This window comes from Ideonella flava (assembly GCF_051857595.1).
GTDB lineage: Bacteria > Pseudomonadota > Gammaproteobacteria > Burkholderiales > Burkholderiaceae_C > Ideonella.
Map to the genome: position 1 here is coordinate 796,736 of NZ_JBPZHD010000001.1, position 56,072 is coordinate 852,807.

Sequence of the window (56,072 nt, forward strand, 5' to 3'; positions counted from 1 at the left end):
GGACTGGCTGGATCAGGCCATGGCCGCCAAAGTCCCCGAGCCCAACGCGATGACGCTGGCGACGGTCGGCCCCGACGGCAGGCCTTCGACCCGGATCGTGCTCATCAAGGGCTTCGATGCGAGCGGCATCGTCTGGTACACGAACTACGAAAGCCGCAAGGGCCGCGAGCTCGCGGGCAACCCCCATGCCGCGCTGCAGTTCCACTGGGTCGAACTCGAACGAGTGGTGCGCATCGAAGGCACGGTCGAGAAAGTCAGCGAGGAGGAATCGGATGCCTACTTCCGCTCGCGCCCGCTCGACTCCCGGCTGGGGGCATGGGCATCCCCGCAAAGCCAGGCCATTGCCTCTCGCGCCGTGCTCGTGGCCAACGCGGCCAAGGCGGCGGCGCAACACGGTCTGAATCCACCCCGCCCACCCCACTGGGGAGGCTATCGCCTGCGGCCGGACCGCTGGGAATTCTGGCAGGGCCGCAAGTCACGCCTGCACGACCGGCTGAGCTACCGGCACGTCGAAGGCCAGTGGATACGCGAGCGGCTCGCCCCCTGATCCGCCGGCTGGCCCGTCGAAGGGGCTAACCCTTCATCAGCCTGGCAAAACTGTGGCGGAACTTTTCCACCTTCGGGGCCACCACGAAGGCGCAATACCCCTGGCCGGGGTGCTTGACGAAGTAGTGCTGGTGGTAGTCCTCGGCCCGCCAGTAGTTGCGCAGCGGCTCCAGCTCGGTGACCGCCCGGCCGCCGGTGGCCTCGTTCACTTCCGCCAGCACTTCGCGCGCGACGGCCGCCTGTGCCTCGTCATGGGTGTAGATCCCCGAGCGGTACTGCGTGCCCACGTCGTTGCCCTGGCGGTTGCGGGTGGTGGGGTCGTGGATGGTGAAGAACACCTCCAGCAGTTCTCGCAGGCTGACCGCCGCTGGATCGAACTCGATCCTCACCACCTCGGCGTGGCCCGTGGTGCCACCGCACACCTCGTCGTAGCTCGGGGCAAGCGCCTCGCCGTTGCTGTAGCCGGATTCGACCGCCAGCACGCCTCTGACCTGCTCGTAGACGGCCTCCAGGCACCAGAAGCAGCCTCCGGCAAGGGTGATCGTCTGTGTCGGGCGCGGGTCTTCCATGGCATGGCTCCTCAAGGCGTGGCGAGACTGAGCTGGACCCGCGGCGTCCAGTGCGCCTCGTCTTCGCCCGAGGCCCGCAGCCTGGGCGCAGCCAGGAACAGGCGCTCGCTGGGAAGGCCCTTGGCAATCAGGGCGTCGCGCACCGCGAGGCCGCGCTGCAGGGCCAGCTCGCGGGCATTGTCGGTGCTGACGACATAAGACGCCCGAAGCAGGGCCTCCATCTCGGCCGGCGGGATGTCCTTGGCCAGGCCCAGCACGTTGCGCGGCTTGCCGGGGAGCTTGGTGTCTGCATACAGGCGACGGACCAGGCGGACGCGCTCATCGGCGGTCGGCACGCCCGCCGGGGCGGAGGCCGCGGCGTCGGCACGCAGCTGGTCCTTGCGTCGCTCCAATGAGAGCCTTTCGTCGAGCCAGGCCCCCTGCATCGCATCCCGCTCGGTCAGCGGGTCGGCGGCGCCCGTCACCGTCATCTGCAGGCCAGGGCGGTCGGCCAGGGATCGCGCGACCTTGTCGAGGACGGCCGAAGCCGACGGCGCCAGTCTCGACGTGCCGGGCACGAACTCGACCTGGCTCAGGTCCTCGGCATCCCCGCCGGTCAGCAGCGCGAAAGGCGACGTGATGGCTTTCGTCAGCAGATTGCCGATCAGCTTGAGCACCACGCTGCCGATGCTGAAGTCCGGATCGTTCAGCGAGCCGCCGATCGGCAGGTTGAGATCGATCACGCCGTTGCGGTCCTTCAGCAGGGCCACGGCCAACAGCACAGGCAACTTGGTGGCCTCCGGGCTGTCGATTCGGTCGCCGAAGGTGAGCTGGTTCAGCACGATCTGGTTCTTCGCGTCGAGGTGGCCGTCCGGATCGATGCGGTAGCTGACATCCATCGACAGCTTTCCCCGCTCGATCGCATAGCCGGCGTACTTGCCTGCATAGGGAGACAGGGGCGCGAGCTCGAGTTCCGTCGCCTTGGCCTGCACATCCAGCGCCAGCGGCTTGGCAGTCGGGTTGAGGGCGCCACGCACTTCGAGCTGGGCCGTGCCGGCGACTTTGCCGCGCAGCTCCAGCGGTGCCATCTCCCGAGTGCCGGTGCGGAAGGCGCCGAGCCGGCCGCTCAGGTCGGACAAGGCCGCGCTGTAGTTCGGCTTGACGAAGTGGTCGCTGAAGTCGACCCGGCCGTTGGCCAGCTGCAGACCGCCCACCGAAAGCTCGAGGGCGGGCGCGCCGGCGAGCGGGGCCGACGCGGCCGTGGCCGCCGAGGCGGCGGGCCCTGGCAGCGCCGGCACCCCAGCGGCAGGCGACGGGCTGTTCAGGTCGGCGAGGTTGAAGTGGCCGCTCTCGTCGACCGCCAGCCGAGCGTAGAAATCATTCAGGCGGCCTTCGCCCATCTCGACCTTCGGCGCCCCGCCGGGCACGAGGTCCACCTTCAGCTTGGGCAGCTCCAGGAGCTGCCAGCTCAGCAACTCCTCGCCGCTGCGGGGCCCCTGGGCGCCGGCGCGGGGGTAAAGGCTCAGGTCACCCACGCGCGCGTCGCCCTGCAGGGCCAGGCGCAGGCCCGCCGGCTCGGCACGGGCCGCGACCTGCCCGGTCCATCCCACTTCAGCGCGGGCGATCACCACGGGCAGCGCACCAGCGTAGGAGGCTACGGCATGCGCAGGAAAGCGCTCGATGCGGGCACTGCCCCGCCAGGACCAAGGCGACTGGCCCAGTTCGCCTTTCCAGCTCAGGCGCCCCGGACTGGACTGCCCGCCGGAGGTAACCTGGGCGCTGCCCTGAAGAAGCGCCTGGGCGCCGGCCGCCGCGGGCCAGCCCAGGTCTCGCAGATCCAGCGCCAGAGCCTGCAGCTCCAGCGCGGCCGGGCCCGCCTCGCCCGCCGCCTCGTCCAGCCAGGCCACACGCCCGCCCGCCACCGATGCCCGCTTGAGCTGCACGTGCCAGGGGGTATCGCCCCCGGCCGCAGCGCCAGACGACGGCGTCTCGGCAGCCTCTGAGTTCTTCCACCATTGCGCCAGATCGATTCGACCGGCGGCATCTCGACGAGCTCGCACGGTGGGCTGTTGCCAAGCCAGCTCGCCAAGCGACATGCCGCGCTTGTCGAAATCGAGCGTCACGTCCGCCAGGCGCAGCTGCTTCCAGCCTACGGCGGGCCGCCGGTCTCCGGGCTCGGCGGCCTGGAAGTCGTCCACCTGCAGGGAGGCCAGCTGCAGGGTCGGCGTGGCGGCGCCTGGAGCGCCTTGCCACAAGGCGGTCAGATCAAAGCCGAGGCGGCCGTCGATGCGGGACCTGAGCCTCGAAGCCACATACGGCGCGGCCCATCCCAGCGGCCAATCGCTGCCCTGCAGCTGCAGGCGGCCGCCGGCGCCGTTCCATTCGCCGGTCGCCTGCCAGGTGGGCGCGGCAACGGTCCGCGAGGCTTGCTCGCCCGATGACAGCGAAGCCTGTGCCTTCAGCCGTGCCAAGGTGCTCTCGTCCGTTGGCCATTGAAGTGCCTGCAGTTCCAGTTGCAAGCTCTCCATCGCGAGCCGGCTGGCTGGCCGGACTGCCTCGTCCTGCCACCGAAGTCGGCTGTCGCGCAAGCTCAGTCGTGCCAGGCCGAATTGCCATGGCTGAGCCGCCGAAGTCGGGGGCGGTTCGGCTGATGGGGCGGGCTGCCCCGGCGCCATGGCCTGCATCCAGTTCACTCGCCCGGCTTCGTCGCGCCGCGCGAGCACATCCAGCCCATCGACGGTCACCGTGCCCAGCCTGGCGCGTCGCATGAGCGGCTCGGCATCGGCCAGTTGCAGCGACAAGGCCTTGAACTCTGCCCAGGTCGTCCCCGCGGCATCGGCGACGCGCACGCCCTTGGCACGCAGCTCACCCTTGACGCTCACCTTCGGCGCCACGTCCGGCGGCATCCAGAATTGCACGCTGAGGTCCACGGCCACCTGTCCGGCCACCGGCCGCACGGGCAGGTCCGCCGGCAGGTAGGGCAACCAGGCGGCGACGTCGATGTCGCCCGTCTTCAGCGTCACCGTGCCTTCTCGATCGCGCGCAAACGGCTTGGCTTGAGCGCCGGTGTCGAAGGCGGCGCCGTCCAGCTCGAAGGCCAGCTGGGGCTCCACCTTGACGTCCACTGCATCTTCGAGGTTGGAGAGAAACGGCAGGCCGAGCTGGATCGCACGCACTTCGTGGACCCGTCCCTTCGGCCGGTCATCGAAACGGATGCTGCCGTCCGACAGGCGGAGGTTGTACAGAGCAAAGCGCGCCGGCTCGGCGTGGGCCGCAGGCTCGGCGGGGCGCAGGCGCGCCATGACGTCGTCGAAGTCATACCGGCCGTCGGCCACGCGGGCGAGTCGGACGTCCAGGCCCTGGAGTTCGACTGCCTCGATGACGGGCGCCCGTCGCCAGAGGCTGCGCAGGTCCGCGTTGATGTCGGCGTGGGCCAGCTTGAGCTGTGGATTGGCGTCACCGGCAGGACCCGCGATGGTCACGCCATCCATGCCCAAGCTGAGGCGCAAAGGGTTGATCCGCAGGCCCTGGATGGTGACCTGCCGTCCCAATTGCGCGGACGCGCGTGCCTCGGCAAATCCGCGCAAGCACCATGGCAGCACCAGCCATGACAGCAGCACAGGGAGCACCAGGCCCACGGCCAATGCCACCAGGGCGCGCCGACGGCGCGCGAGAAATTCCAATCGCATGAGGATGCCAACGAGGCCACGGCCCGAATGGGTGGACCGAGATTGTGACGACCTCGGCTCCAGGGCTTGTTTCAATCGGCACGGGGACCACGCCCTCGGGCCCCGCCAGAAACGACGAAGCCCCCCGCCCTTGCGGACGGGGGGCCTGTGAGTAGCGATGCCACTCAGTGGAGCTCCGGCACGAAATTCGGCCAGGGCTCCGTAGGCGCTGGAATTGCGCTTACGGGTGTTTGCCTCGAAAGGCAAATCCAGTTTGCGACAGCCCCTGGGATGCGGCAAGCATCTTTACATGCCCATCCAGTGGGCCTGTATGACCGATCCGGTCAGCGCAGCAGGTCGTCGGCGAGCCGGTCCATCCGGCGCTTGGCGTCCGGGTCCATGACGATCGGACGGCCCCATTCCCGCTGGGTCTCGCCCGGCCATTTGTTCGTCGCGTCCAGCCCCATCTTGCCACCCAGGCCGCTGACCGGCGACGCGAAATCGAGATAGTCGATCGGCGTATCGCTGACCAGCGTGGTGTCGCGAACCGGGTCCATGCGGGTGGTGATGGCCCAGACCACTTCCTTCCAGTCGCGAATGTCCACGTCGTCGTCCGTGACGACGATGAACTTGGTGTACATGAACTGTCGCAGGAAGCTCCACAGGCCGAACATCAGACGCTTGGCATGCCCGGCGTAGCTCTTGCGGATCGAGATCACGGCCATCCGGTAGCTGCAGCCCTCGGGAGGCAGGTAGAAGTCGACAATCTCCGGAAACTGCTTCTGCAGGATGGGCACGAACACCTCGTTCAGCGCCACGCCCAGGATGGCCGGCTCGTCAGGCGGCTTGCCCGTGTAGGTGGAGTGGTAGATCGGGTCGCGCCGGTGGGTCAGCCGCGACAGCTCGAAGACCGGAAACCAGTCCTGCTCGTTGTAGTAGCCCGTGTGGTCGCCGTACGGGCCTTCGAGTGCATGCAGGTACCCGTTGACTTCGCGCAGGGGCACGCCAGCCTCGCTTCGGCCCTCATAGCCGGCTGGTGCTGGCGGGATGTGCCCCTCGAGCACGATCTCGGCGCGGGCCGGCACCTGCAGCTTCAGGTCGCCCTCGCCCACCGAGCTGTCGGCCACCTCGGTCCTTCCGCCCCGCAACAGTCCTGCGAACTGGTACTCCGACAAGGTGTCCGGCACCGGCGTGACGGCCCCCAGCGTGGTGGCGGGATCGGCCCCCAAGGCAACGGCAATGGGAAAGGGCCGGCCCGGGTTCACGCGCGCGAAGTCGCGAAAATCCAGCGCGCCGCCGCGATGCGCCAGCCACCGCATGATGACCTGCCGCCGGCCTATGACCTGCTGGCGGTAGATGCCGAGGTTCTGTCTCAGCCTGGGGCGCGGCACGCCGCGCGGACCGCGCGTGATGACCAGACCCCAGGTGATCAGGGGCGCAGCGTCGCCCGGCCAGCAAAGCTGGATGGGCAGGCGCGCCAAGTTGATCTCCGGCTCCTCGATCACCACCTCCTGGCAAACCGGCGATCCGACCCGGGCGGGCTTCATGTCCCACACCGCCTTGGCCATGTCCCACAGCTTGCCCGCCTCGCGCAGGGAGGTCGGGGGATCGGGCTCTTTCAGCGCGGCCAACAACCGGCCGACGTCCCGCAATTCGGCGACATCGTCCGCGCCCATGCCCAAGGCCACCCGCCTGGGGGTTCCGAACAGGTTGACCAGCGCAGGCATTTCGAAGCCCGGCACGTTGGTCAGCAGCAGCGCCGGCCCCCCGGCTCGCAGAACTCGGTCCGCCAGGGCCGTCATCTCGAGCTGCGGCGACACCGGCGCAGCCACGCGGCGCAGCTCGCCGCAGCCCTCGAGGCCCTCCACGAAGCCCCGCAAGTCGCGATATTTCATACAATAAAGTAATTAGAAGGCAGCCTCTTATCCTTGACTGGTTATTTCCCAGCTTCCAAAATCCGCCGCAACAACCGCTACAAGGGTTTACCCGCGCCAACGTTGGGCGCCAAGAGAGGGTAAGCACCCCGCTCTGCCGCCGGCGCGTCTGCACTTTGCAGCACGCCTTTGCGAGGTGGCAGCCGATTATCACCAGCCCCTGGCAGCTGGCAGGCCCGTCGCGGCCAGCCGAACCTGCGGGCGGTGCACAGAGGAAGGATGGACATGACCGAGCCCCGATGGTGGCTGCGCATGGCCCAGGCCGCCCAACGATCGAGCAGCATCTTCCTGCGCGACGTCGGCAATGGTCTGCTCGATGTCAGCCACAACATGCTGGCCCTGGTGGGCTTGCTCGTCGTGGCCCTGATCATCTTCGCCGCCGGCCGCGCCGACCTGCGCGAAAGCGTCGAGCAGCAGGCTTTCGACTGGCTGCAGCAGCGGCACACCGCCCGAGCGGAAGAGGCCGGCTACGTCGCCGGCCCGGACGACGCGGACAGCGCCGCGCTCGCCCGCGCCCTGGCCACCGACCCGGCGGCCCTGAACCGGCAGCAGGCGGCCGTCGCGAGCTGGCTGTCGCGCCGCTACCGCGTCGCACCCGAGCCGGTGGCGCGCCTGGTGCAGGAGGCCTGGCAAGTCGGTCAGCGCGCCCGACTCGACCCGACGCTGATCCTGGCGATCGTGGCCATCGAGTCCAGCTTCAATCCGTTCGCCCAGAGCCCGGTCGGCGCGCAGGGCCTGATGCAGGTCATGACGCGGGTGCACAACGACAAGTACGAGGTCTTCGGCGGCAAGCTGGCTGCGTTCGACCCGGTGACGAACCTGCGCGTGGGCGTGCAAGTGCTCAAGGAGTGCATCGCCCGCGCCGGCGGCCTGGAAGCGGGACTGAAGTTCTATGTCGGCAGCGGCAATGCCGAAGACGACGGTGGCTATGCCGCGCGCGTCCTGGCCGAGCAACACCACCTGACCCGGGTCGCTGCCGGGCAGCAGGTGTCGGTGACGGTGACGCTGCCGACCGCCTCAGTGGCCGCCACGGCACCGAGCGCGGCCTCCGCGCCTGTGCCACCGGCGGAGGCTGCCGTGCCTCCGAGCGCGGACGCCCGCCCCTCCGTGCCGGAACAGGTCGCCCTGGCCCGCTGAAGCCCCACGGCCTGGCGCGTTCAATCGTGCACGCGGGATACACTAGGGACACGCGCAACTGGCGATAGGGCCGCCGCCCGCCGCAAGGCCGGGGCAGCCGCGAGGTGGATCACCACCGGGAAGCGCGAAGGCAGGGACCGACACTGCCTGATCAGCCGTTCGCCTGGGCAGCCTGCCGACCGTGATACCCCGAAGAAAAGGGGTCGCGGGCCGCGTGGGTGCAACCGCCCCATCTGAAGGAACCGTTCCATGTTCGACCGCTCGCAATCGACGATCGCCAACGTCGACCCCGACCTCTGGACTGCCATCCAGGCCGAAAACCGCCGCCAGGAAGAGCACATCGAGCTCATCGCGTCGGAAAATTACACCTCGCCCGCCGTGATGGCCGCGCAGGGTTCGCAGCTGACGAACAAGTACGCGGAAGGCTACCCGGGCAAGCGCTACTACGGCGGGTGCGAGTATGTTGACGTCGTCGAACAGCTGGCCATCGACCGGCTGAAGGAGCTCTTCGGCGCCCAGTACGCGAACGTGCAGGCCAACTCCGGCTCGCAGGCCAATCAATCGGTCTTCTTCGGGCTGCTGCAGCCCGGCGACACCATCATGGGCATGAGCCTGGCCGAAGGGGGCCACCTCACCCACGGCATGGCGCTCAACATGAGCGGCAAGTGGTTCAAGGTAGTGAGCTACGGACTCGACGCCAACGAGGCCATCGACTACGAGGCGATGGAACGCCTGGCCCACCAGCACAAACCCAAGCTGATCATCGCGGGGGCCTCGGCCTACAGCCTGCACATCGACTTCGAGCGCTTCGCCCGCGTGGCCAAGGCCATCGGCGCGTATTTCATGGTCGACATGGCGCACTACGCCGGCCTCATCGCGGCCGGCGTCTATCCCAACCCGGTTCCGCATGCCGACGTGGTGACCTCCACCACCCACAAGAGCCTGCGCGGCCCGCGCGGCGGCATCGTGCTCATGAACGACGAAGCCATCGCCAAGAAGATCAACTCGGCGATCTTCCCCGGCATCCAGGGCGGCCCGCTGATGCATGTGATCGCCGGCAAGGCCGTCGCCTTCAAGGAGGCGCTGCAGCCCGAGTTCAAGGTCTACCAGCAGCAAGTGGTGGCCAATGCCAAGGTGCTCGCCGACACCCTGACCGAGCGCGGTCTGCGCATCGTCAGCGGCCGCACCGAGAGCCACGTCATGCTCGTCGATCTGCGTCCCAAGGGCCTGACCGGCAAGGAGGCCGAGGCGATCCTGGGCGCGGCCCACATGACCTGCAACAAGAACGGCATCCCGAACGACCCACAGAAGCCCATGGTCACCAGCGGGATCCGCCTGGGGACGCCGGCGATGACGACGCGCGGCTTCAAGGAAGCGCAGGTCCGCCAAACGGCAAACCTGATCGCCGACGTGCTGGACAAGCCGCACGACGAAGCCAACATCGCCCGCGTACGCGAGCAGGTGGCTGCACTCACGCGGGACTTCCCGGTCTACCGCTGACAGCGCATCCGGCCTTGTCCCACTGAGCTGCTCACGCCATGCGCTGCCCCTACTGCGCCCACGTCGAAACCCAGGTCGTCGAGACCCGGGAATCTGACGAGGGTGACGTGGTGCGGCGGCGAAGGCGCTGCACCAAGTGCGACAAGCGTTTCACGACCTATGAGCGGGCCGAGATTTCCCTGCCCGCGATAGTCAAGCGCAGTGGCGCCCGGGTCGAGTTCGACCCGGCGAAATTGCGCGCCTCGATGACGCTCGCGCTGCGCAAGCGCCAGGTCAGCATCGAACAGGTGGACGCCGCCATTGAGCGCATTCAGGACAAGCTGCTGGCCACCGGACTGCGCGAAGTGCCCTCGACCCGCATTGGCGAACTCGTCATGCGAGAGCTCAAGCGGCTGGACAAGGTGGCGTACGTCCGCTTCGCTTCGGTGTATCGAAGCTTCGAGGACGTGGACGAGTTCAGCCGCCTGATCAAGGAAATCTGACCCGCTCTGCCGTCGCGGCAGAGGAGGGTCGGGTCATTTCCAGCATTCGCTGACGTTATGCGTGCTGTTGTCCTTGTAGCCCTTGTCGTCGAGTGTCAGCGAACCGCATCTGGGATCCGAATCCTCCCCCGCCACGGGAGTTGCACGAATCTTGTAGGACAGTCCATTGGAAGAGGCTATGTTCTCCAGTGACACCGAATAAGTCTGTGCGCGCCCGAGGTCGCGTGGGATCCTGTCCCAATGGGGATCCTTGAACACCGTGTCGGCGTCGGCGCCAGTGAAGGTGTTCTGGGCCATGTAGTACCGCTGCAGATACTGCGACACCTCCAGGATGCCCGTCTGAGCCTCCGAACGCTTGCTTCGCCTGACCTGTTCCGTATAGGAGGGATAGGCGATGGCCGCCAGTATGCCGATGATCGCGACCACGATCATCATCTCGACCAGCGTGAAGCCGCCTGCTCCAAGCCTGACTCGGCGGTCCGCACGCACCACGACGTTCCTCATGTACTGGATCTCCTGGCTCTTCATGGGTGCGGGGGATTCAGGATCTGCTGCCAGATGCGATCCTTGATGCTTCCACTGCAGTTGTTCTGGCACGGCGGCGTGGGCGGCGGCGGCAGGTCGACGCGCTTGCACACGTTTTCGGTGTTGCAGATGAGGCCCTGACCGCCGGATTCGTCACCACCTTGCAGCGGGCGATCCGGATCGCTGACGATGGCATCCCGGCCGTCGCTCGAAGACTGGTAGCCGGCGGCGATCTCATCGTCGCTGTCGACGTCGCCATCGCCGTCGGTGTCGAAGATCGGCACGTCGAGCTGGGTCCCATCCTGCGCCTTGAGGATGTAGTTGTAGCCCAGGCCGTTGGTCGATTCACACTCTGCCGCTACAGGGGCAGGTACGACGGTGCTCAGCAGCACATAGTCCATGCCGAGAATGACGGACGGATAGATCACCCGCTGGCGCGAGAACGGCAGGTCGAACATCCAGCCCAGCTGGGTTTCCCAGTTCACCGGCGTGGTGGAAATCTCGTAGTAGACGCCGCTCTTGGTGGTCTTGGGGTCGGTCGACACCGTATTGAGTTGAAGTGCCGATCGGTCCACCCGCACGCTGTCGAAGGGACTCACCTCGTTCAGCGCCGAGTCCCCGACCTTGATCGGATCCCAGACGCCGTAGTAGCTCTGCACGGCCGCCGAATCCGCATCCGCGCTGTCGATCAGCTTGCCGCTGCCGAACAGGACGACCCGGCCCTTGATGGTGTGGTTGACGAACACGGGCGGGACGGTGATGGGCTGTGCATTGCCGGACGCGTCGGTGGCTCGGAACAGGGGTTGACCCTTGAAGCTGACGTTCCAGTCGGACGCGTTTCCGCTGGCGAAATCAAAGCGCCAGAGATTGCCCTTCAAGTCGCCCGCATATGCTGCGACCACTTCCTTGCTTTTGTCGTCCTTGACGAGCGACACGCCCATGAGACCGTTGGACCCACCGTTCTCCACAGTGATCTTCTTCTCGATCTTGCCGGTCGCCACGTCGACGATCATCAGCACGGCATTGCCGCTGTTGCTGTAGACGCCATTGCCCACGAAGGCCTTCCAGCCTCCGTTGCGGACCTTGCCGACCGAGATGTCGCTGAAGATGTAGCCGATGTCGCCGTCATCGGCGCCCGAGTTTTCCCACAGGAGAGACTTCGCGCCCATCGCCGTCGGGTCGGATGTCGGCACATGCAAGGCGAAGAAGGCCTTGCCGCCAGCGCCCATGCTGCCCACGATCAGGTTAGACCACGCCTCGCCCGCCCCCCCGACGCTGATGTAGGCGTCCGTCTCGGCGACCGGCCCATCGACGAAGAAGTGGTGGAAGTTGGTCTTGGTACCGTAGTCGACCGCCGCAATCGTCTTCAGATTGGACAGCCCGGTGCGGGGCAAGTACCCGTAGACCTCCGCGCCTGTGGAACCGCGAATCGCATGCAGGATTCCGTCGTTGCCGCCAACGAAGATGGCGGAATCGGGACGGGCCTTCTTCGCCACCACGTAGTCGGTGTACGAAGGATTGATCGCTGCATAGCCGAGATCCACCAGGCCTTGCACGACCACTGGCGGTGAGTTGACAAAGTCACCGAGCAACTGGCCGGCCCGGGACCTGAACTTCTTGCCGACGCCGCTTTCGAGACTGGTATCGCCGCGGATGTAGTTGGTGAGATCCTGTGAACCGACGAGCTGCTGCGTGCTGCTGTCCATCGATGTCCACTGGAAGGCCATCGAGGTCTTGCCGGACCAGGTGTAGAGATTGCGGGCCGTGAACGCGGGCAGGTGCTCGGACGCCTTCCACTTCGCGGTGTCGCCTTCAGTCTCGCCATCGGAGTTGAGCGCCCAGGCCTCCAGGTCGCCGTACCACGACACCGACTTGTACTTCGGGACGTACTTGACGTTGTTCGCCACGATCGTGGCCGAGGCGGTGGCGACGCCCGCCTCCTTGGCTTCGTTCCCGGCCGCCTTGCCCAGCGAGTACTGCAACGCAGTGGTGAGTTCCGTGACGTTGGAGGCGGAGAAGAAGTCGCCGCCCGTGTTCACGGCCGCGTGCCACATGTCGTCGATCTTTTCAGCAGTGCAGCTCGCGCAGGGATTGGGCCACGAAAGCGCGCCCGACTTGATCTTCTCCAGAGTGAGCTGCTTGGCAGCCGGCGTCGAGGTGTCCAGCGTGCCCTTGACTCCCAGGCCCACCATGTACTGCGTCAGGTGCTGCCAGAACGCGATGTCACCGGAAACGGGCGCCACCTTGTTCTTGATCGCCGTGTCGAGGTCGCTCTTGAAGTAGTAGGTCGCGATATCCGCCAGCGTGTCGGAGTACGCATCGTTGTAGGGCTTTTGCGCGATGTACTGCGTCGGCGTGTAGCCATACGGGTCGTTAACGGGGCCTGAGTAGTCGGGCCCATTCGAATTGTCGGCATTGCCCGTCTTGGCGTACGAGTCGTTGTAATAGCCGTCCGTCATCATCAGGTGCACCGACCGGCGGCACGCGAGCTTGGACGAATTGATGTCGGCGGGATTGGTCAGCCAGGGGCTCCCCGTGGCGCCGCGCTGGTTGACGTCGAAGTACCGGCCGATCTCGTTGAGCGTGATCCGCAGAGGCGTGCTCGGCCACGAAGAGATCTGCTGAACGCCGCCGAGCACCTTGGCCAGGCGGGTCCCATCCAGTTGGCGCATCGGACCACCGTTGGTTTCTGATTCGATGCGGGTGAAGCTCACACCGTCGAGCTTTTCCGAGTTGGACTTGTTGATCCGAGCCCAGCCGAGCCGGATCTTGTCCTTCATGGGCACCAAGGTCTCCGACACCGCCGCCTTGGTGAGCGATTCACGCATGCGGTAGTAGGTGAACCAGTTGGCGAAGTTCTGCAGCTCCTCGGCCTGGGTGCACTTGGTGCCGGCGCAGTCGGTGCGGTTGGCATGCTTGAGGCCAGGCGCGTGCGTGCCATCGGTGGCATTGATGTCGTAGCGCGTATAGCTGGCGGTCAGGGTCGGGTCCGCGCCGGCCTTGAGGCGATAGACCAGGCCTGGATAGAAGTCGCGCGAGTTGGAGCCTTTGGTTCCGGCCGCCGTGTACCAGACGGTGGTGATCTTGGACCCGCCGGTGTAGTTCTTGTTGAGCTGGAACGTTGCCGTGCTGACCACCGGATCCCAGCGCGTGGCCGTCGTCGAGGCATTCGCCATCCGGCTGCCGCTCCCATCCGGCTTGTACCAGGGTGAATAGCGCAGGTCGGGGTTGTAGAAGATCGGGTTCACGTCGGGCGACCGGTATTGCATCTGGTACACGGTCTCGCTGCCCTTCAAGCCCGTCACCACGCCGTCGAGGTAATTGCCTGTCGGAGACTCTCCGTCGAGCTTCCGGGCGTCGCCCGGGAAGCCGCCCACCCACCCGTTGCCCAGATTGAGCGTCTTGGTGGGCCACGTGGGCAGCGTGAAGTTGCCCTCCGGCATGAAGTCCGCCAGCATCGAACCCGAGTCATCGATGGTCAGCAGCACGTTGGCTGGCGGGGGCTCGGAGACGCGGCTGGTGAGCGGGATCTGCGCCGGCTCGGCCGCTTGCGCGGCGCCGGCGGCCAGAGCACACGCGAGGGCGGAGGACGCGAGACTGGCGAGTCCGAGGAGCTGCGGGAAGCGGGAATTCGACATGGATCGATCCTCGAAGGTCTGCCGTCAGACGGCCAGGATGTATTGCAGCCACACGACCGAGCCGGCCGTCGTGACGCCGCCGACCTCGGCGTAGTCAGGGCTGAAGCCGCGCGCCGTGATCACGACGATGGGTGCGTTGGTGGGTCCGCCAGTGGTCGAACGTTGGACCATGCACTGAGGCAAGGTGGACGGAACGAAGGTGCTCAGGGCGGACTGCATGTAGTCCACCGGCACCTCGTTCCTCATGTTGACGTTGGACCAGTTGGCGAAGGTCAGCCAGGCCAGGTCCACTCCGGCTCCAGGATCGTCCAGGACGATGATGGGGGGAGTCGGCGACAGCCTGTACTGCTGCTCGCAATAGGACAGCGCGACTTGCGCCGCCTGGCTCGCCAGCGCCTGCACCCGGGTGTTGTTGGCCACCAGGTCCGAATTCAAGGCACCGCGCATCACGGCCGCCGACGTCAGCCCGATGATGACCAGGACCACCAGGGCCACGATGAGGGCAACGCCTTTTTCGCGGCCCGCGCCAATCTGTTTCCGAAGACGGTTCGACATCACAGGATCCCCAGCCGGTTCTGCAGCACGATCGTCGACGTGAACGCCCGGTACAGCTTCCTGTCCGCCGGCGTCTGCGAATTGCCTTCGCAATCGACGTAGTTGCTCACGTTGTCCAGGATTTCGTTCTCGCTCGCCACCACCAGGCACACGCGGGCTGACACCACTCGGTCGAACTCGGGCTGGTTCATCACGGGAGGGTTGCCGACACGCGTGTAGTAGGCGGCCTGGTTGTTGATGCCGTTGGCGGCCACGCCATACCAGATCTTCATGTCGACGATGTTGTCGACCAGCGCCGCGGCCACGTTGCTGCCCGGCCCGCGGCAGAAGAGTTGGCCGCCGCTGACGAAGAACCGGCTGTAGGACAGGCGGAAGCCGCCGTCGAGCGGGACCTCGTTGCCCAGACAGTCCAGCGGCAGGTTGGCGTTCGACTGGACTGAATTGTGCTGATCGGCTTCATAGATCACCGCGATCGAATCCTCGCCAGTGCCCAGGCAGGTCAGCGCATCGATCGCCACGCTGGTGTCGGTGAAGTCGGATTGGCATCCCCTGATCGCCGGGCCCATGTAGTTCTTGATGAACTGCCCGTTCTGAACCCCGGTGGGAATGCTGTAGCCCGCCGTCGCGATGTGCGAGCGCAGGATGTTCATGGCGAGGCTGACGTCCTCGGTCATCTGCGACATCGCGCGGGCCGTGCGACTGCCGGTCCCCATCCCGAGGTAAGCCGCGAACACCGCCCCCACCACCACCATTCCGATGACCAAGGAGATCATCAACTCGATCAGCGAGAAGCCTCTCTCACGGAGAGCGCGGGATCTCGACGCCATCGCTTGCCGCCTCATCATCACAGTCCCACCCTGAAATAGGCACAGCGCGGACGCGGGCTGACATTGCCGGCAAAGACGTCCGGGCATTCCTTTCGGACGCTGTCGCCGGCCTGGGTCTCTTCCACGGCTTGAGGATCCGTCCACCCGACCCAGATGTCGGCGGCCGTCCCGTCCGCACTGGGGCTGACATAGCCGGCACCGCCGGGCAATCCGAAGTACAGCGCGCGTCTCCAGTCGGCCAGGTCCCTGGCCGCCATGCCGGCGCCGTTGTCCCCGGTACATGGCGCTGCCTGCGTGCAATTGGCGTTGCCGTCCGGCGGGTCGGTGAGGCGGGCGTACTCGTCGGTCAGAGCGTAACTGCCACCGGTCACGCCCAACGGGTTGGCCCGCATCCGGTCGGCGATGTCGTTGGCCAGCAAGGTGGCAATCGCCCTGAATTCGGTGGTCTTGCCGTAGCGGGTCGAATTGGTCAACAGCCCGCTCATCGCAAGCACGCCGAACGACACGACCAGCATCGCCACGAGTACCTCGATCAGAGATACCCCAGCACTGCGGCCCCGCGAGAAACGACTCACTCGTCCGCAGCTTGCACGCCTCGGCCCCATCAGACGCTCCCCTTGGTGATCTTGACGCGACCTTGCGCGCTGACAGCGACATTGCGCACGCGCTGCGAGTTCGAGTCGCCCACAGGCGTGAGCACGAAGGTCACGGCCCCCGTGGGCGTCATGCCGTTGGCCTTGAACTCGATCTGGGGCTGGCTGCCGGAGACGACGGTGGCGATGCTGCGCATCGGGTTCTGCACCCTGATCAGGTTGCCGGCGGAGTCCTGGATGATCCAGCCGGTCAGCCATCCGTCGTCTCCCACCTGCGAACAAGTTGGGGTCGCGCTGGAGGTGTTCTGGCTGGCGCAGATGGTGACGGGGATCCCGCGCTTGGTGGCCTCGGTCCGGGCCAGCCTGATGCCTTCGGCGAGCTCGTCGGCGCTCGCGCCCGCCGCCTGATCGGCGAGAAAGCTCTGCAGCGACGGCACGCCGATGGCCAGGAGAATGCCCGCGATCGCCATGGTCACGAGCAGCTCGACGAGTGTGAAGCCGCCGTCTCTTGCACCGGTGGGGATCGGGTCCAGGGGGTGTGCCGGCAAATTACCCATGGGGCTATCTTCGTTCGGCCCGCGCCGATCGACGATCGCTGCGGGATGAACGGCGCGCGTTTGCCGACAAGCGGCGGTCTCAGCTGCACTGCGCCTGCCTGGCCACCCTCGGCTTGCCCGGCTTGTTGACGCAGATCAACGCCGAGCCCTCCGTGGGCGCGTCGACGGCAGGGTCGCCGGGTGGAAGGAAGCGGAAATGGGCCGCGATGCCGAGGAGCTCACCGCTCCACCGGTAGGTGACATAGCGCTGCGTGCCGACCATGGGGCCCACGCCTTCGGCCGAGGCTTCGATGAACAGAATCTGGTCGTCCTCGTCGACATCGCCTCGCTCGCCCCGGTCGACGAACATGAGCCAGCCTGCGCTCCAGACCTGGCCGGACCCGGCACACGAGGGCCTCTCGGCACCAAGGGAATCGGCGTCCAGCGCGCACACCGTCACCAGGTCTCCGCGCGTGATGGCTTCCGAGCGCGCCCGGCGCAAGACCGAATTGAAGCTCTGGACCTGCGATTGCACCGCGGCCTGGGCCCGCCAGCCGGTCAGACTCGGTACGGCCAGGGTGCTCAACACGCCGGCAATGCCCAGGGCCATCAAGGATTCGACCAAGGTCACGCCAAGCTGGCGCCCACGGCAGCGCGAGCGGCGCCCCGGCAGCTTCGAAAGCATCAGGTTTCTCCTCGCCTGCTGCCCACTCCTCACGGAGCTTCGGGGCAGCCTCATTTGTTGTTGGCATGCGATCCGGTCGGGCGACTCGGCACCACTGCCTCGGTACTTCTGGGCGTGAATTGTTGGCGTGGGAAGGCATCGCCGCCTCCCCCCTTTGGAGGGACCGGGTGACTGCTTAGAACGCTCCCGGCCCGTACACTTTCTCCGCCCATGACCCAGCCACCACCCCACTCCAGCGATCCGATGCAGCACGCGCTGGCGCTCGCTGAATGCGCCATCGGCGTGACCGAGCCCAACCCGCGCGTGGGTTGTGTCCTGGTGGCGGCTGACGGGCGATGGATCGGCGAAGGACACACGCAGGCCGCCGGCTCAGCCCATGCCGAGGTCATGGCGCTGCGCGATGCCGCCGCGCGAGGCCACGACACCCACGGCGCCACCGCCTACGTCACCCTGGAGCCCTGCTCACACCACGGCCGCACGCCACCGTGCTGCGATGCACTCGTCGCGGCCAGCGTGGCACGCGTGGTCGTCGCTGCAGGCGATCCGAACCCCGCGGTCAACGGCCAAGGGGTGGAGCGGCTGCGTGCAGCCGGCATCACGGTGGACTGGGCCGGCGATGCGGCCGCCGAAGCGTCGCGCGAACTCAACATGGGCTTTTTCTCGCGCATGCAGCGCGGGCGGCCCTGGGTTCGCATGAAGATCGCCGCGTCGCTGGACGGCCGCACGGCACTCGACAACGGTGCCAGCCAATGGATCACCGGCGAGGCCGCCCGCCACGACGGCCACGCGTGGCGGCGCCGGGCGGCTGCGCTGCTGACCGGCTCCGGCACCGTGCTGTCCGACGATCCTCGCCTGGACGTGCGCGGCCATCCGATCCAGATGCAGCCTCTGCGGATCGTCGTCGACTCGCAGCTCGCCACGCCGCCGGACGCGCGGCTGTTCGAGGCGGCCGCGCCGCTTCTGTTCGTCGCTGCCAAGCCGGACGAGGCCCGCGCGGTGCCGCTGCGTGTGCAAGGGGCCGAGATCGTCTTCCTTCCCGGCGCCGACGGCCATGTCGATCTCGATGCGCTACTGAGCGAACTGGCACGCCGCGACATCAACGAGTTGCACGTAGAGGCCGGCGCCCGGCTGAACGCTGCCCTGCTTTCGGCCGGCTGGGTCGACGAGCTGCTGGTCTACCAGGCGCCCATGCTGGTCGGCCCGGGCCGGGGCATGGCCGCGCTGCCGGCGCTCGAGACCCTGGAAGGCGCGCAGCGCTTCCGTTTCCACCGCGTCGATCGGGTGGGTGAAGACCTGCGGCTGCTCCTGCGTCGCTGAGCCCCCTGGCACGGGGCCGTGCATACCCTGCCGCCTACAATCGCGGGATGCCCATTTCCCCGATTCCCGAGCTGGTCGCCGAGCTGGCGGCCGGCCGCATGGTCATCCTCGTCGACGAGGAAGACCGAGAAAACGAAGGCGACCTCGTGCTGGCCGCGGACCACGTCAGCCCCGAAGCGATCAACTTCATGGCCAAGCACGGCCGCGGGCTGATCTGCCTCACCCTCACGCGAGAACGCTGCGAGCGACTGCACCTGCCGCCGATGGCCTCGCGCAACGGCACCGTGCACCGCACGGCCTTCACCGTCTCCATCGAGGCGGCGACGGGCGTGACCACCGGCATCTCCGCCGCCGACCGCGCCCGCACCGTGCAGGCCGCGGTCGCGCGTGACGCGAAGGCATCCGACCTTGTCCAGCCCGGCCACGTCTTCCCGCTGCAGGCGCAGGATGGCGGCGTCCTCATGCGCGCCGGTCACACCGAGGCCGGCTGCGACATGGCGGCCATGGCGGGCCTGACGCCCGCGTCGGTGATCTGCGAAATCATGAACGACGACGGCACGATGGCCCGGCTACCCGATCTGGAGGTCTTCGCTCGCGAGCACGGCCTGAAGATCGGCACCATCGCCGACCTGATCCACTACCGCAGCCGCAACGAGTCGCTCGTCACCCGGCTCGGCACGCGTTCCCTGCAGACGGCACAGGGCCGCTTCGAGGCCCATGTGTTCCGCGACCGCTCGGGCGGCGTCCACCTGGCGCTGGCCCACGGCGAATGGTCGGACAGCGAGGAAGTGCTGGTGCGCGTGCACGAGCCCCTCTCGGTGCTGGACCTGCTCGACGCCGGTGATTGCCAGCATTCCTGGCCGCTGCCCAAGGCCCTGGCCGCCCTGAAGGCGAGCGACCGCGGCCTGGCCGTGCTGTTGAACTGCGGCGGCGCAGAGAGCGACCGCCTGCTCGCCGGCCTGCTGCCCGACGGCGACAACGTCGTGCCCGCCGCCTCTGCCATGGACCTGCGCACCTACGGCGTCGGCGCGCAGATCCTGCGCGAACTGGGCGTCACCCGCATGCGCCTGCTCGGCAGTCCGCGCCGCATGCCCAGCATGACCGGCTACGGCCTCGAGGTCACCGGATTCCAGGCCGCCGAATGAACATCATCACCATCCACACCATGTCCGAGGGAGACCCCGATGCAAGGAGCTGACCAGGGCCAGGGCGCGTCGCTCGATGGCGACGGCCTGTCGATCGGCATCGTGCGAGCCCGCTTCAACGATGCCGTCACCCGGGCGCTGGCCGAGGCCTGCCTGGCCGAACTGGCCGCGCTGGGCGTGCCCGACAAGCACATCACCCAGGTCACCGTGCCCGGTGCGCTGGAGATCCCCGTGGCGCTCAAGGCCATGGCCGACAGCGAGGATTTCGACGCCCTCATCGCGCTGGGTTGCATCATCCGCGGCGAGACCTACCACTTCGAACTGGTGGCCAACGAAAGCGGCGCCGGCGTCAGCCGGGTCTCGCTGGACCACCAGATCCCGGTGGCCAACGCCATCCTGACCGTAGAGAACGAAGACCAGGCCTGGGCTCGTGCGGCCGACAAGGGGCGCGACGCCGCCCGCGTCGCCGTCGAGATGGCCAATTTGCTGGACGACCTGTTGTGACCCCTGATTCCCCCACCAGCGCTCCCAAGAAGCGCGTCGTCCCCAAATCGGGCCGCCGCCGCTCGCGCGAGTTCGCCCTGCAGGGCCTGTACGAATGGCTCATCGCCGGCAGCGAGGCCGGCGTGGTCGATGCCCACATGCGCGAGCAGCAGGGCTTCGACAAGTGCGACACCGTCCATTTCGATGCCCTGCTGCATGGTTGCATCCGGGATGCGGCGCCATTGGATGCGGTGCTGGCCAGGCATGTCGACCGCCCGACGACCGAGCTTTCACCCATCGAACATGCCATCCTGCTGGTCGGCGCCTACGAGCTGAGCAACTGCGTGGACGTGCCGTACAAGGTGGCCATCAACGAGGCGGTCGAGCTGGCCAAGAGTTATGGCGGCACGGATGGCCACAAGTACGTCAATGGCGTGCTGGACAAGGCCGCGGCCGAGTTGCGTCCGGCCGAGGTCAACGCGGCGCGGCGCTCGCGATGAGGCGGCGGGCCGAGCGAAGGGCCGCTCCCGGGCCGGCCCACCATCCCGTCGGCGAATCGTCCGGCGTACCCGATGGACGAGGGGCTCCATGAAGCTGGCCTCGCGGCTCGACCACATCGAGCCGTTCTACGTGATGGAGTTCGCCAAGGCGGCGGTCGAACTCGCCCGCTCGCCGGCCTGCGACCCGTCTCGAGGCGGGCGGCCGATGATCTTCCTCAACATCGGCGAGCCGGATTTCACCGCGCCGCCGGCGGTGCAGGCCGCTGCGGATGCTGCCATCGCCGCCGGTCGCAGCCAGTACACCGATGCCACCGGCCTGCCTGCCTTGCGCGAGCGCATCGCCCGCTGGTACGCCGACACGCAGGGCCTGGCCATCGATCCGGCCCGCATCATCGTCACCGCCGGCGCGTCGGCCGCACTGCAACTGGCCTGCCTCGCGCTCTTCGAGCCGGGCGACGAGGTGCTCATGCCGGATCCCTGCTATCCGTGCAACCGGCATTTCGTCGCCGCCACCGGAGCCACCGCGCGGCTGATTTCCGAAGGCCCCGAGTCACGCTTCCAGCTCAGTGCCGACAAGGTGGCCGCGCACTGGTCAGCCGCCGCGCGCGCCGTCCTGCTGGCATCGCCCTCCAACCCGACAGGCACCTCCATCGAACCGGAGGAACTGGCGCGCATCGTCGCCGCGGTTAGAGCGCGCGGCGGCACCACCATCGTCGACGAAATCTATCTCGGCCTCAGTTATGACGATCGCTTCGGCCATAGCGCGCTGCGCCTGGGCGACGACGTGATCTCGGTCAACAGCTTTTCCAAGTACTTCTCGATGACCGGCTGGCGGCTCGGCTGGCTGGTGGTGCCCCCGGCCCTGGTCGCCCCCATCGAGAAGCTGGCACAGAACCTGTACATCTGCGCCTCGACGATCGCGCAACACGCCGCGCTGGCGTGCTTCGAGCCGGAGTCGCTTGCCGAGTACGAGCGCAGGCGTGCTGCCTTCCGCGAACGGCGGGATTTCATCGTGCCGGAGCTGACCCGGCTCGGGCTGAAGGTTCCCGTGGTGCCCGACGGCGCCTTCTACGCCTGGGCCGACTGCAGTGCGTTCGACAACAGCAGTTGGGCCTTGTGCGAGCGCCTCATGCGCCAGGCCCATGTCGCGCTCACGCCGGGTCGCGACTTCGGGCCGGCGGCGGCCGAGCGCTACCTGCGGCTGTCGTTCGCCACCAGCTTGCCCCTGCTGCGCGAGGCGGTCGGACGCCTCGGCGCCGCGCTCAATGGGTGAGAAGCCGTTAACCACTGCGCTTGGACCCGACTTTTTCCGCGATCGGCCGCCGAGCGGCTTGGCTATGCTTGCGCCCATGCGTTGGAACCCGTTCCGGCGAGATCCGGTCGAGGACGCGACCAGCTCCGCCTTCGAAGCCACGGTGGCCGAGGATCTCGTGGCCGTGTCGGTCGTGCCCGAGTCTCCGGCGAACGGATCTGCGGGGACGGAAGTCGGCGCCACCACCTTGCCGGTGAAGCGTCCCGTCATCGGCCATGTGGGCCGCTATGCCTTGAAGGCGGTGCTCGGCGAAGGCGGGCTTGGCACCGTCTACGCCGCCTGGGATCCCCTGCTGTCGCGGGCGGTGGCGGTCAAGACGCTGCGCCTGCATGCCGACACCCAGGCGCTCGGGACGCTGGACGACCTGATCCTGAACGAGGCGCGCGCGGCCGCACGCCTGTCGCACCCCCACATCGTGACGGTGTTCGATGCCGGTCCGTCGGACCAGGGCATCTACATCGCGATGGAGCCACTGCGCGGGCGTGACCTGCGTCACATGCTGCATGAAGGCTGGAGGCCGTCGCCGATAGAAGCCGCGCAGATCGTGCGTCGCGTCGCCGACGCGCTGGCCTACGCGCACGGCAAGGGCGTGGTGCACTGCGACATCAAGCCGGCCAACATCTTCATGGTGGGCAAGCGCAGCCCCAAGGTGCTGGACTTCGGCATCGCGAGGATCGCCCACCGCGAGGCACCCTCGGTCGAGGGGCCGGTGGCGGGTTCACCGTACTACCTGGCGCCGGAGCAGCTGCGCGGCGAGGCTATCGACCGCCGATGCGACGTCTACTCCCTCGGCGTGGTCCTGTACGAGCTGCTGACCGGCCAGCGCCCTTTCACCGGGCAGACGCTGGAGCAGATCCACGACGCGGTGCTGAACGCGCCCACGCCACTGGCACGCCAGGCCAACCCGAAAGTGCCGGCCGCCCTGGCCGCCATCGTCGCTCGCGCCATGTCGCGCGAACCGTCGGACCGCTACCCGTCGGCGCGCCATCTGTCGGTGGAGTTGCGGCAGTGGCTGGAGCATCCGGAGGCCCGCGCGCTGGCCGAAAGCCCCGCCAAGGTCCGGCGCCGCAGGCTCACGCTGGTGGCCATCGGGGCCGGCGCAGCGGCACTGGCGGCGCTGGTGCAGATGGCCTGGCAGCCCTGGGCCGATCGTGAGGCGGCCGCCACTGCAGCGCCTGCCCAGGTGGCCACTGTGGAAGCTGCGCCGGTGGCATCGGCTCCGGTGGTCATCCCCGAGCCAACCCCTCCGGTCGAGGTGGCCATGACGCCGGAGACCCCCGCGAGCCAGGAGGTGGCTGTCGCCGCCGCTGCACCGCCCCCCCGGCCAGCCGCCCCCCCGAAGGAGCGCAAGCCCCGCGCCAGCACGCCGAACGTCGCCCCGACGTTCGCGGCCGAGCACGCGCCCAGCCTGCCGCCGGGCCTGGTGCAATTGGCTGTCAGCCCCTGGGGACAAGTCGAGGTCGACGGCGCCGTGGTCGGCATCGCACCGCCCTTGAACCGGCTCAGCCTGCCAGCAGGCTCACACACCATCACGATTCGCAACGGCGAGTTACCTCCTCTGGTGAGGGTGGTCGAGGTCTCTGCCGATCACCCCGTCACCATCAAGCACCGGTTCGAACAATGACGATCAACGCCCGATGGGCCCACGCGGCCGCCGTCACCTGGCTGGCCCTGCTCACCGGTTGCATGACGCCCAAGGCGCCCGGCAGCGTGAGCGACGCTTTCGACCGCCCGGCCGAGCGCAACCTGCTGCTGGGCCTGCGCGCCTACGACGAGGCCCAGTACCCCGAAGCCGAGCGCGCCCTCGGTGAAGCCCTGCGCCTGCAGCTCACCACCGCCCGCGACCGTGCCACCGCGCACAAGACCCTCGCCTTCATCTACTGCACCAGCGGCCGCAAGGCCGAGTGCGAAGCCGCCTTCCGCGCGGCCCGCACGGCGGACCCCGCCTTTGCCCTGAACAAGGCCGAAGCCGGCCACCCGGTCTGGGGCCCGGTGTACGAGGCCTCCAGGCATTGAATTAGGCCCCTACGCCGCCGCGTGCGGCGTCGGTCCCCCGAGGGGATCAGTCGCCTAGGGGGCGGCCCGTCGGCGACTGAATAGGCCCCTACGCCGCCGCGTGCGGCGTCGGTCCCCCGAGGGGATCAGTCGCCTAGGGGCGGCCCGTCGGCGACTGAGAGCCCCTACGCCGCCTGCGGCGTCGGTCCCCCGAGGGGATCAGTTGCCCAGGGGCGCCACCAGCGGCCGAGGCTTGCGAACCGTCGCGTATCATCGGCGGCTCGCCATGAGCCTGCCCCGCACTGCGCGCTTCACCCATCTGCTGCGCGTCTACTGGGAAGACACGGATGCCGGCGGCATCGTCTTCTACGCGAACTACCTGAAGTTCTTCGAACGTGCCCGCACCGAATGGCTGCGGCACGCCGGCCATGGGCAACAGGCCATGGTCGACAGGACCGGGACCATGTTCGTCGTCACCGACAGCCGCCTGCGCTACCTGAAGCCCGCCCGGCTGGACGACCAGCTGCAGGTCACCGTCGAGCCGGTCGAGATCGGCCGCGCCCGCATCCGCGTGAAGCAGCAGGCATGGTGCGGCGACTCGCTGCTGTGCGAAGGCGAGATCGCCATCGCCTGCGTGGACCGTGGAACCTTCCGCCCCTGTCGCATTCCGAACGACATCCTCGAAAGCATCACCGAATGAACCAGGACCTGTCCATCATCTCCCTCATCATGGGCGCCAGCTGGGTGGTCCAACTGGTGGTGGCCGGGCTGCTGCTGGTGTCGCTGGCCAGCTGGTCGGTCATCTTCGCCAAGCTCGCCGGGCTGGCCCGCGTGCGCGGCCGCAACGACCAGTTCGAGCAGGAGTTCTGGTCAGGCAAGAACCTGAACGACCTGTACCAGAGCGCCGGCACCAAGCTCGACAGCTCGCCGATGGAGCGCCTGTTCGCCAGCGGGATGCGCGAGTTCCTCAAGTTGCGTGAGCGCCGCCTGGATACGGGTGCGCAGCTCGACGGCGCCCGCCGCGCAATGCGCGCCAGCCTGCAGCGCGAGCTCGATGCGATCGAGGGCAACCTCGGATTTCTCGGCACCGTCGGCTCGGTCAGCCCTTACGTCGGCCTGTTCGGCACCGTGTGGGGGATCATGCATGCCTTCGTCGGCCTGTCGAACCTGCAGCAGGTGACGCTCGCGACTGTGGCACCGGGCATTGCCGAATCCCTGGTGGCCACGGCCATCGGCCTGTTCGCCGCCATCCCTGCGGTGATCGGCTACAACCGCTTCGCGCGCGACATCGACCGCATCGCGATCCAGCTCGAGAGCTTCACCGAAGAGTTCTCGAACATCCTGCAGCGCAACGTCGGGACGCCAGCCGCCGCGCCCTCGACGCGCTGACCCGAAGGAGACGGACCGATGCCAGGAGTGATCGCCCGCGGCGGGTCCTCACGAGGACGCCGCACCATGAACGAGATCAACATGGTCCCGTTCATCGACGTGATGCTGGTGCTGCTGATCATCTTCATGGTCACGTCGCCCCTGATCACCACCGGAGTGGTGGACCTGCCCACGGTGGGCCGCGCCAAGCAGCGCCCGCAGAGCGTGATCGAGATCGTCGTCGGGCTGGACGACAAGTTGAAGCTCAAGGTCGACAAGGGCGATGCGGCGGCCATCGCGCTGCCGCAGCTGGTGGCTCGCGTGCGCGAAGCGCAACGCGGCCAGGCCGACGTGCCGGTGGTGATCTCGGCCGATCGCCAGGTCAAGTACGAGAGCGTGGTCAAGGTGATGGACACCCTGCAGCGCGCGGGCGTGCAGCGGGTGGGCCTGTCGGTGAAGCAAGGAGCGTGAGTTGCACGCCGAATCGTCGTTCGACCCCCGGCATCCGCTGAAGTCGCTGACGATCCCGCGCGACGCCTTGCGCCCGCCCAGTGCCGACAACCGGCCCCTGGGCGCCGGCCTGTCGATGGCCGCGCATGCCTTGCTGATCATCGCCCTCGCGCTGGGCGTCCAGTGGCACACCGAGGAGCCCGAAGGCGTCACGGCAGAGCTCTGGTCGGCCGTGCCCGAGATCGCTGCACCGCGCCCCGAGCCGCAGCCGGAGCCCACCGTGGCGCCGCCCCCTCCCCCGCCTCCCACGACCACGCCGCAACCCACGGCGGCGGAGCGCGATGCCGAGATCGCGATCGAGAAGGCCCGCCAGCAAAAGCTCGAGAAGGAGCGCCAGGAGGCCCTGGACCAGAAGGCCCGCGAGAAGCGCCAGCGCGAAGAGAAAGAGCGCAAGGAGCAGGCGCAGAAAGAGGCCGAGAAGGAACAGCAAGCCAAGGAAAAGGCCGAGGCGAAGCAACGCGAGCTCGACAAGCAGGAGCAGGCCCGCAAGGACCAGGCCGCCGCGGCCGCCCGCGAGAAGGCCCGGCAAGACCAGCTCAAGCGCATGAACGAGCAGCTCGCCGGCACCGGCGAACCCGGCAGCACCGGCACCGCCGCCCGTGATGCCGGCCCATCGGCGAGTTATGCCGGCCGGATCATCGGCCGGGTGCGGCCGAACATCAGCTTCCCCTTCGAGCTGGAAGGCAACCCGACGACCGAAGTGCGGATCATCGTGCTTCCCGACGGCACCATCACCAAGTCGGTCCTGGTCAAGTCGAGCGGCGTTCCGGCTTGGGACGAGGCCGTGCTGAAGGCCATCGACAAGACGGCCGTGCTGCCACGAGACGAAAACGGGCGAGTCCCCTCGCCGATGCTGCTCAGCTTCCCGCACCACCCGCGGTGACCGGCACGGCCCGCCGCGCCGGCGCCATGCCGAGGAAGCCCGGCGCCACGAATCGATCGAGCGACCACTTGCCCGGCCCCCAGAGGATCAACCCGGCCAGCAGGCTGCCCCAGAACACGTGCTGCTGCAGCGCTGCGTCGGCGATGTCGGTCAGGCTGATCGCGGCCACGATGTTGAGCACGAACAGGCCCATCGCGCTGAATCGGCCGGCCAGGCCCAAGGCCAGAAGCACAGGCAGCACCAGCTCGCCCGCCGTGCCAGCGAAGGCCGCCACCTCGGGCGGCAACAGCGGCACGTGGTATTCGTCCGCGAACAGCGCCAGCGTCGTGTCCCAGTCGCGGGTCTTGGTCAGGCCCGAGAGGAAGAAGACGCGGGCGATGTAAAGCCGCGCGGCGAGCTGCGCCAGCGGCTGCAGGGCTTCGAGCCAGCCGACCGCGCGCAGCCAGGCGCGCGCCAGCACAGGAGGCGCTGTGAACATGGGATCTCTCCTTCAGGTGGGAATGGGAACGGCGCCGGCGAATCCGGCCAGCCAGCCTTCGCGCAGGGCGCGCGTCAACCAGTGTTCGAAACTGAAATCAGGATGCTTGCCCAGCGTGCAGGACAAGGCCGGGCCCAGGGCCTCGCCGCCCAGCAGGCGGCGATGGAATTCGTGCTCGCCGGTGGACAGCGCGGCCACATCGACCCGGTGACCGCGCCGCCATATCCAGGCGATGTCACCTTCGCGCGCCACCAGCGCGGCACGCACTTCCGTCAGGTCGGGCTCGACGTCTTGCTTCGTCTGGTGCGCTCGCCAGAGGCGCAGCACCGGCCAGGCCGACTCGACAGGCGCGCTGCCCGCGGTGAAGCGCACCTGCAAAGTGTCGGGATCACCGGCCAGCGGCTGCAGGTCCGGCGAGGCATCGGAGGGATCCGCCGCCATCTGCGCTCGATGGACTAGCCATTCGAGCCGCGCCACGTCCGGCAGGTAGGGCAACTCGGCGAAGGCCTCTATGCCCGCCAGCCACTCGGCCAGGCCGGCACCGAACCAGGCGAGGTCGCCCTTGACCGGCGGATCGATGCGCCACAGGTCCCTCGCCAGCGCCGCCATCGCCTCGTCGCCGATGAGCTGAGCGAGCACCGGGTAGGCGGCCGCCAGCGACCGCTCGGCCACGGCCTGAGCGTTGGCACGGTAGGCCTGCAAGCCGGCCAGGGGCTCTGCGGAGCGCCCTCGCAAGCCTTGCGAACGTGGGGGCAGATCTTGGGACTGCACGGCACGCAAGGCCGCGAGCAGGGCTTGCTGCCGCGCTGCTTCGTCCACGCGGCTCATGGCAACCACTCCTCGGCGCGCCGGGCTTCCGCCAGCAGCACGTCCAGCTTGGGCAGCTCGGTGTCCCACTCGATGAGAGTAGGCGTGCGACCCAGGCGGGCCACGGCGTGGCGGAACACCTGCCACACCGGCGGATGGACCGCAGAACCATGGTCGTCGATGACCAGCGGGCCGCTGTCGTCGTAGCCGGCCAGATGGATCTCGCCGACGATGGAGGGATCGAGGGCATCGACCCAGGCGCAGGCGTCGGCCACCGGGTCAGCCACGCCGCGATTGAGACTGTTCACGACCAGGTTGTTGACGTCCAGCAGCAGGCCGCAGCCGCTGCGACGCGCCAGCCGGTTGAAGAACTCGGGCTCGGCGAGGTGGTCGTCCTCCCAGGCCAGGTAGGCGGAAATGTTCTCGACCAGCAGCGGGCGCTTCAGCCTCTCCTGCACCTGCTGGACGTGCTCCACCATCAGGTCGAGCGACGCCTCGGTGAAGGCGATGGGCAGCAGGTCGATGCCATGGACCGGCTCGGCACGCCCGGGCATCGCGACGCGAGCGAAGCTGGCGTGGTCTGACACCCGCACCGGCTCCATGCGATCGACCAGGGCCGCCAGCCTGTCCAGATGCCACGGGTCCAGCCCCGCGGCGGAGCCGAGGGCCAGGCCGACGCCGTGCAGGCTCAGCTCGTAGTGGCGGCGCGCCTCGTCCAGCAACCGCAGGGCCGCGCCACCCTCGCCGAAGAAGTTCTCGGAGTGGACTTCGATGAAGCCCAGCACCGGCCGGCGCTCCAGCAGCTCGCGGTAGTGAGGCTGGCGCCAGCCGATGCCGGTGGCGTGAAGGTCCATGGAAGGCGCTCCTGCGGCGGCTCGAGTGCCCGGCTTACTTCTTGGTCTTGGCCTTGGCTTCTTCCGCCGTCATCCCGTTCAGGCCCTTGCAGGTGCCCTTGGCGACGTACTTCCACTCGTTGGCGTCCATGTCGGTCTTGGACTGGCCGGCGCAGGAGTGGCTGCCGCTGAGGTTGGCGCAATCGTTCTGGCCGGCCTTGACGATGCCGTAGCACTTCTCCTTGCCGTTGTCCGCGGCGTGGGCGCCGGCACTGGCGAGGCCCAGGGCGAGGACGCTGGCGAGGGCGGAGGCGACGATCTGGCGAGGCTGGTTCATGGCAATGGTCTCCTTGGAAAGTTGAAGATCGGGACAGGCATCGGTCGACCGGCGCGGGAGTTCCTTACACTGCCGGCCAACCTATCCATCACAGGCGCCCCCAATGACGGATTTTGCGCAGCAGGTCGAGGCCTTGCGACCCCAGTTGTTGCGATACGCGCGCAGCCAGCTTCGCAACGACGCCTGGGCCGAGGACGCCGTGTCCGACACCCTGCTGGCCGCGCTGGAGCGGCCCCAGGCCTTCGCCGGCGGTTCGGCACTGAAGACCTGGCTCGTCGGCATTCTCAAGCACAAGCTGATCGACCAGCTGCGCCGCCAGTCCCGCGAGGCGACGGTGCTCGACCGCGAAGACGCAGAGGACCTGGACGCCCTGATGTTCGACGAGACCGGCCACTGGCGCGAAACACCGGTCGACTGGGCCGACCAGCCCGAGGCGCTGTGCGGCCAGCGCCAGTTCCTGAGCGTCCTGGACGCCTGCGTCGAGAAGCTGCCCGCCACCCAGGGCCGCGTCTTCATGATGCGCGAATGGCTGGAGCTGGAGACCGACGAGATCTGCAAGGAACTGGCCATCACCACGACCAACCTGTGGGTGCTGTTGCACCGTGCCCGGCTGCGCCTGCGCGATTGCCTTCAGGTGAGCTGGTTCGACAAGCATGGGGCGGGCGGCGCCGGGGGTGTGGCATGAGCTGGAAGATCGACTGCCGGGAGGCGACCCACCTGGTGCTCCAGGGTGAAGACCAGCCGCTGTCGTGGGCCGACCGCCTGCGCCTGCGCATGCACCTGGCCATCTGCGTGGCCTGCCCGCGCTTCGTGCGCCAGGTCGCATTGATGCGCCAGGCGATCGGCGGCTGGCGCGCCTACAAGGACGGCGACGAAGACCCGCCCGGTTGATCAGGCCACCTGCCCTTCGGCCTGGTGAGCGTCGTCGCCGCGGTGTCTCGCGGCCACGCGAAGGGCGAGGCGAACCCCATCGATCATCGTCGACAGCGGCATCGAAGGCAGGCCCGGCTGGCGCACCGCCTGCTCCGGCAGCAAGGGCAGGTGCATGAAGCCGCCGCGCACACCGGCACGGCCCTGCACCGCGTGCATGAGTGCGTAGAAGACGTGGTTGCAGACGAAGGTGCCGGCGGTCTGCGAGATGGACGCCGGCAGGCCGGCTTCGCGCAGGCCGGCCACCATCGCCTTGATCGGCAGCGTGGCGAAGAAGGCCGCCGGGCCGCCCTCCACCACCGGCACGTCTACAGGCTGCGCGCCGGCGTTGTCGGCGATGCGGGCATCGTCGATGTTGATGGCGATGCGCTCGATCGAAAAGTCCGCGCGCCCCGCGGCCTGGCCCAGGGCCAGCACCCATTGCGGCCGGAGCTCGTCCAGCAGCTGGCGCAGGCGCGCAGCGGCATCTCCGAAGCAGCACGGCAACCGGCTCGCCACGACCACGGCCTCGCCGAATCGCTCGCCCTCCAGGGCCCGCGCCACCTCCCAGCTGGGATTGATCGATTCGCCGCCGAAGGGCTCGAAGCCGGTGAGCAGGAAGGTCGGTGGGCTCATCGAGCCTCTCCGTAGCCGCCACCGCCTGGCGTCTCGACGACGAAGACATCTCCGACGCCCATCTGCACCGAGGCGATGTGCGGCAGGGGCTCGACGTGCCCGTCGGCCCGCTCGACGCGGTTCGCTCCCAATGCGCCAGGCTGCCCACCTGCCATGCCGAAAGCCGGGTGCACGCGCCCGTTGCTGAGGATGGACGCCGTCATCGGTGCGAGGAACCGTACGCGGCGCGTGCCCCCATCGCCGCCGCGCCAGCGCCCGGCACCGCCCGAGCCGGCGCGGATCTTGTAGCCCTCGAGCCGCACCGGGAAGCGGAACTCCAGCACCTCCGGATCGGTGAGGTAGGAGTTGGTCATGTGCGTCTGCACCACCGCCGTCCCGTCGAAGCCCGGGCCTGCGCCCGAGCCCCCCGAGATCGTTTCGTAGTACTGGTGCTTCGCGTCGCCGAAGGTGAAGTTGTTCATCGTGCAGGGGCCCGAGGCCATCACGCCCAGCGCGCCGTAGAGCGCATTGGTCACGCACTGCGAGGTCTCGACGTTGCCCGCCACGACCGCAGCCGGCGAGCGGGGGTTCAGCAGCGAGCCTTCGGGCACGATCACCTTCAACGGCTTCAGGCAGCCGGCGTTGAGCGGGATGTCGTCGTCCACCAGGGTGCGGAAGACGTACAGCACGGCCGCCATGGTGACCGACTTGGGCGCGTTGAAGTTGTTGTCGGCCTGCGGGCTGGTGCCGCTGAAGTCGATCGTCGCTCCGCGGGCGGCCGCATCCACGGTGACCTTCACCCGGATCTGCGCGCCGTTGTCCAGCGGCAGCGTGAACTGGCCGTCCTTCAAGGCGGTGATGACGCGGCGCACCGATTCTTCGGCGTTGGCCTGCACGTGGCCCATGTAGGCGGCCACCGTCTCGCGGCCGAACTGGGCCACCATCGCGCGCAGCTCCTGCACGCCCTTCTCGTTGGCGGCGATCTGCGCGCGGAGGTCGGCCAACGTCTGCGCCGGGTTGCGAGCCGGGTACGGGCCGGAGGCGAGCAGGTCGAGGAACTGCGCCTCCCTCAGGCGGCCGTCGCGCACGAGCAGGAAGTTGTCGATCAGCACGCCCTCCTCCTCGATGCGCCGCGACATCGGCGGCATCGAGCCGGGCGTCAGGCCTCCGATGTCGGCGTGGTGGCCGCGGCTGGCCACGTAGAACGAAGGCTTCGGGTCGGCCTCGTCGAGGTACACGGGTGTCACCACCGTCACGTCCGGCAGGTGCGTGCCGCCGTGGTACGGGTCATTCAACACGTACACGTCGCCGCGCCGCATCTCCGGGTTGCCGGCGATCACGGTCTGGATCGATTCGCTCATCGAGCCCAGATGCACCGGCATGTGCGGCGCGTTGGCGATGAGCTGGCCGGCAGCATCGAACAGCGCGCAGGAGAAATCCAGCCGCTCCTTGATGTTGACCGACACGGCCGTGTTCTGCAGGCGCAGGCCCATCTGCTCGGCGATGTTCATGAACAGGTTGTTGAACACCTCCAGCATCACCGGATCCACCTGCGTGCCGATCGCATGGCGCACCTGCCGGGCCTGGACGCGCTCCAGCTCCAGCGGGCCTCCTTCGGTCAGGCGGGCCTGCCAGCCGATCTCGACCACGGTGGTGGCATTGGCCTCGGCGATGATGGCCGGGCCGGCGATGGTCGCGCCCGGCTGGAGCTCATCCCGGAGGTACAGGCCGGCGCTGTGCCAGCTGCCGTGGCCCTGCGCATCCTCGGTGTACATGCGCACCGCCTGCACGGGTGGCGGGCGATGCGGCTCGGCTGCCGCGAGGCCGCTGGTCGACAGCCGCTCGTCGCTGGCGCCGGTGGCCTCCACCGACACGGCCTCGATGACGAGTGCCCGTCCCTCCATCAGGAAGGCAAAGCGCTGCCGGTAGGACGCCTCGAAGTCGGCTTGCATGCCGGCGAGCGCGACCACGGGCTCGCCGTCGCCGGTTGGCAGGTCCACGCGCAGCGCGGTGTCCGTGCCCTCGTAGCGCAGCAGCAGGCCGATGCGGGTGGCGATGCGCTCGTCGTCCAGCCCCTGGCCGCGCAGTTCGGCTTGCGCCTGCCCGGCCAGCGCCGCCGACCGTTCGCGAGCCGCGGCCAGGCCGGCCGGATCGAAAGCCTGCTCGACGGACGCCTCGCGCATCGCGATCTGGTCGGCCAGGCCCATGCCGTAGGCCGAGAGCACGCCGGCCAGCGGGTGCACCAGGATGCGCGTCATGCCCAGCGCATCGGCGACCAGGCAGGCATGCTGGCCGCCGGCGCCGCCGAAGCACTGCAGGGTGTAGCGGGTGACGTCGTAGCCGCGGGCCACCGAGATGCGCTTGATCGCACCGGCCATGTTGGCGACGGCGATCTTCAACGCGCCGCCGGCAACCTCTTCGGCGCTGATCGTCCGGCCGCTCGCTTCGCTCATCTGCGTGGCCACTTCGGCGAATCGGCGCTCCACCGCATCGCGGTCGAGCGGCTGGTCGCCGGCCGGCCCGAAGACCTTGGGGAACCAGCGCGGCTGGATCTTGCCGAGCATCACGTTCGCATCCGTGGTGGCCAATGGCCCGCCGCGCCGGTAGCTGGCCGGGCCCGGGTTCGCACCCGCCGATTCCGGCCCCACCCGCAGGCGGGCGCCGTCGAAGCGGATCACCGAGCCGCCGCCGGCGGCGACCGTGTGGATGCTCATCATCGGAGCCCGCACCCGCACGCCGGCGACCTGCGTGTCGAAGGCGCGCTCGAACTCCCCGGCGAAGTGCGACACGTCGGTCGAGGTGCCGCCCATGTCGAAGCCGATCACCTTGTCGTGCCCCGCGGCCTGGGCCGTTCGCACCATGCCGACGATGCCGCCGGCCGGCCCGGAAAGGATGGCATCCTTGCCCTGGAAGCGACCGGCCTCGGTGAGGCCCCCGGAACTCTGCATGAAGTACAGCGGCACCCCCGGCATCTCGCGCGCCACCTGCTCGACGTAGCGGCGCAGGATGGGCGAGAGATAGGCATCGACCACCGTGGTGTCGCCGCGGGCCACCAGCTTCATCAGCGGGCTCACCTCGTGCGAGACGCTCACCTGCGTGAAGCCCGCCGCGCGCGCCAGGCGCGCTGCGGCCTGCTCGTGCGCCGGGTAGCGGTAGCCGTGCATGAAGACGATGGCGCAGGCGCGGATGCCGGCGGCATGCGCTCCGGCCAGCGCGGCAGCCAGCGCCTGCTCGTCGAGGGGCTGCACCACCTCCCCCTGCGCGCCGACGCGTTCGTTCGCCTCGATCACTTGCTCGTACAGCAGCTCGGGCAGCACGATGTGGCGATCGAAAAGCCTGGGCCGGGCCTGGTAGGCGATGCGCAACGCATCCCGGAAGCCGCGGCTGGTGACCAGCAGCGTGCGGTCGCCCTTGCGCTCGAGCAAGGCATTGGTGGCGACCGTGGTGCCCATCTTCACGCATTCCACGCGATCCGGCGTGATGGGTTCGCCGGGCGCCAGCTGCAGCAGGCGTCGGATGCCCTCGATGGCGGCGTCGCGGTAAGCCTCGGGGTTCTCGCTCAGCAGCTTGGCGGTGGCCAGCGTGCCGTCGGGCCGGCGCGCGACGATGTCGGTGAAGGTGCCGCCGCGGTCGATCCAGAACTGCCAGCGCGAGGTCGACGATGCATTCATGAAGAGAGTCCAGTCGAAGGAAGGAGAAGGCTTCAGTTCTGGCGCAGGTCGCGGCCGCGGGTCTCGGGCAGCACGAACGCGGCGATCACCACCAGGGCATAGGCGGTACCGGCACACAGGCCGATGGCAGTGGCGAGCGAGAAATGCATCTTGTCGCTGAGCAGGCCGACCAGGGCGGGGAAGGTCGAGCCTATGCCTCGCCCGAAGTTGTAGCAGAAGCCCTGTCCCGATCCGCGGATCTCGTTCGGGAAGAGCTCGGCCAGGAAGGCGCCTGCGCCGCTGAAGATGCCCGACATGAAGAAGCCCAGCGGGAAGCCCAGCAGCAGCATGGTCGAGTCGGTGATCGGCAGCAGGGTGTAGGCCACGACGAGCGAACCTGCGGCCAGGGCGAAGAGCATGAAGGCGGCGCGCCGCCCCAGCCGGTCCGACAGCCACGCCCCGGTGAGGTAGCCGGTGAACGCGCCGACGATGAACATCGCCTGGTAGCCGCCGCTGCCGAGCACCGTCAGGTGGCGCTCGTTCTTCAGGAAGGTCGGCAGCCAGACGCTGATGGCGTAGTAGCCGCCCTGCATGCCGGTGAACATCAGGCTGGCCAGCACGGTGCGACCCAGGATGCGCGGCTTGAAGATGTCCATGAAGTGGCCGCCGCGACGCCCGGCCTTCACCTCGCGGCGCGTCTGCAGGTAGACCTCGGGGTCCTTGATCGAGCGGCGGATGAACAGGACCAGCACCGCCGGCACCAGGCCCAGCATGAACATCACGCGCCAAGACGTCTCCGGTGGCAGCCACGAGAACAGCGCCACCGAGACGAGCACCGCCGCGCCCCAGCCGATCGCCCAGCTGCTCTGCACCAGCCCGACCGCCTTGCCGCGGTGCTCGGCCCGGATCGCCTCGGCGATCAGCACCGAGCCGACCGCCCATTCGCCGCCGAAGCCCAGGCCCTGCAGGGCGCGGGCCAGCATCAGCTGCCCGGGTGTCTGCGCCAGGCCGCAGGCGAAGGTGAAGACCGCGAAGACGAGGATGGTCAGCTGCAGGATGCGGACCCGGCCGTATCGATCGGCCAGGATGCCGGCCAGCCAGCCGCCGAGCGCCGACGACACGAGCGTCGCGGTGCCGATGAGGCCGACCTCGGTCTTGCTGATGCCCCACAGGCTCAGCAGGATGGGTGTCACCAGCGGCAGCGTGTAGTAGTCGAAGGAGTCGACGGCATAGCCGCCGAAGGACGCCGCCAGCGTGCGCCGCTCGCCGCGGTCCAGCTGGCCGAGCCAGGAGGCGGGCCGCGCAGGTTCAGTCCCCGGGGCAGCAGCGGTGGTGGTGTGGTTCATGCCTTGTCTCCTTGGTTGTCGGTCTGCTGCCGGCGGCTGTCAATCCGCCAGCTGGTGGTTCAGCAGGTCGGTGATCAGCATCGCGCCGGGCGCGTGGGTGATGCAGAACTCGGGCCGCGCGGCGGCCAGCGCCGCCTGGGGGGTGACGCCACAGGCCCAGAACACCGGGACCTCGTCGTCCCGCACTTCCACCGGGTCGCCGTAGTCCGGGCGCCCCAGGTCGGCAAGCCCCAAGGCCGCCGGATCGCCGATGTGCACCGGGGCACCGTGCACGCGGGGATAGCGGGCGGTGATGCGCGCGGCGCGCTCGGCGTCGGCCGGCTTCAGCGGCCGCATGGACACGACCATCGGCCCCGCGAAGCGGCCGGCCGGCACGGTGAGCCGGTTGCTCCGGTACATCGCCACGTTCAGGCCCTGCGACACGTGGCGCAGCGGCACGCCGTCGTCGAGCAGGGCCTGCTCGAAGGAGAAGGAGCAGCCGATCACGAAGGTGACCAGGTCGTCGCGCCACAGCGCCTGGATGTCCGTCGGCTCGGCCACCAGCTCGCCGTGGCGCCAGACGCGATAGCGCGGCACGTCGTGGCGGATGTCGATGCCCTCGCCCAGGGCGGGCAGCGCGGGGTCGCCTGGTTGCGAGACCGCCAGCAGCGGGCAGGCTTGCGGGTTGGCCTCGCAATAGTCGCGGAACTCCGCTGCCCAGGCCTGCGGAAGGATCACCACGTTGCCCTGCACGTGGGGGCCCGCCAGCCCGCTCGTGTGACCGTCGATGCGGCCCTCGCGGATGGCGGCGCGTGCCCGTGCCGCGTCGATCGCCGCGTCGTGGGCCGCCTCGCCTCTTGCCGTGTCCGCCTGGCTCATCTGCGCACCTCTTGTCTGGAGATGGGCGCATTGTGTTGGCCTGCCCGGCCGAGGCGCCAACGAGAAATTTCTCTATGACTTCATCGATTTCTTCGATGGCACAGGCTGCACCGCCTTGAAGCCGAGCAATGCATCCACCACCGTGCGGGTGAGGGCCGAGCCGGGATCGTCGCGGTAGCTCAGGAAGATCGGCAGCGGCGGCATCTCGGCCTCGGCCGGCAGCACCCGCAGCGACTGCCGCTCGGCCAGCCGCCGCACCACGGCCACCGGCAGGGTCGCGATGCCCAGCCCGCCTTCCACCAGCCCCGCCATCGCGGAGACCGAAGAGATTGCGTGCACCCGCGGCCTCGCGTGGCCCGACTGGCGCATCAGGTCGATCAGCGCCACGTGCGGCTGCGAGCCGCGCTGGAAGGTCAGCAGCTCCAGCGCCGCCAGGTCATCGAGCGAGTAGCGGCGCTTGCGGTGCAGGCCGGCGTGTCCGACGAAGCACATCGGCATGGGCGGCAGGGCCTGCTGCCGCAAGCCTTCGCCCGAGGCCGGCAGGGCCGCCAGGGCGAGGTCCAGCCGGCCGCGCCGCATCTGCTCGACGAGCACCGGCGTCGTCTCCACCGTCAGCTCCAGCTCCAGCCCCGGCTGGGCCGCGCGCATCTCGCGCACCCAGTCGATCAGCCAGGAATGCAGCACCGACTCGATCGCGCCGATGCGCAGGCTGAAGGCCGATTCGCCGCTGCGCCCCATCTCGTCGCGGATCTCGCGCTGCAGCGAAAGCAGGCGCTCGGCCATCACCAGGAAGCGGCTGCCGGCGGCCGTGAGGCGTACCTGCTTGTCCCTGCGGTCCAGCAACTGCACGCCGAGTTCGTCCTCCAGCGACGCGATGCGGCTGGACATGGCCGACTGGGTGATGAACAGCTTCTCGGCGGCGCGCGAGACGCTCTTGAGCGTGGCCACCCAGTAGAAGGCCTCGACGAAACGCAGGTTCATGCGCGGATTGTGTCGGCCGCCCGCCGCGGCGGCGAATTGGGCCGGACTCGATGGTCTTTTCCGGGCGCCGCAACGGCGGCGCTTGCCTAGCATCGGGACCGGGCCGGTCTGCGGCCGAAAGATCCAACGGCCATGTCCGACCTGTCAACGCAACTGTCCCTGGTGCCCATCGAGCTGGACGCCCTCGCCCCGCGCCGCGCGCCCGAGCCGGCCGCGCCGTCGTTCGCCTGGCCGACCCCGCCCTATGCGGTCTATCCGCAGGCCATCCCGACGATCGAGCAGGAGCCCTGCGAGGTGCTCGGGCTGAACGGGCACGCCATGGCTGCGCGGCTCGTCAGCATGGACCTCGCCCAAGGCGTGGCGCAGGTGCAGCTGCCGCCTGCCCGAGCCACCGTGCCGCTGCGGCTGTCGCAGTTCCGCAGCCTGACGTTGACCACCCCCTTGAAGCCGGCCGTCAGCGCGATCACCGGCGCGCCGGGCCAGTTGCTCGACTTCCATCCCCGCGCCGACTACACCGTGCACCTCATCGGTGGCGGTGTCATCCAGGGCCAGACCGTGGGCCACGTGGAGGTGGCGCAGGGCGTGTTCCTCTTCCCGCCAGTGGGCGAACAAGGCGCGGTGCTGCGGATGTTCTGCCCTCGCACCGCTTATGACTCGATAGACATCGGCCCGAAGGTCGGCGAGCAGTTGCTGGCCGATGACACGGCCTCGCCGGCGCAGATCCAGGCGGCGCTGTCGGAGCAGTCCCGGCTGCGCGAGCAGCGCATCGGCGACATGCTGATGAGCCACAAGGTCGTCACGCTGGAGCAGATGACCCAGGCACTGGAGGCCCAGTCCCGCATGCCCATGGTTCGCGTCGGCGAAGCCTTGATCGGCCTGGGATTCGTGACCCCCGGACAGCTCGAGGACGCCCTGGCCGAGCAGCGCCGCGATCGCTCGATACCGCTCGGCGAGCTGCTGGTGCGCAGCGGGGCGGTGAAGCGGGAGGACCTGCGCACCGCGCTGGCCCGCAAGATGGGCTATCCCATCGTCGACGTCGACAGCTATCCGATCCAGGCCGAGGCCGTGCGCAGGGTGCCATTGGCCGCGGCCAAGCGCCTGGGCCTGCTGCCGCTGCAGTTGCTGCCCGGTCGGCTGGTGGTGGCGATCGAGGATCCTTCGCGGCGCGACGTGCTGGACGAAGCCGAGTTCATCGCCCAGTGCAAGGTGGTCCCGGTGCTGCCCGAGGGCGACCATCTCACCCGCAGCCTGCTGCAGGTCTACCAGAAGCACGGCTTCGACGACGGCACCGCCGGCGGCCTGATCGATTCGCTCGGGGCGATCAACTTCGACGAAGGCGGCACCGACAAGCTGCTGGCCGCGCTGGAGGAATCCAAGGACCAGGGCACGGGGCACGCGGAAGACGAATCGCCGATCGAGCAGAGCGACAACTCGCTGGTGCGACTGATCAACACCATGATCGTCGAGGCTCATTCCCAGGGTGTCTCGGACATCCACGTCGAGACGCAGCCCGGCCGCGAGAAGCTGCGCATCCGCTTTCGCCGCGACGGCGTGCTCAAGCCCTATCTGGAGTTGCCGCACACCTACCGCGCCGCCTTCATCGCGCGGCTGAAGATCATGTGCGACCTCGACATCTCCGAGCGCCGCCGGCCGCAGGACGGCAAGATCACCTTCAACCGCTTCGTCGCCAACTGCCCCATAGAGCTGCGCGTGGCGACCATTCCCACCGCCAATGGGCTGGAGGACGCGGTGCTGCGCATCCTGGCCTCGGCCCGGCCGATTCCGGTGGACCAGTTGGGCATGTCGCCGGCCAATCTCTCGGCGCTCAAGTCGGCCGTGCAACGCCCCTACGGCATGGTGCTCTGCGTGGGCCCCACCGGCTCCGGCAAGACGACGACCCTGCACTCGGCCCTGAACTTCATCAACACGCCCGACCGCAAGATCTGGACGGCCGAGGACCCGGTGGAAATCACCCAGCCCGGGCTGCGGCAGGTGCAGGTCAACCCGAAGATCGACTGGACCTTCGCCAAGGCACTGCGCGCCTTCCTGCGGGCCGATCCGGACGTGATCATGGTGGGCGAGATCCGCGACCACGAGACGGCGCAGATCGCCGTCGAATCCTCGCTCACCGGCCACCTGGTGCTGTCGACCCTGCACACCAACAGCGCCGCCGAGACCATCACCCGCCTGCTCGACATGGGCATGGATCCGTTCAACTTCGCCGACTCGCTGCTGGCCGTCCTGGCCCAGCGCCTGGTGCGCCGGCTGTGCCCGCACTGCCGCGAGAAGCGCCCGGCCCACGAGGACGAAGTGGACGAGTGGCTGCACGACTACCGCCACGCCTGGCTGGACGCGGACGCGGCGCCGTCCACCGACGCGCTGCTGGCCGACTGGGCGGAGCGCTACGGCGTGGAAGGCCGCCTGCAGGCCTGGCGTTCACCGGGCTGCCCCAAGTGCGACCACAGCGGCCTGCGCGGGCGCGCCGGCCTGCACGAGATGCTGGTGGTCTCGCGCGAGCTGCGGCGCCTCATCCAGACCGGCGCTCGCGCCGAGCAGATCCAGCGTCAGGCCATGGCCGAGGGCATGCGCACCTTGCGACAGGACGGCCTGGAGAAGATGCTCGCCGGCGTGACCACCATCGAGGAAGTCCGCGCCACTAGTAACTGAGGCCCCCACGCCCCCTTCCGGGGGCTGCCCCCCGAGGGGGCTCGCGCAGCGGACCGGCAGAGCCGAGGAACGAGGCCCCCACGCCCCCTCCGGAGGCTGCCCCCCGAGGGGGCTCGCGCAGCGGACCGGCAAAGCCGGATCCGCGCACGTCCTGGAAGGAGCTGACCCTGCGGAGCGCCGAGCTCAGAAGACGAGAGGCGCTCCGGCCTACGGTGTGTAGGGAAGGTTGCCCAGGCCGAGGTTCATGGCGTTGAGGAGGTCGCCGTTGTCCTGCGAGAGCTCCCACGCGAACACGCCGGCCAGTCCCTGGTCGCGAGCGAAGCGGCCCTTGAGCCACACGCCGCGCGGGTCGTCGTAGCCGAGGTAGAGGTGGTTCTTCGGGTGCCATAGCGCCCAGGATCCGGCGGCGGGATCGGTCACCAATTGATAGCCCGCGCGGGCGTTGCCCTGTGCATCGAGGTAGCGCGTCGCGATCTCCCTGTAGGGCACCGAGCCGTCGGCGCCTGCATACACGCCATCACGCTTGACGCCATTGAAGCCCGCCCCCTTGGCGGGTGGCACCACGCCGGTGAAGCCACGGCCGTACATGGCCACGCCAGCGACCAGCTTGGCGGCCGGCACGCCGGCGTCGAGCATTGTCTTCACCCCGCCAGCCAGGCTGCTGTCCCGGCCGTCGCCCCGCTCCCGGAGCGCGCTGTGGTGGCCGGCCTGCGCCGTCCAGGGGCCGAAGTAGTCGTAGGTCATCAGGAAGACCAGGTCGAGCGACTTCGCGGCCTCGCGGTAGTTGATCTTCGACACCAGCGCGGCGTTGGTGTTGATGGCACTGGTCACCAGGTACGGGCGTCCCGTCTCGGCCGACAACGCATCCAGCGTCTTGCGCAGGGTGCGCATCAGATCCGCATAGCCCTGCCCGTCGGCCGGGGTGCCCAGCGCAACGCCGTTGGCGCTGCCGTTGCTGGTGGGGTGCTCCCAGTCGATGTCGACCCCATCGAAGGCCGGATGCCGGCGCAGGAACTCGGCCACCGAGGCCGCAAAGCGCTCGCGGCGCGCCGGTTCGTTGGCCAGGTGGAAGAAGGGATCGGAGCCGCCCCAGCCCCCCACGGAGGCGAGTACCTTGACGTGCGGCGCGCGCTTCTTGAGGCGCGCAAAGGCCTCGTCGAAGCTCGCATCGATGGGACGCTCGGCCAGCTGGTGCTCCGACTTGCCGGCGCAGGCCGGCGCATCCTTGTCCTGCTGGCCCGGCCCGCAGATGCGCAGGAACGCGTAAAGCAAGTGGGTGACGCTGCCGCCCGGCAGTCCGTCCACCAGAGCCACCGGTTGCCAGCTGGGCACGTAGACGCCGACCACCTTGTCGCTGCTGCGCTCGAAGTCGTGGGGGCGGCCGGTGAACAGCGCGGACGAAGGCGGGGGCTCGGCCGCGGCCACGCCCAGACTGAGGATCATGCCGGCGGCCCACGCCGCGAAAGAGCCACCCGACCGACGCATCATCCGCTCCTGGAACTTCGATGAGACCAGTATATAACCAGTCAAATACCAGTCCATCTCAGGCAGGATGCGACGCACAGGGCGCCGCGACGGCAAGAACCGTCAGGCGGACTTCTTCCTGACCATGCCGATCGCCATCATCGCGATCGCCAGGCCGCCGAGGGCGCCCGAGACCCCACCGACCGTGCGCATGAGCTCGACCGGGTCGGTCGACCTGGGTGCCATCGACAGCATGACGATGAAGAACGCCACGGCGAACAGAAGCAGTCCCAGGCCTGCGAAGACGACTCTCTTGTTGGTGTGCCGCATGAGCAACTCCAGGTGGTTGGCGAATGCAGGCAGTGTCGGTAGACGGCGTTCCAGCCCCGTTTCGCGAGCCAGCGCGCAGCGTTTCGTTTGTTGCCGCGGCGTTATTGCGCGGCCGGCGTGAGTCGACGCCTTCGCGGCGCGCTTCGCTGCTGTGTCGTTTGGGCGGCGTGTGCTGGCCTACCGAAAACCACCCGACGGCTCCCGACCGCTTCGCCAGCGCCATTGCCCGGCTTGCGCACCCAGAGGGCGAGGGCCTCGTTCGCCTTGCGCGCGCAGCCGTTGCGACTCTCGTTCGGCGATCACTGGCCGGGCGCGACCCGCCATCGGATCTGCGGCGATCAGGTTCAACGGGCGTGCGTGGGGTGGGCTCTGTGACATCGGGGCCTGCCGCATCGGGGGTCGTGAAGGCTGCATGTTCCCGTGCCCGTCCAGAGCCCGATGCGATGAATTGGCCCGGAATCCGGGCCTCCTTCGAGGCGTCCCGACGTGCGGCTATCCTCCGCGCATGAGCGACATCCTGACCGTCGACGCGGTTTCGAAGACCTATGCCAGCGGCCTCAAGGCACTCGAGCACATCGATCTGAACATCCGCCGCGGCGAGATCTTCGCGCTGCTGGGCCCGAACGGCGCCGGCAAGACCACCCTCATCAGCATCATCTGCGGCATCGTCAACGCGAGCAGCGGCAGCGTTCACGTGGGCGGCCACGACATCGTGGGCGACTGGCGCGCCGCACGCGAAATGATCGGCCTGGTGCCCCAGGAGCTGACCACCGACGCCTTCGAGACCGTCGTGGCCACGGTCACCTACAGCCGCGGTCTGTTCGGCAAGCCCGCCAACCCGGCACACATCGAGCGTGTGCTTCGTTCGCTGTCGCTGTGGGAGAAGCGGGGCAGCAAGATCATGACGCTCAGCGGCGGCATGAAGCGCCGGCTGCTCATCGCCAAGGCGCTGTCGCACGAGCCGCAAGTGCTCTTTCTCGACGAGCCCACCGCGGGCGTGGACGTGACGCTGCGGCGCGACATGTGGGCCCTGGTGAGCGAGCTGCGGCAGACCGGGGTCACGGTGATCCTGACCACGCACTACATCGAGGAGGCGGAGGAAATGGCGGATCGCATCGGCGTGATCAACAAGGGCCGTCTGATCCTGGTCGAGGAGAAGGCGGCGCTGATGCACAAGCTGGGCCGCAAGCAGCTCACGCTCGCACTGCAGCAGCCGCTGGACGCCCCGCCGGTGCTTCCCGGCGTGCCGGCGGGCGCCCTGTCGCTGGCCAAGGACGGCCACGAACTCGTCTACACCTACGACCGCGATCTCGAGCAGGCCGGCATGGCGGGGTTCCTGCAGGCACTCGACCAGGCCGGCATCCATTTCAAGGACCTCCACACCACGCAGAGCTCGCTGGAGGACATCTTCGTCAGCCTCGTCCAGGGCAGCGCAGAGGGAGCGGCCGCATGAACCTGCACGCTGTCCGCGCGATCTACGGCTTCGAGATGGCGCGCACGCGCCGCACGCTGATGCAGAGCGTGGTCTCGCCGGTGGTGTCGACCTCGCTGTATTTCATCGTCTTCGGTGCGGCCATCGGCTCGCGCATCCAGAGCGTGGAAGGCGTCAGCTACGGTGCCTTCATCGTGCCCGGGCTGATCATGCTTTCGCTGTTGACGCAAAGCGTGTCCAACGCGTCCTTCGGCATCTACTTCCCGCGTTTCAGCGGGACGATCTACGAGCTGCTCTCCGCGCCCGTTTCACCATGGGAGGCGGTGCTGGGCTACGTGGGCGCGGCCGCCTCGAAGTCGATCCTGCTGGGCCTGATCATCCTGGCCACGGCCGGCCTTTTCGTCCCTCTGCAAATCCTGCATCCCGTGTGGATGCTGCTTTTCCTGCTGCTCACCGCGGTGACCTTCAGCCTGATCGGCTTCATCATCGGCCTGTGGGCCGACGGCTTCGAGAAGCTGCAGGCCGTGCCCCTGTTGATCATCACGCCGCTGACTTTCCTCGGCGGCAGCTTCTACACGATAGACATGCTGCCGCCCGCCTGGCAGAAGGTGGCGCTGGCCAATCCGGTGGTCTACCTCGTCAGCGGGTTCCGCTGGAGCTTCTACGGCCACGCCGACGTGGCGCTCGGCATCAGCCTGGGCATGACGCTGCTGTTCCTCGCCATCTCGCTGGCCATCGTGGGCTGGATCTTCAAGACCGGATGGCGGCTGAAAGCCTGAGGAGGCGGCCTCCCCAAGGCTGCGACTGCTCACCCGGCGCCGCCTTGGACGCCGGTCAGAACGTGTAGCGCATCTGCAGCGTGTAGCGGCGTCCGGCGTAGAACGAGCCGCGCTCCTTCAGGCCGATGCCTTGCTGCATGTACTGCTTGTACAGGGCGTCGGTGAGGTTCTGTCCTTCGAAGGCGAAGGTCAGGTTGTCGGTCGCCTTGTACTGCAGGCCCATGTCGAGCTGGCCATAGGCGCCGCCCCAGGTCGGCAGCGCGTAGTTCACCGAGTAGGACTGGCCGAAGTTCGGGCTGGCCGGGTTCTGGTCGATGCCGTCGTTGCCGGCCGTGCCGTAGGCATTGATCGCCTGCAGGTATTTCGAGCGCCAGGTGTAGGCCAGGCGCGCCGAGAACGGCCCCTGGTCGTAGAGCAGCGCCAGGTTGAAGGCGTTCCTCGACAGGCCGACCATCGGCACATGGCCGAGGACGCGGCCGTCGGTATCGCATCCGAGCAGGTCGCGAGCCAGGTTCGCATCGACCGTGTCCTTCGGCGTGCACCACATCGCGCTGAGCGGCTGGTTCATCGTCATGCGGCTGTCGATGTAGGTGTAGTTGCCCGAAACCCCGAAGCCGGACAGCCACCCCGGCAGCTTGTCGAAGTACTGCTGGTAGCCGAGCTCGATGCCGTTCACCGTGCCCTTGGCGCCGTTGACGGGCGCGGTGATGGAGAAGTCGTGCGGCTGGCCGTCGACGTCGAGCAGGGTGTAGACCGACGTCCGGCCGATGATGATGTCCTTCAGGTCCTTGTTGAAGATCGCGAGGGTCAAGGAGCCGCTGCGGCCGAAGTAGTACTCCGCACTCAGGTCGAGGTTGACCGACTGGGTCGGCTCGAGCATCGGGTTGCCGCGGGCCGAGCCGCTGTAGTCGATGAAATCGACGACGTCGCCGGTGTGGTGCACGTTCTGGCTCAAGGTCGTGTAGGCCTGCATCTGCCACAGTTCGGGCCGCGTGATCCCCTTCGAGGCGGCGAAGCGGAACTGCAGCTCGTTGCCCACCTTCATGCGCAGGTTCAGGCTCGGCAGGACGTTGGTGAAGCTGTTCTTGAAGTCCTGCTGTGCCGATTGCGCGGGAATCTCCGGGACACCGGGCTCGGCTATCGGTGGGCTGAACAGCGTGTAGCCGCTGGCCGTGGATTCCGTGCGCACCACGCGAACGCCAGCATGGCCGTCGATCGGCATCGGCAAGTCGTCGAAGCGGAAGCGCAACTGGCCGTACATCGCGGTGGTGCGCTCGCGCTGAATGTTCAGGCCCTTGTCGTCACCGTACTTGGCAGGCGTCCACGACGCCCAGCACGGGTCCACCTGGCAGACCTCGTCGGCGTACCCGTGCACCTTGCGGAAGCCGGCGTCGTTCAGCAAGGACGCGTCGGCCACGATGACGCCCGCCGGCATCGGCACCTGGCCGCCGAAGAAGTTGTCGTAGTTGTGCAGGTGGGTGTCGCCGGCGAAGCGCGGATCGCTCAGCCAGGCGAGCTGGCTGAACGGCTGCCATGCATTGCCGACCGCCCAGGGCGCCGTGATCTGCGCCCAATCGAAGTCGTGCGTCGAGCGCGTCTGCGCATCGCGCTGGGTCAGGCGCACGCCGAAGCGCAGGTCGTCCAGGACGGGATCGTTCTCGAAGCTGTACTTCGCGTCGGCGCGCCAGGCCTTCTCGGTCGCCACCGCGTGGTCTCGATGCTCCTGTGCCCAGGCCCAGTAGTAGTGGTCCGGATCGGCGAGGTAAGCCCGGTCCGAGTCGTCGAACAGGGTCCTGGCGGGCGACGCGCCCAGGTCCACGATCATCTTGGGCATCCATCCGCCCAGGCCGATCGCGTAGTCGGTGCCGGCGGACGTTGCCCTGATGAACTGCAGGTCCGACTGGAAGCTCCACTTCGGTGATGCGTTCCAGCTGACGTTCCACGAGATGTCGCGCGTGTCGGAGTCGCGGGTGGCAAGGCGTGAAACGGTACTGAAGCCTACGCCCTTGACGTTCGGGTCGTCCGGGGCGCCGTCCTGGGGCGCGCGGATCGTGCCCGTCAGCAGGGCACCGTTCGCATCGAAGGTGGCGTCCGGATCGAGCGTGACCTTGCTCGGATCGGTGGCCCTGTAGGCCGCAATCTCGGTCGTCACCATCTTGTACTTCGAGCGGAACAAGGTCAGCGACGACGACAGGTCGCCCTTCTTCCACTGCAGCGCGGCGTAGAGGCCGTCGCGCGTGCGATCGAAATCGTTCGCCCTCCACTGCACGTCCGAGATGATCCAGCGCTCCTGACCGCTGGTGTCGCCGACGACCGCGTCGGTGCGCCGGATGTAGGGGGCGATGAGCAGGCCGTCGCTGTGCGTCGCGATCTTCGAGTGCGCGAGGTCGACCAGCACGCCGAACTTGCCCAGGTCGGTATCCCAGGTGTTGGACAGCAGGCCGGAGAACGAAGGTTCATCCTTGCCGCGCGCCATCGAGCGGGACAGCTCCACCGAGAAGGCGCCCTTGAGGCCACTGAAATCGAAGGGCCTGGCGGTGCGCAGGTTCACCAGGCCGCCGATGCCGCCTTCGATCTGCTCGGCCGAGGGATTCTTGTAGACGTCGATGCCGGCCATCAGCTCGGGAGGCACGTCCTCGAAGCTCAGGGCGCGGCCGCCATTGGCCGAGAATGAATCGCGGCCGTTGAGCTCCGAGCGCACGTAGCTCAGGCCGCGGATCGAGACACCGGTACCTTCGGCGGCAAAGTGCTGGATGCCGTCGCCCACGCCCTGCTGCGGATCGGCCCGGTTGAGCGTGCGGTCGATCGTGACGCCCGGCATGCGCTGCAGGACCTCGGTGACCGACTTGTCGGGCAGCTTGCCGATGTCGTCGGCGACGATCGAATCGACGATCTCCTCGGCGTGGCGCTTGATCGACTGCGCGCTCTCGAGCGCCCTGCGCTGGCCGGTGACGACCACCGTCTGCGTGGCCTGCTCTTCCTTCTTCGTCGCGCTCGCCGCAGCGGATGCCGCAGCCGCCGGCGCTGGCACGTCCTGCGCCAGGGCCGCGTCGCTCCACAGCAGTACCGCCTGCGCCGACGCGATCGACAGGGTCGTCTTCCTGAACTGCTTTCGTCCCGTCATCTCCTGCCTCCATCCTGGATGGATTCAAGAAGCCGGTCCACAGGTGAACTGGTCCCCGGGCGAGAGATTAAGCAAGCTGCGCGAAAGCGCAAGCGGCAGTTTTCCCTGGGTCCGCAGGAGCCCGATCACCCGATGCGGGGCGATTAGCGATACGCTGTCGCGAGCTGCCAGCGGCAAAGGGATGCCCCGTGAGTCAACCGGTTCGCCAACCTCGAGTACGCCTGGTGCCCGGGCTGCTCCTGGCAGCGGCGCTGCTGGCGTCGCCCCCCGCCGCCGTCGCGCTCGATCCGCCCCTGCAGGTCGCCCAGTACACCCACACCTCGTGGACAGCCCGGGATGGGGCGGTGCTCGGCCTGGTCTTCGCGATGGCACAGACCCCCGACGGTTACCTGTGGATCGCCGGGTCGTTCGGCCTGTTCCGCTTCGACGGCCTTCGCTTCGAGCGCTGGCAGCCCCCGGACGGCCAATTGCTGCCGAGCGGCCCCTACAGCTTGCTGGCGTCGCGCGACGGCACCCTGTGGATCGGCACCTACAGCGGGCTGTCGAGCTGGGACGGAAAGAAGTTCGTCTACCGGCATCCGCAGATCGGCGAGGGCCGGTTCGTGACATCCCTGCTCGAGGACCGCGACGGAACCGTCTGGGCCGGCGTGCTGGGCAAGCGCGGCGAGCTGTGCGCCATCCGCGCAGGCCAGGTCGACTGCAGAGCGCCGGAGGGCGGTTTCGGCGCCTTCGTCTGGAGCCTCGCGCAGGACCGGTCCGGGGCGCTGTGGGTGGGAGCCGAGTCAGGCGTCTGGCGATGGAGCCCCGGAGAGCCCCGGCGCTACGCGATACCCGGCCCCCGCATGGGCGACATGACCACGACCGCCGACGGGCAAGTGCTGGCCGGCATCCAGCGCGGGGGCATTCTCCAGCCGGCCGGCGACCGGCTGGTGCCCTACCGGTTCAGGCGCGCCGGCAAGCCCGACGATTGGCTGGCCGACGACGAGGTCATGTCGAACAAGCTGCTGCGCGACCGCGACGGAGGCCTGTGGATAGGAACCACCAGCGCCGGCATCATCCACGTGAAGGACGGCCAGGCGGACACCTTCACCCGGGCGGATGGCCTGTCCGGCAACATCACCTGCAGCCTGTTCGAGGACCGCGAGGGCAACATCTGGTTCGGCAGCGAGAAGGGGCTGGACCGCTTCCGCAAGCTGCCGGTCACCATCCTCTCGACGAGGCAGGGCCTGCCCGACGAAGTGACGCGATCCGTCGTCGCCACCCGGGACGGCAGCGTCTGGGTGGGCACGGGCAATGGGCTGGCGCGGTGGAAGGACGACGGGACCCTCCAGGTCTACAGGGAGCGCGACGGGCTGCCCGCTTCGCAAGTGCGCTCCCAGTACCAGGACGCCGACGGGCGCCTCTGGGTGAACACCGCACGGGGCCTTGCCTACTTCGCGAACGAACGATTCGTGGCGGTCGACGGCGGCCCCAGCGACCACGTCCACGCCATGGGGGGGGATGCGGCGGGCAACCTCTGGGTGTCGGGCAACAAGGGCCTGGCACGCTTGCACAAAGGCCAATTGGTCGACAACGTTGCCTGGGCCGACCTCGGCTTGCCGGAGGAACCCCAGGGCATCCTCGCCGACAAAGGCGGGCTGTGGCTGTCGTTCTGGGGCGCCGGCTTGGCGTTCCTCAAGGACGGCAAGGTCCAGGCCACCTACACCCCGGCGCAGGGACTGGGGGCGGGCCAGGTGACCGGACTGCGGGTCGATGAGAAAGGCGCGCTGTGGGCCGCGACCGGCAAAGGCGGACTCAGCCGGATCCAGGACGGCCGCGTCACGACGCTCTCGGCCGCCAACGGCCTGCCCTGCAATGCGATCCACTGGTCGCAACAGGACGACAACGGGTCGCTCTGGATGTACACCGAATGCGGCCTGCTGCGGGTCTCGCACGACGACCTGGCGGCCTGGATCGCCGACCCGAACCACGGGGTGACGCCGAAGCTGTGGGGGGCCGCCGATGGCGTCAGGCTCACGGTCACGCCGCCGGCTTACTACAACCCGGACGTGGCCAAGGGCCCGCATGGAAAGTTCTGGTTCGTGGGGGCCGGCGAAGTGCAGATCGTCGATCCCTATCACATGCCCTCCAACCCGGTGCCCCCGCCGGTGCACATCGAGACCCTCGTCGCCGACCACCAGAACCATCCCGTGGCCAATGGCCTGCGCCTGCCGGCGCTGTCCCGAGACATCACGATCGAGTTCGCCGCGCTCACCCTGGCGGACCCGAAGAGCACGCGCTTTCGCTACCGGCTCGAAGGGCACGACAACGACTGGCAGGAGGCCGTCGACAGGCGCCTGGCGACCTATACGAACCTGCCGCCGGGCCACTACCGCTTCCGCGTGAAGGCGGCGAACAACAGCGGCGTGTGGAACGAGGAAGGCGCGCAGCTGGACTTCTCGATCCTGCCGGCGTTCTACCAGACGACCTGGTTTCGCGTCGCCTGCGCGGTGGCCTTCATCGGCCTGGCATGGGGTGGATTTCAGCTCTGGCTGCACATGCGCATCCGGCGGCTGCATCGCGAGTTCGAGGCGACGCTGGAGGCGCGCGTGGCCGAACGCACACGCATCGCGCGCGACCTGCACGACACCCTGCTGCAGCGTTTCCACGGGCCGCTGCTGGAGCTCCAGGCCGTGTTGAACCTGCTGCCAGATCGCCCGCGCGAATCGAAGCAGATCCTCACGCGCGCCGTCGACCACGTCGCCGAGGCGATCACCGAGGGCCGCGACACGGTGCAGGCCTTGCGGACGTCGGTCCTCGAGACGAACAACCTCTCGGGCGCCTTGCGGGAGCTGGCGGAGAATCTCGCCCACGAGAGCGGCCATGCGGCATCGGCGCATGTCGAAGTGCACGGCACGCCGCAGCTTCTGCATCCGATCGTGCGTGACGAGACCTTCCGCATCGCCGGCGAGGCGCTGCGCAACGCCTTCCGTCACGCCGACGCCAAGCGGATCGATGTCGAGATCCGGTATGACCCGCACCTGCTTTGCGTGCGCGTTCGCGACGACGGCAAGGGGATAGACCCGGAGGTGCTGAGCCGAGGCGAGAAGGAAGGGCACTTCGGCCTGGGCGGGATGCACGAGCGCGCCAAGCTGGCCGGCGGCAAGCTCGCGGTCCGCAGCGGGCCGGGCGCAGGAACGGAAGTGGAGTTCAGCGCCCCAGGGTCGCAGGCGTACGGCAAGCCCTCTTCCGCACGATCACGGATATTGCGGAGGTTGTTCGCTCCCAGCCCGATCGGCAAGTGAGTTGGACCCGCAGCCGGATTCAGATCGCCACTGAAGCAGAACAGGCGATGTCCTGACCGCGGCGCCGCCGTGCCGCCGATCGCGCGCCACCACGGGCATGTGCGGAGCTCGCCCTGCGAGGACGAATTCGACGTGCTTGGTTTGGAAGTTTGCGATCACATTGACCGTTCATCTTCCATTGACCTCATAGCAGAAGATCAATATTTGTGATCACATAATTGATCTCGTGTTCTAAACTGGCAGCCATGGACACTCCGCTCGAAGACTTCCTCGCCTCGCACCGCATCCACGAGGTCGAGTGCGTGATCCCCGACATGACGGGCATCGCGCGCGGCAAGATCCTGCCGCGCGACCTGTTCCTTGCGGCCGGCGAGATGCGCATTCCGAAAAGCGTGCTGCTGAACACCGTCAACGGACAGCAGCCCGACAACGGCCCTTTCGTCGGCGACACCGATCCCGACATGGTCTGCCTGCCCGATGCGGCCACGGTGCGCGTCGTGCCGTGGGCCGCCGAGCCCGTGGCAGTGGTCATCCACGACTGCCAGGAATGGGATGGGCGGCCGGTGCAGCTGTCGCCTCGCGCCGTGCTGAGGCGTGTACTGGCGCTGTACGAGCAACGAGGTTGGCGGCCGGTCGTTGCACCTGAGATGGAGTTCTATCTGGTCGCGCGCCAGCAGAACCCACACGAGCCGCTGCAGCCGCCGCTGGGCCGCACCGGCAAGCCGGAGGTGGGTCGGCAGAGCTATTCGATCGACGCGGTGAACGACTTCGATCCCTTCTTCATGGAGCTGTCGCACTTCTGCCGGGTGCACCAGCTCGGCGTCGAGACACTGATCCACGAGGCCGGGCCCGGCCAGATGGAAATCAACTTCAGCCACGGCGAACCGCTCGATCTGGCCGATCGCGTCTTCCTCTTCAAGCGCACGGTGCGCGAGACAGCGCTGCGCCACGGTGTGTTCGCGACCTTCATGGCCAAGCCGATGGAACAGGAGCCCGGCAGCGCGATGCACATCCATCAAAGCCTGGTCAGTGCCGACGACGGCCGCAATGTCTTCAGCAGCGCCGATGGAACGGCCAGCGAGCTGTTCATGCACTACCTGGCCGGCCTGCAGGCCTACATCCCGCGCCTCATGCCGATGTTCGCCCCCTACGTCAATTCGTACCGGCGCCTGGCGCCCTACATGTCGGCGCCGATCAACGTGCGGTGGGGGTACGACAACCGCACCTGCGGCCTGCGCGTGCCGAAGTCGGGCCCCGACGCGCGGCGCATCGAGAACCGGGTGCCCGGCGTCGACGTGAATCCCTACCTCGCCATGGCAGCCACCCTGGCGTGCGGATGGCTGGGCATGCGCGATCGCCTGCGGCCGAGCGAGCCGACTGCCGACAGCGCGTGGAACGTCAGCCCCGAGCTGCCGCGCCATCTGGAGGACGCGATCGAGGCGATGCGGGGCTGCGAGCCGGTGCGGGAAGTGCTGGGCGAACAGTTCGTCGACGCGTTCTGCGCGGTGAAGGAGCTCGAATACGCCACCTACAACCGGGTGGTCAGCTCCTGGGAGCGCGAGCACCTGCTGCTGCTCGTCTGAGGAAAGGCGGTGACCATGAGGACGTCGACACTGCCTTCCACCGGCGTGCCCGCGGCGCGCGTGCGCGCGCTGGCCGAGGCCGAGCGCGCGCGCTACGCCACGCAGAACCCGGCTTCGCAAGCCCTGGCGCAGCGCGCGGCCGGGCACCTGATGTTCGGCGTGCCACTGCACTGGATGAGCGATTGGGCCACGCCCTTCCCGCTGCAGGTGGCTGCCGCGCGCGGAGCGCGGCTGACCGATGTCGACGGCCACGAGCTCGTCGACTTCTGCCTGGGCGACACCGGAGCGATGTTCGGCCATTCGCCCCCCGCGGTGACGGCGGCGCTTCAGGCCCAGTCGACGCGCGGGCTGACCACCATGCTGCCCGGCGAGGACGCCTCGGCCGTGGCTGAGCTTCTGGCCGAGCGCTTCGGCTTGCCGCACTGGCAATTCGCGATGACCGCCAGCGATGCCAACCGCTTCGTGCTGCGATGGCTGCGCGCAGCCATGGGCCGCCCGGTGCTGGTGGTCTTCAATGGCTGCTACCACGGCACGGTCGACGACGTGTTCGTCGACCTCGTCGATGGCCGGCCCGTGCAGCGCGGCAGCCTGCTGGGCCAGGTGCACGACCTGACCGCCGCCACCCGCGTGGTCGAGTTCAATGACCTGGCGGGGCTGGAAGCTGCACTGGCCCCGGGCGACGTGGCCTGCGTGCTGGCCGAGCCGGTGATGACCAATATCGGCATGGTGCTGCCCGAGCCCGGCTTCTGGGAACGCGCCATTGAAGTCATCCACCGCCATGGCAGCCAGCTGGTGATGGACGAGACCCACACCATCAGCAGCGGTCCCGGCGGCTATGCGCGCGCGCATGGCCTGAAGGCGGACGCGGTGGTGGTGGGCAAGCCGCTCGGCGGTGGCATGCCGTGCGCGGCCTATGGGTTCTCCGCCGAGTTGGCAACGAAGGCCGAAGCTGCCAAGCGCGCTGCGCCACCGGGCCATTCCGGCATCGGCACGACGCTGACCGCCAACCTGCTGGCCATGGCCGCGATGCGTGCCACGCTCGGTACGTTGATGACGCCGGAGGTCTTCGCCCCGCTGCACGCCCGTTGCACGCGCCTGGCCGACGGGCTGCGCGCGGTGATCGCCCGCCACGGCCTGCCCTGGTGCGTGACGCAGGTGGGCGCGCGCTGCGAGTTCCAGTTCTGCGCCACGCCGCCGCGCAATGGCAGCGAAGCCGGCGCCGCGATGGATGCCGAGCTCGAGCACGCGCTGCACCTCTTCCTGCTCAACCGGGGCGTGCTGATCACGCCCTTCCACAACATGATGCTGGTCTGCCCCGACACCACCGACGCCGATGTGCAGCGCCTGCTCGGCGCGATGGACGCCGCGCTGCAGGAGCTGAGCGGTGCCTGAGCGCGCCGGGCACCCCATGTTCTCGCTGGCAGGCCAGGTGCTGCTGGTCACCGGAGCCAGGCATGAAGCTGGATTTCCGGCTCGCCACGGGATACTGGGTCCGAATGAGCACGCCTGACGCCCCCGAAGCCAGCACCACCCAGCAGGACACCGTCTACGCCCACCTGCGCCAGTGGGTGACGGTGGGGCGCTTCCAGCCCGGCGAGCGCCTGAAGATCCGCACCGTGGCGGCCGAGATGGGCGTCGGCGAGATGCCGGTGCGCGCGGCATTGCAGCGGCTCGCGGCCGAAGGAGCCCTGGTGAACGTTCCCAACGCCGGGGTGGCTGTGCCCCGCCTGTCGCTGCCGGAGTTCGACGACCTGCTGCAGCTGCGGATGCTGCTCGAAGGCGAGGCCGCCGAGCGCGGGGCGGCGCGGCTCGATGCAGCGGGGCAGAAGTCGCTGGGCGCGCTCTGCAAGCGCATGGCGCGGTCGCTGGCGCGCGGCGATTCCAGTGACTACCTCGGCGCCAACGAGGACTTCCACGTGCGGCTGTACCAGGCGGCGGGCTCCCCCCTGCTGTTCGCGCTGATCGACACGCTGTGGCTCAAGGCCGGGCCGATCTCGAATCAGTTGTTCGACACGCCCGACGCCTCGGCCGTGCTCAATGACGCGCACGAGGATCTGATGAAGGCGCTGGGGCGGCGGGACAGCGCCGGCGTGCGACGCGCCGTCGAGAAGGACATCTTCGTCGCCGGGCAATTCCTTCGCCGGCGCATTCAGCAGCAGAAGGTTTCGCGCTAGCCGCGCATCGCAGAACGCTTGCCCGGCGCATCCAGACGCTGGGCGTTGCCGACGCCCACGATCGTTTCGGCATCAGCCGCGAGGGTCGGGGCAGCGAAGCAAGTCCGTGCCGAGATGCGCAGACGCCGTTGGATTCGAGGCCGATGCTACAGTGCTCGCCCCTCATCGCTCCGCCGGGCCAGTCCTTGTCCAACTCGACGTCGAAGTCGGCCGTTGCCCCCCTGAAGACCGGTCGTCCCGGCAGCGCGCCGACACTGGCCGACGTGGCGCGCGAAGCAGGAGTCTCCAAGATGGCGGCTTCGGCGGCGCTCAACGGCAACCAGGGTTCGTCGCGCGTCTCGGCTGAGACGCAGGAGCGGGTCATGGCGGCAGCTGCGCGTCTGCGGTACCGACCGAACGCCAATGCTCTCGCCCTTATCCACCGGCGCACCAACTCGATCGGCTTCGTCACCAACCTCATGGGCAAGGCGCCGAACCCGTACTGCATGGAAGTGCTCGATGGCGTCGTCCAGGGCGCGACAGAGGCCGGGCAAACGACCTCGGTCTTCACGCTTGGCAGTTGGGATGAAGCGCCGACGCGCATACCTGCCCTGTGCGACGGGCGCGTCGATGGCCTCATCGTCCTTGCACCGCGGCTGGAGGACGACGGCGAGACCTGGCTGCCCGAGAACACGCCGATGGTCTCCGTGCATGCCAGTCGGGATTGGCGCATAGGCGGGGTGAACCTGGAGTCCGATGACGAAGCCGGCGCCTACGAGATGGTGCGTCACATGCTCGCCCTGGGACATCGCCGCATCCTGCATGTGGGCGGACCGGCGGGCTACCCGGGGGCCGACCAGCGGGTCGACGGCTACTTCCGGGCGCATGCCGAAGCAGGCGTGACGCCCCCGCCCGAGTATGTGCAGCGTGCATCGTTCAGCGCTGAAGGCGGCGGCGAGGCGATGGAGTCCTGGCTGCAGTGTCACCGCGGCCAACCGCTGCCCGACGCCGTGTTTGGCGGCAATGACGGCATCGCCGTGGGCTGCATGCAGGTGCTGGCAGCGCGTGGGCTGCACATCCCTGCAGACATCTCCATCGTGGGTTTCGACTACACCTTGCTGGCTCGAACGCTGCAGTTGGCCGCGGTCCGCCAGCCTTTGCATGAGATGGGCCGGCAAGCCGTCGAGGTGCTGATGCATCTCATCGAGGCCACCCGCCGCGGCGAGCCGTATGGGGGGCCGTCCAACATCGTGCTGGCGCCCGAAACCATCTCGGGCGGGACGCTGGCTGAACCGAGGCGCTCGCCGCTCTTGATCGCATGAGTGCGTTCGCTGTCCGCCGCCGTGGCTAGGGTGATCCCTTAGCTTCATCGCCGGTCATCGCCTCTATATTTCGAAAGTGGTCTGACCGCTTTATCTTTTTGACGGCAATTTATCGATACATGATTGTATTGGACTGACCAAATGTTCACTTGTCGTCAGCAGGCCCGCGACACAACGTGCGGGAGCCGGGCGCCATCGAACGCGTGGAGGTGCTCGGCGCATCCGAGCCGCTGACCTTCACGCGCACTGCCAAGGGGCTGGACGTGCGCTTTCCCGAGGGGCTCGCCGGCGCTTCGGCCATCGACTTGAAGATCCAGGGCAACGGACTGCTTCGATCCCACCGGGATTCATCATGCAAGCAAGCAAGACCACCGCAGGCGCCGCGCTGACGCGCCGCACCCTCCTCCAGGCCACGGCCACGGCCGGCGCGCTG

General features: G+C 68.4%; 48 protein-coding genes and 1 riboswitch (2 of these 49 running past the window's edge). Of the genes, 26 read left to right on the forward strand and 22 right to left on the reverse strand.

What is annotated here, in order from left to right; all coding sequences use genetic code 11:
- Positions 1-547: the 3' portion of a pyridoxamine 5'-phosphate oxidase gene (gene pdxH, locus ACS5PM_RS03560; RefSeq protein WP_439385474.1), read on the forward strand. The gene continues 89 nt to the left of window position 1, outside the view; only the last 547 of its 636 coding nucleotides appear in the window; its start codon lies off the left edge, out of view; it ends in the stop codon at positions 545-547.
- Positions 548-572: 25 nt separating this feature from the next.
- On the opposite strand, the gene msrA is transcribed toward pdxH, so the two are convergent.
- The 3 genes from msrA to ACS5PM_RS03575 form a co-directional block, all read right to left on the reverse strand.
- Positions 573-1,115, reverse strand: coding sequence for a peptide-methionine (S)-S-oxide reductase MsrA (msrA, locus tag ACS5PM_RS03565; RefSeq protein WP_439385476.1), 543 nt, complete (start codon positions 1,113-1,115; stop codon positions 573-575).
- Between the two features lie 11 nt (positions 1,116-1,126).
- Entirely contained in the window at positions 1,127-4,783 is a 3,657-nt protein-coding gene (locus ACS5PM_RS03570; RefSeq protein ID WP_439385478.1) for a DUF748 domain-containing protein, read from the reverse strand.
- Between the two features lie 323 nt (positions 4,784-5,106).
- Positions 5,107-6,657, reverse strand: a complete 1,551-nt coding sequence (locus ACS5PM_RS03575) for a UbiD family decarboxylase domain-containing protein (RefSeq protein ID WP_439385480.1) — start codon at positions 6,655-6,657, stop codon at positions 5,107-5,109.
- Positions 6,658-6,921: 264 nt separating this feature from the next.
- On the opposite strand from ACS5PM_RS03575, the gene ACS5PM_RS03580 reads away from it, so the two are divergent.
- The 3 genes from ACS5PM_RS03580 (at position 6,922) to nrdR (ending at position 9,815) form a co-directional block, all read left to right on the forward strand.
- Complete coding sequence (locus tag ACS5PM_RS03580; RefSeq protein WP_439385482.1) at positions 6,922-7,833, forward strand: transglycosylase SLT domain-containing protein; 912 nt, start codon at positions 6,922-6,924, stop codon at positions 7,831-7,833.
- Between the two features lie 44 nt (positions 7,834-7,877).
- Positions 7,878-8,009: riboswitch (ZMP/ZTP riboswitch) on the forward strand.
- Positions 8,010-8,082: 73 nt separating this feature from the next.
- Positions 8,083-9,333, forward strand: coding sequence for a serine hydroxymethyltransferase (gene glyA / locus ACS5PM_RS03585; RefSeq protein WP_439385484.1), 1,251 nt, complete (start codon positions 8,083-8,085; stop codon positions 9,331-9,333).
- A 38-nt stretch (positions 9,334-9,371) separates the two neighbouring features.
- A complete protein-coding gene (nrdR, locus tag ACS5PM_RS03590) occupies positions 9,372-9,815 on the forward strand; it encodes a transcriptional regulator NrdR (protein ID WP_439385486.1) in 444 nt (147 codons plus the stop codon).
- Positions 9,816-9,848: 33 nt separating this feature from the next.
- Here nrdR and ACS5PM_RS03595 read toward each other — a convergent pair whose 3' ends face one another.
- The 7 genes from ACS5PM_RS03595 to ACS5PM_RS03625 all read right to left on the reverse strand — a co-directional run bounded on the left by ACS5PM_RS03595 (position 9,849) and on the right by ACS5PM_RS03625 (position 17,174).
- A complete protein-coding gene (locus tag ACS5PM_RS03595; protein WP_439385488.1) occupies positions 9,849-10,343 on the reverse strand; it encodes a type IV pilin protein in 495 nt (164 codons plus the stop codon).
- Complete coding sequence (locus ACS5PM_RS03600) at positions 10,340-13,978, reverse strand: pilus assembly protein (RefSeq protein ID WP_439385490.1); 3,639 nt, start codon at positions 13,976-13,978, stop codon at positions 10,340-10,342. The genes ACS5PM_RS03595 and ACS5PM_RS03600 overlap by 4 nt, the downstream gene beginning before the upstream one ends.
- A 24-nt stretch (positions 13,979-14,002) precedes the next feature.
- Positions 14,003-14,533 (reverse strand): pilus assembly PilX family protein, encoded by a 531-nt coding sequence (locus ACS5PM_RS03605; protein ID WP_439385492.1) that lies wholly within the window; start codon positions 14,531-14,533, stop codon positions 14,003-14,005.
- The gene (locus tag ACS5PM_RS03610) at positions 14,533-15,447 is read right to left on the reverse strand and encodes a PilW family protein (protein WP_439385620.1); all 915 of its coding nucleotides are present in this window, start codon (positions 15,445-15,447) and stop codon (positions 14,533-14,535) included. The genes ACS5PM_RS03605 and ACS5PM_RS03610 overlap by 1 nt, the downstream gene beginning before the upstream one ends.
- Entirely contained in the window at positions 15,378-15,965 is a 588-nt protein-coding gene (gene pilV / locus ACS5PM_RS03615; protein WP_439385494.1) for a type IV pilus modification protein PilV, read from the reverse strand. Before pilV ends, ACS5PM_RS03610 begins: the two co-directional genes overlap by 70 nt.
- On the reverse strand, positions 15,965-16,510 hold the full coding sequence (locus ACS5PM_RS03620) for a GspH/FimT family pseudopilin (protein WP_439385496.1): 546 nt from the start codon (positions 16,508-16,510) through the stop codon (positions 15,965-15,967). Before ACS5PM_RS03620 ends, pilV begins: the two co-directional genes overlap by 1 nt.
- Before the next feature lie 79 nt (positions 16,511-16,589).
- Entirely contained in the window at positions 16,590-17,174 is a 585-nt protein-coding gene (locus tag ACS5PM_RS03625; protein WP_439385498.1) for a GspH/FimT family pseudopilin, read from the reverse strand.
- A gap of 210 nt (positions 17,175-17,384) precedes the next feature.
- On the opposite strand from ACS5PM_RS03625, the gene ribD reads away from it, so the two are divergent.
- The 11 genes from ribD (at position 17,385) to tolA (ending at position 26,687) form a co-directional block, all read left to right on the forward strand.
- The gene (gene ribD / locus ACS5PM_RS03630) at positions 17,385-18,491 is read left to right on the forward strand and encodes a bifunctional diaminohydroxyphosphoribosylaminopyrimidine deaminase/5-amino-6-(5-phosphoribosylamino)uracil reductase RibD (protein ID WP_439385500.1); all 1,107 of its coding nucleotides are present in this window, start codon (positions 17,385-17,387) and stop codon (positions 18,489-18,491) included.
- A 47-nt stretch (positions 18,492-18,538) separates the two neighbouring features.
- Positions 18,539-19,636 carry a bifunctional 3,4-dihydroxy-2-butanone-4-phosphate synthase/GTP cyclohydrolase II gene (gene ribBA, locus ACS5PM_RS03635; protein WP_439385502.1) on the forward strand — a complete coding sequence of 366 codons (1,098 nt, stop codon included), beginning with the start codon at positions 18,539-18,541 and terminating at the stop codon, positions 19,634-19,636.
- A 39-nt stretch (positions 19,637-19,675) separates the two neighbouring features.
- Positions 19,676-20,140 (forward strand): 6,7-dimethyl-8-ribityllumazine synthase, encoded by a 465-nt coding sequence (gene ribH / locus ACS5PM_RS03640; RefSeq protein ID WP_439385504.1) that lies wholly within the window; start codon positions 19,676-19,678, stop codon positions 20,138-20,140.
- Entirely contained in the window at positions 20,137-20,619 is a 483-nt protein-coding gene (gene nusB, locus ACS5PM_RS03645; RefSeq protein ID WP_439385506.1) for a transcription antitermination factor NusB, read from the forward strand. The genes ribH and nusB overlap by 4 nt, the downstream gene beginning before the upstream one ends.
- A gap of 88 nt (positions 20,620-20,707) precedes the next feature.
- Positions 20,708-21,892, forward strand: a complete 1,185-nt coding sequence (locus ACS5PM_RS03650; protein WP_439385508.1) for a pyridoxal phosphate-dependent aminotransferase — start codon at positions 20,708-20,710, stop codon at positions 21,890-21,892.
- A gap of 76 nt (positions 21,893-21,968) precedes the next feature.
- On the forward strand, positions 21,969-23,555 hold the full coding sequence (locus tag ACS5PM_RS03655) for a serine/threonine-protein kinase (RefSeq protein ID WP_439385510.1): 1,587 nt from the start codon (positions 21,969-21,971) through the stop codon (positions 23,553-23,555).
- Positions 23,552-23,947, forward strand: a complete 396-nt coding sequence (locus ACS5PM_RS03660; protein WP_439385512.1) for a TssQ family T6SS-associated lipoprotein — start codon at positions 23,552-23,554, stop codon at positions 23,945-23,947. Before ACS5PM_RS03655 ends, ACS5PM_RS03660 begins: the two co-directional genes overlap by 4 nt.
- A 265-nt stretch (positions 23,948-24,212) precedes the next feature.
- A complete protein-coding gene (gene ybgC, locus ACS5PM_RS03665) occupies positions 24,213-24,626 on the forward strand; it encodes a tol-pal system-associated acyl-CoA thioesterase (RefSeq protein ID WP_439385514.1) in 414 nt (137 codons plus the stop codon).
- Entirely contained in the window at positions 24,623-25,315 is a 693-nt protein-coding gene (tolQ, locus tag ACS5PM_RS03670; RefSeq protein WP_439385516.1) for a protein TolQ, read from the forward strand. The genes ybgC and tolQ overlap by 4 nt, the downstream gene beginning before the upstream one ends.
- A gap of 18 nt (positions 25,316-25,333) precedes the next feature.
- Entirely contained in the window at positions 25,334-25,765 is a 432-nt protein-coding gene (locus ACS5PM_RS03675) for an ExbD/TolR family protein (RefSeq protein WP_439385518.1), read from the forward strand.
- Between the two features lies 1 nt (position 25,766).
- The gene (tolA, locus tag ACS5PM_RS03680; protein ID WP_439385520.1) at positions 25,767-26,687 is read left to right on the forward strand and encodes a cell envelope integrity protein TolA; all 921 of its coding nucleotides are present in this window, start codon (positions 25,767-25,769) and stop codon (positions 26,685-26,687) included.
- On the opposite strand, the gene ACS5PM_RS03685 is transcribed toward tolA, so the two are convergent.
- Genes ACS5PM_RS03685 through ACS5PM_RS03700 form a run of 4 tightly spaced genes read right to left on the reverse strand, consistent with a single transcriptional unit; the run spans position 26,662 to position 29,142 of the window.
- Complete coding sequence (locus ACS5PM_RS03685; RefSeq protein ID WP_439385522.1) at positions 26,662-27,165, reverse strand: DoxX family protein; 504 nt, start codon at positions 27,163-27,165, stop codon at positions 26,662-26,664. The two genes, tolA and ACS5PM_RS03685, sit on opposite strands and share 26 nt — an antisense overlap.
- A gap of 12 nt (positions 27,166-27,177) precedes the next feature.
- Positions 27,178-27,993, reverse strand: coding sequence for an HvfC/BufC family peptide modification chaperone (locus ACS5PM_RS03690; protein ID WP_439385524.1), 816 nt, complete (start codon positions 27,991-27,993; stop codon positions 27,178-27,180).
- Entirely contained in the window at positions 27,990-28,826 is an 837-nt protein-coding gene (locus tag ACS5PM_RS03695; RefSeq protein WP_439385526.1) for an MbnB/TglH/ChrH family RiPP precursor modification enzyme, read from the reverse strand. The genes ACS5PM_RS03690 and ACS5PM_RS03695 overlap by 4 nt, the downstream gene beginning before the upstream one ends.
- A gap of 34 nt (positions 28,827-28,860) precedes the next feature.
- Entirely contained in the window at positions 28,861-29,142 is a 282-nt protein-coding gene (locus ACS5PM_RS03700; protein WP_439385528.1) for a BufA1 family periplasmic bufferin-type metallophore, read from the reverse strand.
- Positions 29,143-29,245: 103 nt separating this feature from the next.
- On the opposite strand from ACS5PM_RS03700, the gene ACS5PM_RS03705 reads away from it, so the two are divergent.
- Positions 29,246-29,827: a sigma-70 family RNA polymerase sigma factor gene (locus ACS5PM_RS03705; RefSeq protein ID WP_439385531.1), complete on the forward strand. Its 582-nt coding sequence runs from the start codon at positions 29,246-29,248 to the stop codon at positions 29,825-29,827.
- On the forward strand, positions 29,824-30,033 hold the full coding sequence (locus ACS5PM_RS03710; RefSeq protein ID WP_439385533.1) for a zf-HC2 domain-containing protein: 210 nt from the start codon (positions 29,824-29,826) through the stop codon (positions 30,031-30,033). The genes ACS5PM_RS03705 and ACS5PM_RS03710 overlap by 4 nt, the downstream gene beginning before the upstream one ends.
- On the opposite strand, the gene pcp is transcribed toward ACS5PM_RS03710, so the two are convergent.
- The 5 genes from pcp to ACS5PM_RS03735 all read right to left on the reverse strand — a co-directional run bounded on the left by pcp (position 30,034) and on the right by ACS5PM_RS03735 (position 37,501).
- On the reverse strand, positions 30,034-30,687 hold the full coding sequence (pcp, locus tag ACS5PM_RS03715; protein ID WP_439385535.1) for a pyroglutamyl-peptidase I: 654 nt from the start codon (positions 30,685-30,687) through the stop codon (positions 30,034-30,036).
- Entirely contained in the window at positions 30,684-34,337 is a 3,654-nt protein-coding gene (locus ACS5PM_RS03720; protein WP_439385537.1) for a hydantoinase B/oxoprolinase family protein, read from the reverse strand. The genes pcp and ACS5PM_RS03720 overlap by 4 nt, the downstream gene beginning before the upstream one ends.
- Positions 34,338-34,369: 32 nt before the next feature.
- Entirely contained in the window at positions 34,370-35,662 is a 1,293-nt protein-coding gene (locus ACS5PM_RS03725) for an MFS transporter (RefSeq protein WP_439385539.1), read from the reverse strand.
- Positions 35,663-35,701: 39 nt separating this feature from the next.
- Positions 35,702-36,520: a putative hydro-lyase gene (locus tag ACS5PM_RS03730; protein ID WP_439385541.1), complete on the reverse strand. Its 819-nt coding sequence runs from the start codon at positions 36,518-36,520 to the stop codon at positions 35,702-35,704.
- 72 nt (positions 36,521-36,592) lie between these two features.
- Positions 36,593-37,501, reverse strand: coding sequence for a LysR family transcriptional regulator (locus ACS5PM_RS03735; protein WP_439385543.1), 909 nt, complete (start codon positions 37,499-37,501; stop codon positions 36,593-36,595).
- A 132-nt stretch (positions 37,502-37,633) separates the two neighbouring features.
- On the opposite strand from ACS5PM_RS03735, the gene ACS5PM_RS03740 reads away from it, so the two are divergent.
- A complete protein-coding gene (locus tag ACS5PM_RS03740; RefSeq protein ID WP_439385545.1) occupies positions 37,634-40,168 on the forward strand; it encodes a GspE/PulE family protein in 2,535 nt (844 codons plus the stop codon).
- Between the two features lie 207 nt (positions 40,169-40,375).
- Here ACS5PM_RS03740 and ACS5PM_RS03745 read toward each other — a convergent pair whose 3' ends face one another.
- Together ACS5PM_RS03745 and ACS5PM_RS03750 are read right to left on the reverse strand one after the other, a co-directional pair.
- Positions 40,376-41,653: a glycoside hydrolase family 18 protein gene (locus tag ACS5PM_RS03745; protein WP_439385547.1), complete on the reverse strand. Its 1,278-nt coding sequence runs from the start codon at positions 41,651-41,653 to the stop codon at positions 40,376-40,378.
- Positions 41,654-41,755: 102 nt separating this feature from the next.
- Complete coding sequence (locus ACS5PM_RS03750) at positions 41,756-41,962, reverse strand: hypothetical protein (protein WP_439385549.1); 207 nt, start codon at positions 41,960-41,962, stop codon at positions 41,756-41,758.
- Positions 41,963-42,467: 505 nt separating this feature from the next.
- On the opposite strand from ACS5PM_RS03750, the gene ACS5PM_RS03755 reads away from it, so the two are divergent.
- The gene (locus ACS5PM_RS03755) at positions 42,468-43,415 is read left to right on the forward strand and encodes an ABC transporter ATP-binding protein (protein WP_439385551.1); all 948 of its coding nucleotides are present in this window, start codon (positions 42,468-42,470) and stop codon (positions 43,413-43,415) included.
- Complete coding sequence (locus ACS5PM_RS03760; RefSeq protein WP_439385553.1) at positions 43,412-44,173, forward strand: ABC transporter permease; 762 nt, start codon at positions 43,412-43,414, stop codon at positions 44,171-44,173. The genes ACS5PM_RS03755 and ACS5PM_RS03760 overlap by 4 nt, the downstream gene beginning before the upstream one ends.
- 55 nt (positions 44,174-44,228) lie before the next feature.
- Here the strand turns inward: ACS5PM_RS03760 and ACS5PM_RS03765 are convergent, their stop codons facing one another.
- Entirely contained in the window at positions 44,229-47,297 is a 3,069-nt protein-coding gene (locus ACS5PM_RS03765; protein ID WP_439385555.1) for a TonB-dependent receptor, read from the reverse strand.
- 224 nt (positions 47,298-47,521) lie between these two features.
- Here ACS5PM_RS03765 and ACS5PM_RS03770 point away from each other — a divergent pair, with 224 nt between their 5' ends.
- The 6 genes from ACS5PM_RS03770 to ACS5PM_RS03795 form a co-directional block, all read left to right on the forward strand.
- Positions 47,522-50,581 carry a two-component regulator propeller domain-containing protein gene (locus ACS5PM_RS03770; protein WP_439385557.1) on the forward strand — a complete coding sequence of 1,020 codons (3,060 nt, stop codon included), beginning with the start codon at positions 47,522-47,524 and terminating at the stop codon, positions 50,579-50,581.
- 245 nt (positions 50,582-50,826) lie between these two features.
- The gene (locus tag ACS5PM_RS03775) at positions 50,827-52,164 is read left to right on the forward strand and encodes a glutamine synthetase family protein (protein WP_439385559.1); all 1,338 of its coding nucleotides are present in this window, start codon (positions 50,827-50,829) and stop codon (positions 52,162-52,164) included.
- Between the two features lie 15 nt (positions 52,165-52,179).
- The gene (locus ACS5PM_RS03780; RefSeq protein WP_439385561.1) at positions 52,180-53,556 is read left to right on the forward strand and encodes an aspartate aminotransferase family protein; all 1,377 of its coding nucleotides are present in this window, start codon (positions 52,180-52,182) and stop codon (positions 53,554-53,556) included.
- A 104-nt stretch (positions 53,557-53,660) separates the two neighbouring features.
- Positions 53,661-54,338 carry a GntR family transcriptional regulator gene (locus ACS5PM_RS03785; protein ID WP_439385563.1) on the forward strand — a complete coding sequence of 226 codons (678 nt, stop codon included), beginning with the start codon at positions 53,661-53,663 and terminating at the stop codon, positions 54,336-54,338.
- Positions 54,339-54,481: 143 nt separating this feature from the next.
- A complete protein-coding gene (locus ACS5PM_RS03790; protein ID WP_439385565.1) occupies positions 54,482-55,639 on the forward strand; it encodes a LacI family DNA-binding transcriptional regulator in 1,158 nt (385 codons plus the stop codon).
- A gap of 352 nt (positions 55,640-55,991) precedes the next feature.
- A protein-coding gene (locus ACS5PM_RS03795; RefSeq protein ID WP_439385567.1) for an alpha-L-fucosidase crosses the window boundary here: on the forward strand, positions 55,992-56,072 show its start. 1,578 nt of this gene lie beyond the right edge of the window; only the first 81 of its 1,659 coding nucleotides appear in the window; the start codon lies at positions 55,992-55,994; its stop codon lies off the right edge, out of view.

What these genes read in the sequence shown, in the direction of transcription:
- msrA (WP_439385476.1), bottom strand. Translation starts at nt 1,115, where the DNA reads ATGGAAGACCCGCGCCCGACACAGACGATCACCCTTGCCGGAGGCTGC.
- ACS5PM_RS03570 (WP_439385478.1), bottom strand. Translation starts at nt 4,783, where the DNA reads ATGCGATTGGAATTTCTCGCGCGCCGTCGGCGCGCCCTGGTGGCATTG.
- ACS5PM_RS03575 (WP_439385480.1), bottom strand. Translation starts at nt 6,657, where the DNA reads ATGAAATATCGCGACTTGCGGGGCTTCGTGGAGGGCCTCGAGGGCTGC.
- ACS5PM_RS03580 (WP_439385482.1), top strand. Translation starts at nt 6,922, where the DNA reads ATGACCGAGCCCCGATGGTGGCTGCGCATGGCCCAGGCCGCCCAACGA.
- glyA (WP_439385484.1), top strand. Translation starts at nt 8,083, where the DNA reads ATGTTCGACCGCTCGCAATCGACGATCGCCAACGTCGACCCCGACCTC.
- nrdR (WP_439385486.1), top strand. Translation starts at nt 9,372, where the DNA reads ATGCGCTGCCCCTACTGCGCCCACGTCGAAACCCAGGTCGTCGAGACC.
- ACS5PM_RS03595 (WP_439385488.1), bottom strand. Translation starts at nt 10,343, where the DNA reads ATGAAGAGCCAGGAGATCCAGTACATGAGGAACGTCGTGGTGCGTGCG.
- ACS5PM_RS03600 (WP_439385490.1), bottom strand. Translation starts at nt 13,978, where the DNA reads ATGTCGAATTCCCGCTTCCCGCAGCTCCTCGGACTCGCCAGTCTCGCG.
- ACS5PM_RS03605 (WP_439385492.1), bottom strand. Translation starts at nt 14,533, where the DNA reads ATGTCGAACCGTCTTCGGAAACAGATTGGCGCGGGCCGCGAAAAAGGC.
- ACS5PM_RS03610 (WP_439385620.1), bottom strand. Translation starts at nt 15,447, where the DNA reads ATGCCCGGACGTCTTTGCCGGCAATGTCAGCCCGCGTCCGCGCTGTGC.
- pilV (WP_439385494.1), bottom strand. Translation starts at nt 15,965, where the DNA reads ATGGGGCCGAGGCGTGCAAGCTGCGGACGAGTGAGTCGTTTCTCGCGG.
- ACS5PM_RS03620 (WP_439385496.1), bottom strand. Translation starts at nt 16,510, where the DNA reads ATGGGTAATTTGCCGGCACACCCCCTGGACCCGATCCCCACCGGTGCA.
- ACS5PM_RS03625 (WP_439385498.1), bottom strand. Translation starts at nt 17,174, where the DNA reads ATGCTTTCGAAGCTGCCGGGGCGCCGCTCGCGCTGCCGTGGGCGCCAG.
- ribD (WP_439385500.1), top strand. Translation starts at nt 17,385, where the DNA reads ATGACCCAGCCACCACCCCACTCCAGCGATCCGATGCAGCACGCGCTG.
- ribBA (WP_439385502.1), top strand. Translation starts at nt 18,539, where the DNA reads ATGCCCATTTCCCCGATTCCCGAGCTGGTCGCCGAGCTGGCGGCCGGC.
- ribH (WP_439385504.1), top strand. Translation starts at nt 19,676, where the DNA reads ATGCAAGGAGCTGACCAGGGCCAGGGCGCGTCGCTCGATGGCGACGGC.
- ACS5PM_RS03650 (WP_439385508.1), top strand. Translation starts at nt 20,708, where the DNA reads ATGAAGCTGGCCTCGCGGCTCGACCACATCGAGCCGTTCTACGTGATG.
- ACS5PM_RS03655 (WP_439385510.1), top strand. Translation starts at nt 21,969, where the DNA reads ATGCGTTGGAACCCGTTCCGGCGAGATCCGGTCGAGGACGCGACCAGC.
- ACS5PM_RS03660 (WP_439385512.1), top strand. Translation starts at nt 23,552, where the DNA reads ATGACGATCAACGCCCGATGGGCCCACGCGGCCGCCGTCACCTGGCTG.
- ybgC (WP_439385514.1), top strand. Translation starts at nt 24,213, where the DNA reads ATGAGCCTGCCCCGCACTGCGCGCTTCACCCATCTGCTGCGCGTCTAC.
- tolQ (WP_439385516.1), top strand. Translation starts at nt 24,623, where the DNA reads ATGAACCAGGACCTGTCCATCATCTCCCTCATCATGGGCGCCAGCTGG.
- ACS5PM_RS03675 (WP_439385518.1), top strand. Translation starts at nt 25,334, where the DNA reads ATGCCAGGAGTGATCGCCCGCGGCGGGTCCTCACGAGGACGCCGCACC.
- ACS5PM_RS03685 (WP_439385522.1), bottom strand. Translation starts at nt 27,165, where the DNA reads ATGTTCACAGCGCCTCCTGTGCTGGCGCGCGCCTGGCTGCGCGCGGTC.
- ACS5PM_RS03690 (WP_439385524.1), bottom strand. Translation starts at nt 27,993, where the DNA reads ATGAGCCGCGTGGACGAAGCAGCGCGGCAGCAAGCCCTGCTCGCGGCC.
- ACS5PM_RS03695 (WP_439385526.1), bottom strand. Translation starts at nt 28,826, where the DNA reads ATGGACCTTCACGCCACCGGCATCGGCTGGCGCCAGCCTCACTACCGC.
- ACS5PM_RS03700 (WP_439385528.1), bottom strand. Translation starts at nt 29,142, where the DNA reads ATGAACCAGCCTCGCCAGATCGTCGCCTCCGCCCTCGCCAGCGTCCTC.
- ACS5PM_RS03705 (WP_439385531.1), top strand. Translation starts at nt 29,246, where the DNA reads ATGACGGATTTTGCGCAGCAGGTCGAGGCCTTGCGACCCCAGTTGTTG.
- ACS5PM_RS03710 (WP_439385533.1), top strand. Translation starts at nt 29,824, where the DNA reads ATGAGCTGGAAGATCGACTGCCGGGAGGCGACCCACCTGGTGCTCCAG.
- pcp (WP_439385535.1), bottom strand. Translation starts at nt 30,687, where the DNA reads ATGAGCCCACCGACCTTCCTGCTCACCGGCTTCGAGCCCTTCGGCGGC.
- ACS5PM_RS03720 (WP_439385537.1), bottom strand. Translation starts at nt 34,337, where the DNA reads ATGAATGCATCGTCGACCTCGCGCTGGCAGTTCTGGATCGACCGCGGC.
- ACS5PM_RS03725 (WP_439385539.1), bottom strand. Translation starts at nt 35,662, where the DNA reads ATGAACCACACCACCACCGCTGCTGCCCCGGGGACTGAACCTGCGCGG.
- ACS5PM_RS03730 (WP_439385541.1), bottom strand. Translation starts at nt 36,520, where the DNA reads ATGAGCCAGGCGGACACGGCAAGAGGCGAGGCGGCCCACGACGCGGCG.
- ACS5PM_RS03735 (WP_439385543.1), bottom strand. Translation starts at nt 37,501, where the DNA reads ATGAACCTGCGTTTCGTCGAGGCCTTCTACTGGGTGGCCACGCTCAAG.
- ACS5PM_RS03740 (WP_439385545.1), top strand. Translation starts at nt 37,634, where the DNA reads ATGTCCGACCTGTCAACGCAACTGTCCCTGGTGCCCATCGAGCTGGAC.
- ACS5PM_RS03745 (WP_439385547.1), bottom strand. Translation starts at nt 41,653, where the DNA reads ATGCGTCGGTCGGGTGGCTCTTTCGCGGCGTGGGCCGCCGGCATGATC.
- ACS5PM_RS03750 (WP_439385549.1), bottom strand. Translation starts at nt 41,962, where the DNA reads ATGCGGCACACCAACAAGAGAGTCGTCTTCGCAGGCCTGGGACTGCTT.
- ACS5PM_RS03755 (WP_439385551.1), top strand. Translation starts at nt 42,468, where the DNA reads ATGAGCGACATCCTGACCGTCGACGCGGTTTCGAAGACCTATGCCAGC.
- ACS5PM_RS03760 (WP_439385553.1), top strand. Translation starts at nt 43,412, where the DNA reads ATGAACCTGCACGCTGTCCGCGCGATCTACGGCTTCGAGATGGCGCGC.
- ACS5PM_RS03765 (WP_439385555.1), bottom strand. Translation starts at nt 47,297, where the DNA reads ATGACGGGACGAAAGCAGTTCAGGAAGACGACCCTGTCGATCGCGTCG.
- ACS5PM_RS03775 (WP_439385559.1), top strand. Translation starts at nt 50,827, where the DNA reads ATGGACACTCCGCTCGAAGACTTCCTCGCCTCGCACCGCATCCACGAG.
- ACS5PM_RS03780 (WP_439385561.1), top strand. Translation starts at nt 52,180, where the DNA reads ATGAGGACGTCGACACTGCCTTCCACCGGCGTGCCCGCGGCGCGCGTG.
- ACS5PM_RS03785 (WP_439385563.1), top strand. Translation starts at nt 53,661, where the DNA reads ATGAGCACGCCTGACGCCCCCGAAGCCAGCACCACCCAGCAGGACACC.
- ACS5PM_RS03790 (WP_439385565.1), top strand. Translation starts at nt 54,482, where the DNA reads ATGCTACAGTGCTCGCCCCTCATCGCTCCGCCGGGCCAGTCCTTGTCC.